Source organism: Corynebacterium sp. UMB4614, assembly GCF_030217065.1.
Lineage (GTDB): Bacteria > Actinomycetota > Actinomycetes > Mycobacteriales > Mycobacteriaceae > Corynebacterium.
Map to the genome: position 1 here is coordinate 113,946 of NZ_JASONC010000003.1, position 46,372 is coordinate 160,317.

The 46,372-nt window shown below is 66.9% G+C and carries 38 protein-coding genes and 1 riboswitch (1 of these 39 running past the window's edge); of the genes, 9 read left to right on the forward strand and 29 right to left on the reverse strand.

Translation table 11 applies throughout. From position 1 onward, the window contains the following. The 7 genes from QP413_RS02545 to QP413_RS02575 all read right to left on the reverse strand — a co-directional run. A protein-coding gene (locus tag QP413_RS02545) for a substrate-binding domain-containing protein (RefSeq protein WP_284780487.1) crosses the window boundary here: on the reverse strand, positions 1-731 show its 5' portion. Its footprint begins 244 nt before the window's first position; 731 of the gene's 975 nt are visible here — the first part of the coding sequence; it begins with the start codon at positions 729-731; the stop codon falls past the left edge of the window. A 208-nt stretch (positions 732-939) separates the two neighbouring features. Beyond that, the gene (locus QP413_RS02550; RefSeq protein WP_284780441.1) at positions 940-2,313 is read right to left on the reverse strand and encodes an adenosine deaminase; all 1,374 of its coding nucleotides are present in this window, start codon (positions 2,311-2,313) and stop codon (positions 940-942) included. A gap of 92 nt (positions 2,314-2,405) precedes the next feature. After that, entirely contained in the window at positions 2,406-3,482 is a 1,077-nt protein-coding gene (yhjD, locus tag QP413_RS02555) for an inner membrane protein YhjD (protein ID WP_284780442.1), read from the reverse strand. Positions 3,483-3,630: 148 nt separating this feature from the next. Continuing rightward, on the reverse strand, positions 3,631-4,683 hold the full coding sequence (trpS, locus tag QP413_RS02560) for a tryptophan--tRNA ligase (RefSeq protein ID WP_284780443.1): 1,053 nt from the start codon (positions 4,681-4,683) through the stop codon (positions 3,631-3,633). A gap of 11 nt (positions 4,684-4,694) precedes the next feature. Beyond that, positions 4,695-5,576, reverse strand: a complete 882-nt coding sequence (locus tag QP413_RS02565; RefSeq protein ID WP_284780445.1) for a trimeric intracellular cation channel family protein — start codon at positions 5,574-5,576, stop codon at positions 4,695-4,697. 17 nt (positions 5,577-5,593) lie between these two features. After that, positions 5,594-6,628 (reverse strand): exodeoxyribonuclease III, encoded by a 1,035-nt coding sequence (locus QP413_RS02570; protein WP_284780446.1) that lies wholly within the window; start codon positions 6,626-6,628, stop codon positions 5,594-5,596. 54 nt (positions 6,629-6,682) lie between these two features. After that, the gene (locus tag QP413_RS02575; protein ID WP_284780488.1) at positions 6,683-7,891 is read right to left on the reverse strand and encodes an MFS transporter; all 1,209 of its coding nucleotides are present in this window, start codon (positions 7,889-7,891) and stop codon (positions 6,683-6,685) included. A 233-nt stretch (positions 7,892-8,124) separates the two neighbouring features. Here QP413_RS02575 and QP413_RS02580 point away from each other — a divergent pair, with 233 nt between their 5' ends. Then, positions 8,125-10,362, forward strand: a complete 2,238-nt coding sequence (locus QP413_RS02580) for an NADP-dependent isocitrate dehydrogenase (RefSeq protein ID WP_284780447.1) — start codon at positions 8,125-8,127, stop codon at positions 10,360-10,362. A gap of 178 nt (positions 10,363-10,540) precedes the next feature. Here QP413_RS02580 and QP413_RS02585 read toward each other — a convergent pair whose 3' ends face one another. Beyond that, entirely contained in the window at positions 10,541-11,221 is a 681-nt protein-coding gene (locus tag QP413_RS02585; RefSeq protein WP_070761521.1) for an MOSC domain-containing protein, read from the reverse strand. A 506-nt stretch (positions 11,222-11,727) separates the two neighbouring features. Between QP413_RS02585 and QP413_RS02590 the strand changes: the two genes are divergently transcribed. Next, a complete protein-coding gene (locus QP413_RS02590; RefSeq protein ID WP_070761523.1) occupies positions 11,728-13,050 on the forward strand; it encodes an O-acetylhomoserine/O-acetylserine sulfhydrylase in 1,323 nt (440 codons plus the stop codon). A gap of 15 nt (positions 13,051-13,065) precedes the next feature. Next, the gene (locus QP413_RS02595; protein ID WP_284780448.1) at positions 13,066-14,232 is read left to right on the forward strand and encodes a homoserine O-acetyltransferase; all 1,167 of its coding nucleotides are present in this window, start codon (positions 13,066-13,068) and stop codon (positions 14,230-14,232) included. 108 nt (positions 14,233-14,340) lie between these two features. Here the strand turns inward: QP413_RS02595 and QP413_RS02600 are convergent, their stop codons facing one another. The 3 genes from QP413_RS02600 to QP413_RS02610 form a co-directional block, all read right to left on the reverse strand. Next, positions 14,341-14,712 (reverse strand): DUF3017 domain-containing protein, encoded by a 372-nt coding sequence (locus QP413_RS02600; protein ID WP_284780451.1) that lies wholly within the window; start codon positions 14,710-14,712, stop codon positions 14,341-14,343. A 28-nt stretch (positions 14,713-14,740) separates the two neighbouring features. After that, positions 14,741-15,604 carry a bifunctional methylenetetrahydrofolate dehydrogenase/methenyltetrahydrofolate cyclohydrolase gene (locus QP413_RS02605; RefSeq protein ID WP_141759423.1) on the reverse strand — a complete coding sequence of 288 codons (864 nt, stop codon included), beginning with the start codon at positions 15,602-15,604 and terminating at the stop codon, positions 14,741-14,743. An 86-nt stretch (positions 15,605-15,690) separates the two neighbouring features. Further along, on the reverse strand, positions 15,691-16,248 hold the full coding sequence (locus QP413_RS02610) for a tRNA (cytidine(34)-2'-O)-methyltransferase (protein WP_284780491.1): 558 nt from the start codon (positions 16,246-16,248) through the stop codon (positions 15,691-15,693). 171 nt (positions 16,249-16,419) lie between these two features. On the opposite strand from QP413_RS02610, the gene QP413_RS02615 reads away from it, so the two are divergent. Continuing rightward, a complete protein-coding gene (locus QP413_RS02615) occupies positions 16,420-17,760 on the forward strand; it encodes a trans-acting enoyl reductase family protein (protein ID WP_284780453.1) in 1,341 nt (446 codons plus the stop codon). A gap of 36 nt (positions 17,761-17,796) precedes the next feature. Here the strand turns inward: QP413_RS02615 and QP413_RS02620 are convergent, their stop codons facing one another. The 6 genes from QP413_RS02620 to QP413_RS02645 all read right to left on the reverse strand — a co-directional run bounded on the left by QP413_RS02620 (position 17,797) and on the right by QP413_RS02645 (position 26,779). Beyond that, positions 17,797-18,480 (reverse strand): hypothetical protein, encoded by a 684-nt coding sequence (locus QP413_RS02620; RefSeq protein ID WP_284780455.1) that lies wholly within the window; start codon positions 18,478-18,480, stop codon positions 17,797-17,799. Next, positions 18,473-19,258 (reverse strand): energy-coupling factor transporter transmembrane protein EcfT, encoded by a 786-nt coding sequence (locus tag QP413_RS02625; protein WP_070758374.1) that lies wholly within the window; start codon positions 19,256-19,258, stop codon positions 18,473-18,475. Before QP413_RS02625 ends, QP413_RS02620 begins: the two co-directional genes overlap by 8 nt. Beyond that, positions 19,255-20,955 carry an ABC transporter ATP-binding protein gene (locus QP413_RS02630; RefSeq protein WP_284780456.1) on the reverse strand — a complete coding sequence of 567 codons (1,701 nt, stop codon included), beginning with the start codon at positions 20,953-20,955 and terminating at the stop codon, positions 19,255-19,257. Before QP413_RS02630 ends, QP413_RS02625 begins: the two co-directional genes overlap by 4 nt. Before the next feature lie 21 nt (positions 20,956-20,976). Next, positions 20,977-21,540, reverse strand: coding sequence for an ECF transporter S component (locus QP413_RS02635; protein ID WP_284780492.1), 564 nt, complete (start codon positions 21,538-21,540; stop codon positions 20,977-20,979). An 87-nt stretch (positions 21,541-21,627) separates the two neighbouring features. After that, a riboswitch (TPP riboswitch) is annotated at positions 21,628-21,744 on the reverse strand. Positions 21,745-21,774: 30 nt separating this feature from the next. Continuing rightward, positions 21,775-23,109, reverse strand: a complete 1,335-nt coding sequence (locus QP413_RS02640) for a PHB depolymerase family esterase (RefSeq protein ID WP_284780458.1) — start codon at positions 23,107-23,109, stop codon at positions 21,775-21,777. Between the two features lie 172 nt (positions 23,110-23,281). Further along, positions 23,282-26,779 carry an error-prone DNA polymerase gene (locus QP413_RS02645; protein ID WP_284780459.1) on the reverse strand — a complete coding sequence of 1,166 codons (3,498 nt, stop codon included), beginning with the start codon at positions 26,777-26,779 and terminating at the stop codon, positions 23,282-23,284. A 256-nt stretch (positions 26,780-27,035) separates the two neighbouring features. Here QP413_RS02645 and QP413_RS02650 point away from each other — a divergent pair, with 256 nt between their 5' ends. The 3 genes from QP413_RS02650 (at position 27,036) to QP413_RS02660 (ending at position 29,837) form a co-directional block, all read left to right on the forward strand. Next, positions 27,036-27,905 (forward strand): MetQ/NlpA family ABC transporter substrate-binding protein, encoded by an 870-nt coding sequence (locus QP413_RS02650; RefSeq protein ID WP_012359664.1) that lies wholly within the window; start codon positions 27,036-27,038, stop codon positions 27,903-27,905. 85 nt (positions 27,906-27,990) lie between these two features. After that, positions 27,991-29,082 carry a methionine ABC transporter ATP-binding protein gene (locus tag QP413_RS02655; RefSeq protein ID WP_284780461.1) on the forward strand — a complete coding sequence of 364 codons (1,092 nt, stop codon included), beginning with the start codon at positions 27,991-27,993 and terminating at the stop codon, positions 29,080-29,082. A 98-nt stretch (positions 29,083-29,180) separates the two neighbouring features. Beyond that, positions 29,181-29,837, forward strand: coding sequence for a methionine ABC transporter permease (locus QP413_RS02660; RefSeq protein ID WP_041628562.1), 657 nt, complete (start codon positions 29,181-29,183; stop codon positions 29,835-29,837). Positions 29,838-30,070: 233 nt separating this feature from the next. Here the strand turns inward: QP413_RS02660 and QP413_RS02665 are convergent, their stop codons facing one another. The 6 genes from QP413_RS02665 to QP413_RS02690 all read right to left on the reverse strand — a co-directional run bounded on the left by QP413_RS02665 (position 30,071) and on the right by QP413_RS02690 (position 35,962). Beyond that, positions 30,071-30,472, reverse strand: a complete 402-nt coding sequence (locus tag QP413_RS02665) for a branched-chain amino acid transporter permease (RefSeq protein WP_284780462.1) — start codon at positions 30,470-30,472, stop codon at positions 30,071-30,073. Next, positions 30,469-31,152: an AzlC family ABC transporter permease gene (locus QP413_RS02670; protein WP_284758164.1), complete on the reverse strand. Its 684-nt coding sequence runs from the start codon at positions 31,150-31,152 to the stop codon at positions 30,469-30,471. The genes QP413_RS02665 and QP413_RS02670 overlap by 4 nt, the downstream gene beginning before the upstream one ends. Before the next feature lie 64 nt (positions 31,153-31,216). Continuing rightward, the gene (locus tag QP413_RS02675) at positions 31,217-32,371 is read right to left on the reverse strand and encodes a sucrase ferredoxin (RefSeq protein WP_284780463.1); all 1,155 of its coding nucleotides are present in this window, start codon (positions 32,369-32,371) and stop codon (positions 31,217-31,219) included. A 122-nt stretch (positions 32,372-32,493) separates the two neighbouring features. Beyond that, a complete protein-coding gene (locus QP413_RS02680; RefSeq protein WP_284780465.1) occupies positions 32,494-33,183 on the reverse strand; it encodes a hypothetical protein in 690 nt (229 codons plus the stop codon). Positions 33,184-33,446: 263 nt separating this feature from the next. After that, entirely contained in the window at positions 33,447-35,105 is a 1,659-nt protein-coding gene (locus QP413_RS02685) for a DNA polymerase Y family protein (RefSeq protein WP_284780467.1), read from the reverse strand. Further along, positions 35,102-35,962: a hypothetical protein gene (locus tag QP413_RS02690; protein WP_284780468.1), complete on the reverse strand. Its 861-nt coding sequence runs from the start codon at positions 35,960-35,962 to the stop codon at positions 35,102-35,104. The genes QP413_RS02685 and QP413_RS02690 overlap by 4 nt, the downstream gene beginning before the upstream one ends. A 260-nt stretch (positions 35,963-36,222) precedes the next feature. Between QP413_RS02690 and QP413_RS02695 the strand changes: the two genes are divergently transcribed. Beyond that, the gene (locus QP413_RS02695) at positions 36,223-36,798 is read left to right on the forward strand and encodes a hypothetical protein (protein WP_284780470.1); all 576 of its coding nucleotides are present in this window, start codon (positions 36,223-36,225) and stop codon (positions 36,796-36,798) included. Between the two features lie 194 nt (positions 36,799-36,992). Here the strand turns inward: QP413_RS02695 and guaA are convergent, their stop codons facing one another. The 6 genes from guaA to guaB all read right to left on the reverse strand — a co-directional run bounded on the left by guaA (position 36,993) and on the right by guaB (position 44,713). Next, a complete protein-coding gene (gene guaA / locus QP413_RS02700) occupies positions 36,993-38,564 on the reverse strand; it encodes a glutamine-hydrolyzing GMP synthase (RefSeq protein ID WP_284780472.1) in 1,572 nt (523 codons plus the stop codon). A 72-nt stretch (positions 38,565-38,636) separates the two neighbouring features. Continuing rightward, a complete protein-coding gene (locus tag QP413_RS02705; RefSeq protein WP_012359653.1) occupies positions 38,637-39,461 on the reverse strand; it encodes an ABC transporter ATP-binding protein in 825 nt (274 codons plus the stop codon). Continuing rightward, on the reverse strand, positions 39,458-40,564 hold the full coding sequence (locus tag QP413_RS02710; RefSeq protein ID WP_284780473.1) for an iron ABC transporter permease: 1,107 nt from the start codon (positions 40,562-40,564) through the stop codon (positions 39,458-39,460). The genes QP413_RS02705 and QP413_RS02710 overlap by 4 nt, the downstream gene beginning before the upstream one ends. A 2-nt stretch (positions 40,565-40,566) precedes the next feature. After that, positions 40,567-41,598, reverse strand: coding sequence for an ABC transporter substrate-binding protein (locus tag QP413_RS02715; protein ID WP_284780474.1), 1,032 nt, complete (start codon positions 41,596-41,598; stop codon positions 40,567-40,569). A gap of 228 nt (positions 41,599-41,826) precedes the next feature. Further along, positions 41,827-43,005: a GuaB3 family IMP dehydrogenase-related protein gene (locus QP413_RS02720; RefSeq protein ID WP_148813177.1), complete on the reverse strand. Its 1,179-nt coding sequence runs from the start codon at positions 43,003-43,005 to the stop codon at positions 41,827-41,829. Positions 43,006-43,153: 148 nt separating this feature from the next. Then, the gene (gene guaB / locus QP413_RS02725; RefSeq protein WP_284780476.1) at positions 43,154-44,713 is read right to left on the reverse strand and encodes an IMP dehydrogenase; all 1,560 of its coding nucleotides are present in this window, start codon (positions 44,711-44,713) and stop codon (positions 43,154-43,156) included. Between the two features lie 203 nt (positions 44,714-44,916). On the opposite strand from guaB, the gene QP413_RS02730 reads away from it, so the two are divergent. After that, on the forward strand, positions 44,917-45,342 hold the full coding sequence (locus QP413_RS02730; RefSeq protein WP_231910704.1) for a DUF5319 domain-containing protein: 426 nt from the start codon (positions 44,917-44,919) through the stop codon (positions 45,340-45,342). The last annotated feature ends 1,030 nt before the right edge of the window (positions 45,343-46,372 follow it).

Sequence of the window (46,372 nt, forward strand, 5' to 3'; positions counted from 1 at the left end):
TCAGACCCGGCGGCACGGGCAGAGTTGACGGAGGCCAGGGCCACCGGGGCGACGAGGTTGAGCACCCAGTCGATGTTGCGATCCTGGGCGAGCTTCGCCTGGACCGTGGAGGTCACGCTGGTCATATCCATGCCGTTGACGTAGAGGGTCTCTAGCGTGCCGCCGCCCTTGGCCTGGAGGGCCTTCTTGGCACCGCCGCAGCGGGCTTCCTGGGAGGGGTTGCCCTGCTCGTGGATCACGCAGAGCACCTTCTTGGCACCATCCTTGGCCAGTCGCTCGCCCGCGGCCTCACCGGCGACGTGCTCGTCCTGGCCGAAGAAGGCGGACACCCCGTAGCGCTGATAGTGGCTCATTCCGGAGTTCAGGCCGACGGTGGGGATACCCTGCTCGGTGGCGCGGCGGGCGATGGGGCCCAGCGCCTCGGCGGTGGGCATGGTGAGCGCGATGCCGTCGACCTGGGAGTCGATGGCGTTGCGCACGAGGTTGGCCTGGTCGGGCGCCTGCGGGGAGCTGGCGTAGCGCAGCTCGATGTTGTTCTTCTTCGCGGCGTCCTCGGCGCCACGGCGGACCAGGTCCCAGAAGGTATCGCCGGGTGCGCCGTGGCTGATCATCGCGACGGTGTAGCGGGGCGTGTCGACGCCACCGGCCGCGCCACCCTCGCCGTTCGCGTTCTCGCGCGGGCGACCGCCGGTGGCGGAGCATGCCGCAACCGCGCCCATCGTCAGCGCCATGAGCACCGCGAGGGCACGCTTGAACGCGGTGTTGATTCGGGGATTATTTTTCTGCACGTTTCCCGATTTTTCGCAGGTCAGAGGCCTAAGTCAAACCACAAGCCGGCCTTCTGAATCCTTCAAGACGCGCTGTACTGCAGCGATAGCGCGCCGATGCGACCCGCCCCGCGGCACCACGCGCGTGGGCGCAGGCGGCGGGGTGTCGTGGTTACTCCTTCTCCGCGGAGTCCTCGTCCACCGAGTCCTCGTCGCTGCCGGGCTCGTCGTCGAGGCTCAGGCCGAGCTGCTCCAGCTCCGCCTTGAGGTTCTCCATGGACAGCTCCAGGTTGGCGTCCTCCCCAAGCGCACCGGCCACTCCGTTCGGGTTATGCAGGCCCTGCAGGCCCGCGGAGATGCCCTGGCCTGGCCCGCCGATGTGCTCGTGGTCGTGGCCCGCGTGATCGTGCTCGTGACCATGAGCAGCACCCGCGCCAGCCACGGTGCTTAAGCCGAGCTCCTCCCCCAGCTTCGCGTAGGCCGGGTAGATCACGGTTTGCTCCAGCTCGGCGCGCAGCGGGGCATCGCAGAAGGCGTGGTCCAGCGCGTTGGTGGTCAGCTCCAGCATCTGCCAGTACTCCAGGTCGAAGACCTCCGCGAGGCGCTCGAACTCCTGGGTCATCGTCGTGCCGGAGACCAGGCGGTTATCGGTGTGTACGGTGCACACGAAGCCCAGCTCGTAGAGCAGGTTGAAGGGGTGATCGGCGATTTCTTCGGCAACACCGGTCTGGGTGTTGGAGGTCGGGCAGATCTCCAGCGGGATGCCCCGGTCGCGCACGTGGCGGGCTACCGGCCCCAGCTCGATGCCGGAGAGGGTGGCGTTCAAGTCCTCGTAGATGCGCACGCCGTGGCCGAGGCGGAGGGTGCCCTGAACCAGGGCGTCCTTGATGGACTCCACGCCCGCGGCCTCGCCGGCGTGGATGGTGAAGGGCACGAGGTTCTCGCGCAGCAGCTGGAAAGCCTCGGCGTGGTTGGCGGCGGGGAAGCCGTCCTCCGCGCCGGCGATGTCGAAGCCGACCACGTAGCCCTCGCCCGGGCTGGAGATCGGGTAGTTATCCACGGTCAGCTGCGCGATCTCGGTGGCACGGTCGGCGTGCCGCATGGCGCACAGGATCAGGCGGGCGTGGATGCGCTTGCCCTTCGCGGCGGCAGCGCGCTCACCCTCCTTCGCACCCTGCACGGTGGCCTCCACGACCTCCTGCAGGCTCAGCCCGTTGGCCTGGTGCTGCTCGGGGGCGTAGCGCAGCTCGGCGTAGACCACGTTGTCCGCGGCCAGGTCCTCGACGGCCTCGCGGGTGACGCGCACCAGTGCTTCCTTCGTCTGCATGACGGCGGTGGTGTGGTCGAAGGTGGTCAGGTACGTCGGCAGGTCGCCCGAGTTCGCGGCGTCGTAGAACCACTTCTCGAGCTCCACCGGGTCCGTCGTGGGCAGCTCGTAGCCGATCTCGGCGGCCAGCTCCACGATCGTGGCTGGCCGGAGGCCGCCGTCCAGGTGGTCGTGGAGTTCGACCTTGGGCAGGGATGCAATGACGTCCGAATCAATCATGGGGCACAGCTTACTCGGCAGCTGTGCCCCATGGTGGTGGGCGGGAGGTCTAACCACCCCGCCATGTGAAGCTCGGTGAGGAAACCGGCGGCTTATTTGAAGATCGAGCGGATGGCCCCACCCAGGACCACACCCGCGGCGGCCCCGAGGCCGACCAGCCCGGCGCGGCCGGCGTCCGTGGAGCCGGTGCGCACCTCCTGGCGAACGCGGATGACCGCGGCCGGCGGTACCGGCGGGGTCATCATGGCCAGGGACTCCGGCGTGGTGGCTGCCCACGCGGAGCAGTACAGGGTGATGCGCCAGATGAAGTAGAACAGCACCATCACACCGATGATCGGACCGAAGGCAGCGCCCGCCGGGTTGCTCAGTGCGTTGGAGAAGAACATCGTCGCGAACTGCTTGAAGATCTCGAACACGACCGCGCCGATGATGGCTGCCTTGAAGGCGGACTTGCGCGGCACCTTGGCGCGCGGCAGATAGACCATCAGCCAAAAGAAGACCAGCAGGTTAGCCAGCAGTGCAACGACCAAGGCCACGAGGAAGGTGATGAAGCGGATGCCCGGAACCTCGTCCAGGCCGAGCAGCTTCTCGGTCAGTCCCGAGTTACCGATGGTGGTCACCGCGAAGGCCACGACCAGTGCCAGGATCAGGCCCAGCAGACCCAGCAGGTCGGAGAGCTTGCCCTTGATGAAGTTCTCCGGGCTGTTATCGACCTTCCACATCTCGGAGGCGCCGATGCGCAGGTGGTTCATCCAGCTCAGGCCGGACCACAGGGCCAGCAGAAGACCGATGGAGAACACGGACTTACGCTGATCGATCGCGCCCTCGACGATGGTGCCCAGGGTGTCGCCCATCTCGCCGCTACCCATGGACGTCACCTGGTCCATGACCTTGTCCAGCAGATCCTGGTTATTAGCCAGGATGATCGCGACCGTGGCCAGCACGAGCATGGTCAGCGGGAAGATGGACAGCACTGAGAAGTAGGTAATGCCCGCGGCGAACTGGTTACCGCCCTGCTCGCCGTAGCGCTCGTTCATCCGCATGATGTGGTCGAACCACGGCCACTTGTCGCGGAGCTTGACCAGCGCCCCTTCGTCGTCTTTGCGGCTGCGTTCCACGCCGTAGGCGTCGAGCTTGTCATAGTCGGGCGTCGTTGATGTTTTCGCCATCAGCGCGTCCATCCTTCCTTGGGCAGGCTTTCGGGGCTTCGGGTTTTCGATCCGGGGTCGGATCATTCTGTGGCACGCGCCGGACGGCTGGTGGCCGACCTGGGCACGTACCTCATTATGTCGTTTTCGTCGGTCGCGGTGTGCCGGTTTAGGGCTTTGGCAGGAAGCCGACGCGGTCGTAGACCTGCTCCACCGTCTTCGCAGCGATCTCGCGGGCACGCTCCGCGCCCTTTGCCAGGACACGCTCCAGCTCCGCGCGGTCGTCCATGTACTCGTTGTACTTCTCGCGCAGCGGGGAGCAGAAGGCCTCGAGTACCTCGGCGGTGTCCTTCTTCAGGTCGCCGTAGCCGGAGCCGGCTTCCTGGTACTGGGCGACGAGCTCGTCGATGCTCTTGTCACCGAGGGCGGACTGGATGACCAGGAGGTTGGACACACCCGGCTTGTTCTCGACGTCGTAGCGGATCTCGTTGTCGTTATCCGTCACCGCACTCCGGATGCGCTTGGCGGAGACCTTCGGCTCATCCAGCAGGTTCACCAGGCCACGCGGGTTCTCGGCGGACTTGCTCATCTTCGCGGTCGGGTTCTGCAGGTCGTAAATCTTCGCCGCGCCCTGCGGGATCATGCCCTCCGGCACCACGAAGGTCTTCTTGTAGCGGGAGTTGAAGCGCTCCGCGAGGTTGCGGGTCAGCTCCAGGTGCTGGCGCTGGTCCTCCCCCACTGGCACGAGGTGCGGGCGGTAAAGCAGGATGTCCGCGGCCATGAGCATCGGGTAGGCGTAGAGGCCGGAGGTGGTGTTCTCATTGCCCTGCTTGCTGGACTTGTCCTTGAACTGGGTCATGCGGCGGGCTTCGCCGTCACCGGTGATGCACATCAGCACCCACGCGAGCTGGCTGTGTTCCGGGACGTGCGACTGCACGAAGAGGGTGGAGCGATCCGGGTCGATGCCTAGCGCGAGTAGCTGCGCGGCACCGGCGAGGGTGCGGTTGCGCAGGTCCTTCGGGCTATATCCCGGCACGGTGATGGCGTGCTGATCCGGGATGAAGTAGAAGGCGTCGTAGTCATCCTGCAGGGTAATGAACTGCTTGACCGCCCCGAGGTAATTACCCAGGTGGTAGGAGTCGCTGGTCGGCTGGAGTCCGGAGACGACGCGCTGCTTCTTCGCGCCGCTATCGCTGTGCTGTGGGTTTTCGCTGCTTGTCATGTTTTCTAATGCTACTCACCAGGTTTCGGCGACGTGTCGCCATCCCCCTGTCCGTGGCAATCGCAGCCACATTCCTTGTCGACGTCCCCCTCGGGCGCCGGTTGTCCGCCGGTCTGTGGATTTTTTCCTGTGGCGGTCTCGCCCGGGTCTTCGCCGTGGTGACGGTGCCGCAGCCCGGCGATCCCCTCCGTGATGCGCAGCTGGCGTGGTCCTGCGGGGCGCAGTTCCCGGGCCTTGTTCAGCAAACGGTTGGACAGGCTGTGCTCCCGGTCGCGGGTGAACTCACGCTCCTGGTACTCGAAGACAGGCAGGGACCAGTGGAAGAAGATGGCGCACAGCCGCAGGCCGAAGGTGAATGCGAGCACGATGATCGCGTTAACGTTGTCGTTCACCCCGGCGGCGTTGAGCGCCAGGTACAGGATGGACCCGGAGACCGCGACCGAGGCGTAGAGGTCCCCCTGGAAAACCAGAGGGACGCGGTTACTCATGATGTCGCGGAGCACTCCGCCGAAAACCCCGGTGAGCACCGCCGCGACGATTGCGATGAGCGCCCCATGCCCAGCGCCCAGGGCGATCTGCGTGCCGAGCACCGTGAACACAGATAGCCCCACGGCGTCGAGGATGAGGAAGACCCAGTGGAAGTAAGTCATCATCACGGGGATCGCCACGGTGATGAACGCAGCGACGAGCACAAAGACCAGGTACATCGGGTTTTCCACCCACACCAGCGGGTAGTTCCCCAGCAGCACGTCGCGGACGGAGCCGCCACCGATGGCGGTCACGCAGGCGATGATGGCCACGCCGAAGAGGTCCATGCGCTCGCGACCGGCGGCCAGGGCTCCGGTCGCGCCTTCGGCGGTGATGCCGATGACGAAGAGGACGATCAGGAACATGCCGTCTCCCGGTGGGCTTAGCGGAACTCGAGGATCACGGGGCTGTGGTCGGACCAGCGCTGGTCGTAGGTGGGTGCCTTGTCCACCCGGGCGACGGTAGTGTGCTCCAGCAGCCCGCCGGTGACGGCGTGCAGGTCGATGCGCCAGCCCGCGTTCGTGTCGAAGGCCTTGCCGCGGTAGCTCCACCAGGAGTACGGGCCGTCCTCGTCGGGGTGGAGGTGGCGCACGGCGTCGTGCCAGCCTGGCTGGGTGGCGGCGCCTGCCGCGATGCGGGCCTGGGCGAGCTCGCCGGGCTGGTAGTCCACCGCACCGAAGAAGTCCTCGGCCGCCCCGGCAGGATTACCGGCCCGGCCGGAGTCCTCCGCGTCCCCCACCTGTGTTGCACCATCCGGGTAGGTGCCGAGCACATGGTCGAGGAAGGCACGCTCGGCTGGCAGGAAGCCGGACTTATTGCGGTTGGGCTTCCAGTTCTTTAGGTCCGCGCGGCGGTGGCAGATATTCCAGTCGCCACCGATGAGCATCTGCTGGCCACCAGCCTCGGCAGCCGCTGCGCGCTGGTGCATGAAGGGCGCGAAGGCATCCAGGAAGCGGAATTTCTCGTCCTGCTTCTCGGTGCCGCTGGCACCACTGGGCAGGTAGAGGGAGGCCACGGTGATCGGCTGGGTTGTGCTCCCGACCACGGCGTCCACGGTGGCCTCGATGTAGCGGCCGGAATCATCGAATTCGCGGGCGGCCTCCACCGCGCCCGGGTGCTCCGGGTTGGCCTCGTGGCCGAAGCCGATCTGCACGTCCCGCAGTGGAAGGCGCGACAGGATCGCCACCCCGGCCCGCCCCTTGGCCGCGGCTGGCGCCTGGGCGAGATGCCAGCCGTCCTCCAGGGCGGGGGCGATGGCCTTGGCGGTCTGCGCCTCGTCGGCGCGGACCTCCTGCATCAGCACCACATCAGCCGGGTGGGTGGCCAACCACGGGAGGATGCCCTGGTTGTTCTCGTGGCGCACCTTCGCGGCCGCCCTGATTCCGTTGACGTTAACCGTAGCGACAGTAAAACCCATGCCCACCAATATAGGCCGTGGCCCGGACATACCAGCAGCCGCGTAAGCCGCGGGCTAGGCGGTGGCGAGCTGGCGACGTCGTAGCAGGAAGGCCAGCAGCCAGACCACCGCACCGGTGGCGGCCAGGGCCGCACCCGCGAGAGCTGGGGCGGCATAGCCGAAGCCAGCGCCAATGACCGCGCCACCGATCGCAGCACCAGCGGCGTTGGCCATGTTCAGCGCGGAGTGGTTGAGGGCCGCGGCGAGGTTCTGGGCGTCCCGGGCGACGTCCATCAGGCGGGTCTGCAGGCTCGGGACCAGGCAAGAGCCCAGGAACCCAATGAGGCCGAAGTTGGCAATGCCCGCGAAGGCATTGGTGGAAGTGAAATAGAACGCGCTGAGCACCACGATCAGGGCAATGAGGCTGCCGGCGATGGTGTACTCCAGGTTCCGGTCGGCCAGCACGCCGCCGAACCAGGTTCCGAAAACCATGCCGATGCCGTAGACCATCAACGGGATCCACATGAGGGCCTCATTGAACCCGGCGCGCTCGGTCAGCGTCCAGGAAATATAGGTATAGACCGCAAACATGCCACCGAAGCCGACCGTGCCGATCGCCAGGGTGAGCAGAACCTGCGGGTTGATCAGGGCGCCGAGCTCGGTGATTGGGTTGCTCTTCGGCATGAGCGTCATGTGTGGCAGTGAAATGTACAGCGCGACGAAGGTCACCAGGCCGATCACGGCGACGAGCAGGAAGGCGAAGTTCCATCCGAAGTGGGTGCCCAGCCACTGCGCGGCGGGCACACCCGCGACCGTAGCCACGGAAAGCCCCAGCCCGGAGAAGGCCACCGCCTTGCCGCGCTGCCCCGGCGGGGCCATGGAGGCGGCGATGAGCGCGGTCACGGAGAAGTAGGCACCGTGTGGCAGTCCGGCGATGAAGCGGCTGATCAGCAGCATGTTATAGCTGCTGGCCAACACGGTCAGCCCGTTACCGATCGTGAAGGCGATCATGAGCACCAGCGCTAGTCGGCGGCGGGGCACGGTGCTGGTCAGCGTGGTGATCAGCGGGGCGCCCACCACGACGCCGAGGGCGTAGGCGGAAATGACGTGCCCGGCGGTGGACTCCGAGATCTGGAAGTCCTCGGCGATGAGATTCAGCAGCCCCATCGCCACGAACTCGGTGGTGCCGATGCCGAAGCCACCGAGCGCGATGGCCAGCATGGTGATAATTCTCCGCCGACTACCCATGGTGGTTTGTGTTGGCACGGGGCGGCGGTTCGGCATGGTCGGCACGGGGCACGCTTTCTTAGAATCGTTCGGCTGGGCTGGATGAATACGAAGTAACGAAAAAGAATCAATATTTTTAATAACTTTTTTCGCCTTTCGCAAGCGAAGTTGCGACAGTACCCGTATGATTCACGATTTTTCTACTTCACGTAAGCTGGGTGGCACGATAAAAATCGAGTGACTTTTAACTGTTCACCGAAAACGATGTGAAAGCAGGGAGATACCGCCTTATGGCCAAGATCATTTACACCCGTACCGACGAGGCCCCACTTCTGGCCACGTATTCGCTGAAGCCGATCGTGGAAGCTTTTGCATCGACTTGCGGCGTGGACGTGGAAACGCGTGACATCTCGCTGGCAGGTCGTATCCTGGCCGCTTTCAACGATAAGCTCCCGAAGGAGCAGCAGGTCAACGACGCCCTCAAGGAGCTCGGCGAGCTGACCCAGTCCCCTGAGGCCAATATCCTCAAGCTGCCGAACATCTCCGCATCCGTACCGCAGATGCGCGCAGCCATCGGCGAGCTGCAGAAGGCTGGCTACGACCTGCCGGACTTCCCTCTCGAGGTCAACACCGAGGAGGAGAAGGACGCCTACGCCCGCTACAGCTCCGTCATGGGCTCCGCCGTGAACCCGGTGCTGCGCGAGGGCAACTCCGACCGCCGTGCGCCGAAGGCCGTGAAGAACTACGTGCGCACCCACCCGCACACCATGGGTGAGTGGACCGCCGAGTCCAAGACCAACGTGGCAACCATGGAGGCCAACGACTTCCGCCACAACGAGCAGTCCGTCATCATGCCGGCTGAGGATGACCTGCGCATCCAGCTGGTGAAGACCAACGGCGAGACCACTGTGCTGCGCGAGTCCCTGCCGGTGCAGAAGAACGAGATCGTGGACTCCACCGTCCTGCGCGCCGCCGCGCTCGACGAGTTCCTGCGCGCCCAGGTCGCCCGCGCGAAGGCTGAGGGCGTGCTGTTCTCCGTGCACCTGAAGGCCACGATGATGAAGGTCTCCGACCCGGTCATCTTCGGCCACGCCGTGCGCGCTTACTTCTCCGACGTCTACGAGCAGTACGGCGAGGAGCTGCTGGCCGCCGGCCTCGACGGTGAGGACGGCCTGGCTGCCATCCTCGACGGCCTGTCCGAGCTGGACAACGGTGAGGAGATCCGCGCCGCATTCGACAAGGGCCTCGAGGACGGCCCGGATCTCGCGATGGTCAACTCCCACCGCGGAATCACCAACCTGCACGTCCCGTCCGACGTCATCGTCGACGCTTCCATGCCAGCCATGATCCGTGACTCCGGCAAGATGTGGAACAAGGACGACGCCCGTCAGGACACCCTGGCCGTACTGCCGGACTCCTCCTACGCAGGCGTCTACCAGGTCGTCATCGACGACTGCCGCAAGAACGGCGCATTCGACCCGACCACGATGGGCACCGTCCCGAATGTCGGCCTGATGGCGCAGAAGGCTGAGGAGTACGGCTCCCACGACAAGACCTTCAAGATCGAGGCGGACGGCAAGGTCCAGGTCCTCAACAAGGCCGGCGACGTGCTCATGGAGCACGAGGTCTCCGAGGGCGACCTGTGGCGCGCCTGCCAGGCCAAGGACATCCCGGTTCAGGACTGGGTGAAGCTGGCCGTCGAGCGTGCCCGCAAGACCGGCGACCCGGCTATCTTCTGGCTGGACCCGGAGCGCGCCCACGACCGCAACATGGCAACCCAGGTCGAGAAGTACCTGAAGGACCACGACACCGAGGGCCTGGATATCCGCATCCTCTCCCCGGTCGAGGCCTGCCAGCTCTCCGTGGACCGCATCCGCGAGGGCAAGAACACCATCTCCGTCACCGGTAACGTGCTGCGTGACTACCTGACCGACCTGTTCCCGATCCTGGAGCTGGGCACCTCCGCGAAGATGCTCTCCATCGTTCCGCTGATCGCGGGCGGTGGCCTCTTCGAGACCGGTGCTGGCGGTTCCGCGCCGAAGCACGTCGAGCAGCTGACCGAGGAGAACCACCTGCGTTGGGACTCCCTGGGCGAGTTCCTGGCGCTGGCCGAGTCCCTGCGCAAGCTGGCCGACACGGATAACAACCCGCGCACCCCGGTGCTGGGCGACGCGCTGGACGTTGCTACCGAGCGGATCCTGGAGGAGGGCAAGTCCCCGCAGCGCGAGGTCAACACCCTCGACAACCGCGGTTCCCACTTCTACCTGGCAATGTTCTGGGCTCGCGCCCTGGCCGACCAGAAGGACGACGCCGACTTGGCTGAGCTCTTCGCCCCGGTCGCCGACGCGCTGGAGACTGCCGAGGACGAGGTCATCAAGGAGCTCAACGACATCCAGGGCAAGGCCGTGGAGCTGGGTGGCCACTACCACCTGGACGAGGAGAAGGCGAACGCTGTGATGCGTCCGGTCGCTGCATTCAACAAGATCATCGACGATCTTGCTGCAGCAGATAACTCCCTGGAGGGCTAGTACCGCTCCCCCGTTGGGCCTGCTGCAGGCCCGCCCCGGGGTCAGCGGAGGGATATAGCCGACTGGGCCTAGCGCGCTAGAGATAGCGCCGCTAGGCCCAGTTTTTCTTTTCTACCGGCCAGAAGCCCCTGCCCCGGCCTTGCGGCCTCCGTCCAGCGGAGACCAAGCTGCTCATATCTCAGTTCAGCAGGCGACCCAGCTGCTCATGATGGTGCCCGGGGAGCACCCCGGCGTCGAAAACCTTGCGAGCGGCTTCCTTATCACCCAGCTTGGCGGCGAAGGCCTCCCCCATCGTCACGCCGTGCTCCGGCACCGGCCCGAAGCGAATCTCGTCCAGCGGGCGGATGCGCCCGGCGGTAATCACGCGGAAGTAGGCGCCGCAGTCGCCGTGCTGTGCGAAGCGCTTGACCCAGCCCTTCTCATCGAGCCAGGCGGCGAAGGTCGCGCACGGGGTGCGCGGCACGCTTACCTCGAGCTCAGCGCTCCCCATGGACACGCGCTGGCCGATGTAGACCTCCGACCACTTCACCCCGGCAGTGGTGATGTTCTCCCCGAAGCTGCCGTAGACGAGCTCACGGCCGAGCTCCTCCTCCCAGAAGTCCAGCTCCTCGCGGGCGAAGGCGTAGACGGCCTTATCTGCTCCGCCGTGGTGCTTATCGTCTCCGATCGTATCCCCAACGACGCCGCTGCCGTCGCCGTAGTTCGGGCCCGGCGCGAGCACGTCGATGTGCGACTGCGGCAGCTTTTCGATGCCGGTGTGCTCGTAGGTTCCGGCGGGGTTGGACTGGGGGCGACCAACTGCCACCTGGAGCACGCTCGGCTCTGCGTCAATCAGGAATGCAGCGTCTGTATTCGCCATGGTGCAGGTCCTTTCTGGCGCCTTGTGGGCCCGATTTTTTGCTCGTTGCGCTGGGATTCTTTCTTTATCCCGTGCACCACCCCACCCTAGTGACTCAACTGCGTTTGCAGGTGCGACCCGCAATTTTTCCGCCAAAAGTGTTGAAGCCCAGACCTCCTACCTCCCATCCGATGCGGTGCAAAACAGCGCTTCGTGCGCTGCTGCCACCCACCGCATGAACCCATACCGAGCGGTACTTAAAAACCGCCAATACGACCCCAGGGCCACCGAGCAACAGCCCCCAAAAGACCCAAAAGTAGACTAAGTGGTATAAATTTTTAAACGCTCTTGACCTGCACCGTTAACGCATAAAGACCCCGAAAATAGACAGAGCGGTTTACTTTTTTGAGCGGGGGCTATAAAGTGAGTCACCACACAGCGATCGAGCGGCACAATCCACCCGGATCCCACCCGGATCGCCACGATTCACAACACAGCCTCAAACACACGAAAGAGACAGGAAAACCATGCCAAAGTACGACAACTCCAACGCAGCAGAGTGGGGCTTTGCCACCCAGCAGATCCACGCCGGCCAGACCCTGGACCCGACCGGTTCCCGTAACCTGCCGATCCACATGACCACCAGCTACGTCTTCGACAACGCCGAGCACGCCAAGCAGCGCTTCGCGCTCGAGGATCCGGGCCCGATCTACTCCCGCCTGACCAACCCAACGGTCGAGGTCCTCGAGAACCGCCTCGCCACCCTCGAGGGTGGTGTCCACGCCGTCGCCTTCGCTTCCGGCATGGCTGCCATCACCGCCGCGCTGATCAACGTCGCGAACTCCGGTGACCACATCGTCGCCTCCCCGCGCCTCTACGGCGGCACCGAGACCCTCCTGCTCGTCACCCTGCCGCGCCTGGGCATCACCACCACCTTCGTCGAGAACCCGGATGACCCGCAGTCCTGGCAGGACGCCGTTCAGGACAACACCGTCGCCTTCTTCGGCGAGACCTTCGCCAACCCGCAGGCAGACGTCCTGGACATCCCGGAGATCAGCAAGGTTGCCCACGAGAACAAGGTCCCGCTGATCATCGACAACACGCTGGCTACCGCAGCACTGGTCAAGCCGCTGGAGCTCGGCGCCGACGTCTCCGTCTCCTCCCTGACGAAGTTCTACACCGGCAACGGCTCCGCCATCGGCGGCATCCTCGTCGACGGCGGCAAGTTCGACTGGACCCAGGAGCGCAACGGCAAGCCGGTCTTCCCGAGCTTCGTCACCCCGGACCCGGCCTACCACGGCCTGAAGTACGCCGACCTCGGCGAGCCAGCCTTCGGCCTGAAGGCTCGTGCGGGTCTGCTGCGCGACACCGGCGCCACCCTCTCTGCGTTCAACGCCTGGCTGGCCGTCCAGGGTCTCGACACCCTGAACCTGCGCGTCAAGCAGCACAACGAGAACGCCAAGCAGGTCGCCGAGTTCCTGGACAAGCACCCGAAGGTCGCCAGCGTCGCCTACGCCGGCCTGGAGTCCAGCCCGTGGAACAAGGTCAAGGAGAAGCTGGGCCTGGAGTACACTGGCTCCGTTCTGGCCTTCGACCTGGCCACCGGCGACGCCGACCCGCGCGAGGCCGCCTGGAAGTTCATCGACTCCCTGAAGCTGCACTCCGACCTCGCTAACGTCGGTGACGTACGCTCCCTGGTCGTCCACCCGGCCACCACCACGCACTCGCAGTCCACCGAGGAGAACCTGCGCAACGCGGGCATCTCCCAGGCAACGGTTCGCCTGTCCGTCGGTATCGAGGACGTCCGCGACATCATCGCCGACCTCGAGCAGGGCTTCGAGCAGATTTAACTCACGAGGTTTTCTATGCGCTCCGACTTGCTGCCCGCCTCCGGTTCCTACGCCGATATTCCCATCGGCGAGGTGCTCACCGAGGCGGGCGCAAGCATTCCCGAAACCTCACTGCGGCTGTACGCCTTCTACGACGCAGCCGAGCAGGCGGCGGTATCCACGCCGCCGGAGGAGCGCCCCATCGTGCTGATCGAGCACGCCCTCACCGGCGACGGCAACGCCACCGACTGGTGGGCCGACATGGTCGGCGTGGGCAAACCGATCGACACCTCCACGTACCTAGTGCTCTGCGCCAACGCGCTGGGTGGGTGCGCGGGCTCCACCGGCCCCGGTTCCCTGCACCCGGAGGGTGGCTTCTGGGGCTCCCGCTTCCCGGGCCTATCCATCCGCGACCTCGTGCAGGCCGAAAAGCAGCTGCTCGACGTGCTGGAGATCCCCCGGGTCCACGTGGTGGTCGGCGCCTCCATGGGCGGGGCACGCACCCTCGAGTGGTCGCTGCTCTACCCGGAGATGATGGACGCCGTCCTCCTCATCGCCGTCTCCGCCCGCGCCTCCGCCTGGCAGATCGGCATCCAGTCCGCCCAGATCCGCGTGATCGAGGCCGACCCGCTGTGGCACGGCGGGGACTACTACGAGGCCGGCATGGGGCCAGTCTGGGGCCTGGGCGAGGCCCGCCGCATCGCGCACCTGACCTACCGCGGCGAGCTGGAGGTCGACGAGCGCTTCGGCGCCGAGCCGCAGCGAGGAGAGAACCCGCTGGGTAAGTTCCGTTCCCCCAATCAGCGCTTCTCGGTCGAGGGCTACCTGGACCGGCAGGCGATGAAGCTGCGCAACCGCTTCGACGCCGGCTCCTACGTCACCCTGACGGATGCCCTGAACCGCCACGACGTCGGCCGGGATCGCGGCGGCATGAACGCCGCCCTGGGTAACTCCACGGTCCCCACGATGGTCTGCGGCATCGACACGGACATCCTCTACCCCTATCACCAGCAGGAGCACCTCTCCCGCAACCTGGGAGCCTTCCTGGGGCTGTCCCAGATCACCTCCCCCACCGGCCACGATGGTTTCCTCATCGAGGCCCGCCAGATGGGCAATGTGCTTGAGAAGTTCCTCACGGCCGCCGAGGAGCTGGCCGAGAATCCGGAGCAGCGCGCGGAGATCCTGCAGCACCACAACCGCTAGGAACCGCTGAGGGCGGCCACCGAACAACCGCCACCCAACCCCCACGCCCAGCGTCGCGGGATACCCAGCTCCGCGCGACCCCCGCGCAGGGACTTGGTCCGGATGCCCCTAGCTGCCCAGCGTGTCCACGCTGATCGCCAGGTACATCATCAACAACCCCACGCCCCCGGCGAAAAAGCAATCAAATTTGCGGCTGCGGACCGCGAAAATCCCCAGCACGTCGGAGTCCACGACCCACCGGATCGTGGCCAAGAACACCAGGCTTGCCCCCATCGCCGTGGTGCCGCGGCGCCAACGATCCGCCGCGATGAAGAACACCCCCACCGCCAGAAGCAGCAAAAACACCCCGATGAGCGCCCGCTGCGCGATCACCGGCAGCGGGGAGGCGGGCACGTCCCGGTCGTGCGGGTTGGCCAGCAGCTGTCGGCGATAAGCGCCAATCTGCGCGGCCTCCGCCCGCTCGTTCGGGATGTCCGGCATCGTGCCCAGCTCCTCCAGCTCTAATCCCCTAGTTCTCGCCCTGCTCCGCGAGGAGCTCGGCGCGCTCCACGACGTTGTGGACCAGGAAGGCGCGGGTCAGCGGGCCCACGCCACCCGGGTTCGGCGAGATCGCGCCCGCGACCTCCCAGACGTCCGGGTGCACGTCGCCGGCGAGCTTGCCGTCCAGGCGGGAGACACCGACGTCGAGGATCGCCGCCCCCGGCTTGACCATGTCCTTGGTCAGCATGTGCGGCTTGCCTGCAGCAGCGACGATGATGTCCGCGTTGATGGTCTCCGCCTTCAGGTCCTTCGTGCCGGTGTGGCACAGGGTAACGGTGGCGTTCTCGCTGCGGCGGGTCAGCATCAGGCCGATCGGGCGGCCAACAGTCACGCCACGGCCGATGACGACGACCTTCGCGCCGTTCAGCTCGACGTCATAGCGACGCAGCAGGCTGATCGCACCGTTCGGGGTGCACGGCAGCGGGGCGGGCTCGTTGAGCACCAGCTTGCCGAGGTTCACCGGGTGCAGGCCGTCAGCGTCCTTGGCCGGGTCGATGCGCTCCAGCACCGCGTTTTCGTCGAGGTGCTTCGGCAGCGGCAGCTGCACGATGTAGCCGGTGCACTCCGGGTCCGCGTTGAGCTCGTCGATGACGGCGTTGAGCTCCTCCTGGGTCACGTCCGCCGGCAGGTCCTTGCGGATGGACTTCACGCCGATCTGCTCGCAGTCCTTGTGCTTCATCCGCACGTAGGAGTGGCTCGCCGGGTCGTCACCGACCAGGACCGTTGCCAGGCCCGGGGTGATCCCCTTGTCCCGCAGAGCGTCGACTCGTTGCTTCAGGTCCGCGAAGATCTCGTCGCGGTATTTCTTTCCATCCAGGGTAATCGCAGCCATGCCCGCCATTATTCCACAGGCCTAGCGCTACCCCACCGGCGTGCGCCCCCATTCCCCCACTTCAGGGCGAAGACCCCGAACGCGGGTCACTGCCCGCCCGGGAAACCGAGCTGCCGCCAGGCCTCGTACGCCGCCACCGCCGCCGCGTTCGAGAGGTTCATGCTGCGACGGGCCGGCAGCATCGGGATCCGCAGCTGCGCGGTGATCCGGGGATCCGCCAGAGTCGCCTCGTCCAGGCCGGTGGGTTCGGGGCCGAAGAGGAGGACGTCACCGCGGCGGAAGTCCACGTCCGTAAACCAGGTCTCCGCGTGCGTCGTGAAAGCGAAGACCCTCGCCCGGGGCGGGGCACCGTCTGCTGCCTGTTTCCGACCCAGCTCTGCCTGCTTCCGACTCAGCCCCGTCAAGTGCGTAGCCGCGGCTTCGAAATCCTCGTGGAGCTGCACCTCCGCCAGGTCGTGATAATCCAGCCCGGCGCGGCGGACGTGCTTCTCCTCGAAGTTGAAACCCAGTGGGCCCGCCAGGTGCAGCGCTGCCCCGGTGCCCGCGCACATGCGGATCGCGTTGCCCGTGTTCGGCGGGATCTGTGGCTGATCGAACAGGATATGGAAGGGCGGATCGGCGGCCGGCCGGGGTGACGTCGTCAAAGAAGAAGAGCGACCTGCGGCGGAAGCGGGAGTGGAAGGCTGCGAAGACACGCCACTCACCTTAACCGCGCCCGCGGGCGCTGACGGCACCGGAACACGGTAAGAATGGAGGGGAAGAACCCCGACGATCGGGCACGAAGCCCATCAGACGATGAAAGAGGTCGATCAGACATGGCTGATGCACCGAAGGACGCCACACCGCAAGGCAAGAAGACCCCGACCGGCGGAAAGCAGCGCCCGGTGGACATCACCCTGTTCGGCGCGACCGGATTCGTCGGCAAGATCCTCGCGGGTTGGCTGGCGGAGCACGCGCCGAAGGACGTCACCATCGCGCTGGCTGGCCGCAACCGCGAGAAGCTGGTCTTCCTCAAGCAGCAGCTGCTGACCATCCACCAGGGCGTGATGGACTGGCAGATCGTGGAGGCCGATGCCTTCGACGAGGACGCCATGACCGAGCTGGCGAAGAACACCCGCGTGGTGATCTCCACGGTGGGCCCGTTCGTGCGTTACGGCGAGGACCTCGTGCGCGCCTGCGCGGAGGCCGGCACACACTACGTGGACTCCACCGGCGAGGTGCTGTTCATGCGGAAGATGATCGACAAGTACGACGACGTGGCGAAGGCCAACGGAGCGCGCATCATCCACGCCTGTGGCTTCGATTCCGTGCCCTCCGATATCGGCATGCTGCTGATCAACGAGGCCGCGGCCAAGGATGGCAAGAAGCTGGCCGAGGTGACGAACCTGGTCAGCATGCGCGGGGCCATGTCCGGCGGCACCGTAGAGTCCGCACGCGAGCAGTTCCAGGCCGCACAGCGCGACCCGGAGCAGAGGCGCGTGCTGGCTGACCCGTACTCCCTGAGCCCGGATCGCGAGGCGGAGCCGGAGCTGGGCGAGCAGCCGGATTATGGCGTGCTGCAGACCGAGACCGTCGGCGCCCCGGAGGGCTGGGCCGGGCCTTTCCTCATGGCCTCGGTGAACACCCGCGTGGTGCGCCGCTCCAATGCGCTGAGCGGCTTCAAGTACGGAAAGTCCCTGCGCTACCGCGAGTTCCAGTCCACCGGGCCGGGCCTGAAGGGCCGCGCGCAGGCCTACGCAATGGGCGGGGTTAACTGGACGATGCTGACCGCGATGAAGGCGCCGAAGCTGCGGGACTTCATCTCCCAGTGGGCACCCGAGCCGGGCGAGGGTCCGACGAGCAAGGCGCAGGAGAATGGCTACTTCCGGTGCGTGTTCCACGGCTTCGTGAAGCCGAATCCGGCGCCGAACGTGGAGCCGGATTACATCGCCACCCTGTACTCCCAGGGGGATCCGGGCTACCGCTCGACCTCCCGGATGCTGGGCACCGCAGCGCTCACGCTGCTCAAGGATGAGGCGGAGCTGCCGGGCACTGAAGGTGGCGTGCTGACCCCGGCGACGGGCCTGGGCATGGTGTACGTGCGTCGCCTCCGCGAGTCCGGGATGCGCCTGGACGTGGCGCGAGGCGGGCTCTACCGCACCTCCACGCCGCAGTAACCGGCGAGTACGGCGCTGTGTCGGGCGGGCGGTGTTTTAGACCTCCGGCCGGGCTGGGCCGTTGGCGACGATGAAGTCCGGGGCGGGGCGCCGATTGATGTGGGCGCGCTCTTGGGCGGCCCACATGTTCCACCAAGGGGCGTAGTAGGGGTCGCGGTGCAGCGCGCGGTGCTTGCGCAGCTGGGTGGGGGCATCCAGCACCAGGGTCCGGTGGGGGATGCCGCGGCGGCGCAGCACGGCCAGAGCCTCGGGGCTGAGGGCACCGATGCCCTCGACGACCAGCGGGCTCCCGGGGTCCAGGGGCTGCCACTGCGCGGGGGTGTTCTTCTCCCAGTCCCAGCGGCGAAAGCCCGGGCAATTGGGCTGCAGCACCTCGGCGGCGAGCATGCGGGCTGCGGCGAAGAGCCCACCCCAGCCGGGGTAGAAATCCTCCAGGTGCACCAGCTGGGGCGTGGTGTTGGGATCCGGGGGTGTGCTCGGGGATACGCCGGGCTGGTGGCTGGACGCACCGAGTGTGGTCATGAGGTGTTCTGCGAAGTGGGTCTTGCCGGAGCCGCTGCGACCGTCGATGAGGATCACCCACCGCGGGTCGCGCCCCACACGGCGGTGGGGTGTTTTAGCGGGCTCGATCTGTGTATTTCCGCAGCCTCGCTGGCCGGCGACCCAGGCGGTGAGCTCGCGGGTGGCTTCTGCGGGCGATAGCCACGGCGCGCTAGCCATTCTGCACGCCCAGCAGCACGAAGTGGCCGGTCCACACGGCGATCCCCAGGGACAGCAGGCTCAGTGCCAAGGAGCCCACAACCACGGCCCAGTCCCAGCCGCCGAAATGAGCCTGCCGAGCCCAGGTGCGCTCGATGGGCTGGCCCTCGGCGTTATGGGTGGCGCCAAACCCACGGGCCTCCATCGCGGTGGCCAGCTTGGCGCCACGACGCAGCGCCAGCACCAGCAGGCTGAAGGACTGCTGCAGCGCACGCTTCAGCTTGCCCTCGTCCCCCAGGCCACGGGCGCGGCGGGCACGCTCCACGGCCGTCCAGTCCTCTCGGAATAGCGTGACCAGGCGCACGCCCGCCACCGCACCGATGACGAAGCGGGTGGGCAGTTTCCACAGCTGTGCAAGGCCGTCGCCGAGGCGGGTGGGGTCCATGTCCGCGGTGAGCACCACGGCGGGCACGCCCACCGCCAGCACGCGAATCATCACCGCGATGGCCAGCTGCACCGAGTTCTCGGTGATGTGGATGAAGCCCCATTCGAAGTAGCTCTGCCCGCTGGCCCGCCCGTAGAAGAGCATGCTCACACCCGTCAGCGGGGCTAAGAGCAGCAGCGGCCAAGCCCGGCGGAACAGCCGGGCAGGCCCGACCCCGCACAGGGGTGCGACGACCAGCAGGGTCAACGCAAAGGACACGCTGGCGCTGACAATATCGATGCTGATCAGCAACGGGGTGGTCAACAGCGCGAGCGCGAGCAGCCGGGTGGATGGGTCGATGCGTTCCAGGATCATGCCCGCACCTCCAGGCCGGGGCCCTGGGGAAGGTGCCAGTGGTGCTGGCCCAGCGCGGCGAAGTAATCCGCGTCGTGGGTGATGGACAGCAGCCCCATGCCGCTATCCGCCAGCTGTTGCAGCAACCCGACCAGGGCGGTGAACGTGTTGAGGTCCTGGCCGAAGGTCGGTTCGTCCAGGATCAGCAGGCGCGGCTCGGTGGCCAGCACCGCGGCCACGGAGAGCCGGCGTTTCTCCCCACCCGAGAGGGTGAAGGGGTTGGCGACCGCGAGGTGACTCAGCCCGAGGGTGCCCAGCAGCTCGTCTGCGCGGCGCTCGGCTGCGGCGGCATCCATCCCGGCAGCCTTGGGGCCGAGCAGCAACTCGTCGCGGACGGTGCGGGCGGCCAGCTGGTGCTCGGGGCTTTGAAAGACGTATCCGATGCGGCGGACCAGGTCCTTCGAGCGCCAGCTGCGGGGGTCCGGGGTTTCCCGGCGCCTGGGCTTAGCGGGCTGGAGCCCACTGGCGTCCAGCTCCCCGCCCGCCGCGGGAACCAGGCCCGCGAGGGTGAGCGCCAAGGTGGATTTTCCGGTGCCGTTGCCGCCGGTCAGGCAGGTGGACCCCGGCTCCAGGACAGCGGTGATGCCGGTGCGGATGGTGTGCTGGCCCCAGCCGATGGCCAGGTCGCGGGTGCGCAGCAGTGGCTTCCCACTTGCCTGGGCGTCCCCGGCTGCGTGCAGGGACGCAGCGTCGATGGTTGTTTCAGCGTCGATCGGGTGGGCAACGGTGCCTCGGTTGCCAGCATGGTTCTGATAATCAGCATTGCCCTGGTTGCCAGTTGAACCGGGCGCGGCCTTCAACGCGCCCAGCTCGGGCGGCGGGGTGCCCATGCGGCGCAGCGCGGGAGCGACCCCCGGCACCCAGATACCAGCCTCAGCGAGCTGCTCGGCATGGGTCTCCAGGGTCTGCCCGGCCGGGCCGTCTGCAAGCACTCCTCCGGCCTGCCGCCCGGCGGTGGCCCGCTCCCCCACGCCGCTGGGGTTAGTCTCCCCGAGCACGAGGATGCGGTCGACGTGCCCGGCCCAGGTGGCTGCGCGGTGCTCGACGACGATCAGTGTGGCGCCGGTGTCCTCGCAGGCCCGGATAACGGCGTCGCGCACCTCGGCCACGCCCTCCGGGTCGAGGTTGGCGGTGGGCTCGTCCAGCACAATCACCCTGGGGCGCATGGCCAGCACCCCGGCCAGCGCGAGCCGTTGCTTCTGCCCGCCGGAGAGCCGGTGGGTGGACCGGTCGAGGTCCAGTTCCCCCAGCCCGACGGTGCGCAGGGCCTCCGTGGCGCGCTGCCGCATCTGTTCCCGCGGGATGCCGAGGTTCTCGCAGCCGAAAACAACATCGTCGCCCACCCGGGCGGCGATGACCTGCGAGTCCGGGTCCTGCAGCACCATGCCGACCAGTCCGCGCGCCTGGGCGGGGTCCTTGCCGTCCACGCGGATGGCACCGCGCTGCTCCCCGTCCTCGGCATCCCCCAGCACCCCGGCGATGCCCGCGAGCAGGGTGGATTTGCCCGCGCCAGAGGCCCCGAGCAACAGGACGCGCTCCCCGGGTTCCAGACGTGCGGTGATGTTCGCGATGGCCGGGTTCTTCCGGCCGGCGTGGCGCCAGCCGAAGTCGGTGATCTCCACGACCGCCCCGCCCGGCGGCCGCCCGTGGCTCGTCATGGCTTTCTCCCCTTGAGCGACCTAAACCAGTTGTTGGCGTTGCCTGCCTGCCGGGAAGCGGTCGAGCGCCCCGGTGGCAGCCAAACCGCGGACGAACAGCCAGCCCACCAGGCCCGCCAGCAGGATGCCGGAGAGAATCATGGTGGACAGGTAGGTGGCGTTGAAGGCCAGGGACTTCGCGTAGTTTCCGCTGGTCGCCAGCTCCAGGATGAATTCGAAGATGGCGGCCACAGCACCGGCGGCCATGGCCACGCCCAGTCCGGCGCGGCGGTAGGCGAAGATCGCGAAGACCAGCTCCGCGCCCAGCCCCTGGGCCAGGCCGGAATAGACGGTCTCGATGCCCCAGTGGTTACCCAGCAGCGCGGAAACGACGGCGGCGAGCACCTCGACGAAGAGTGCCGCGCCCGGCTTGCGGATGATCAGCCCGCCCAGCACGCCGCCGAGCAGCCAGATGCCGACCGCGAGCCCGCCAAGGCCCGGGGTGGCGGCGTCGAACACGCCGTAGGCCGCGCCCCCGATGCCGTTCCAGACCCAGAAGATCAGGCCGCAGGCCACGCCGAGCACGGCGGCGACGATGATGTCCACGACGCGCCAGGACTTGCTGTGCTGGGGAGCCTGCTGCTCACCTGAGAAGCCGTGGGTTTCGCTGGTCTGTGATGGTTTTTCGGGCGTGATGCTCACGCTTATCCTCCCTATCGCCGGCATGATCCGGATCAGGTTCATCGGTCGGCACCACGGTGCTGGCGCCCTCTCAGCCCGGACGTTCTCCCGGACTCCCGCGTTGGTCGGGTCTAACCCTAGCAGCCGCCCCGGAGGACCCTATTTCCGGTGGCGGGTGAAGAAACTCAAGATCTCCGCCCCGGCATTGACCGCACGGGTGGGGTTCGCTTCCTGCTGGCCCCCGTCGTTACGCACCCCGGCAATCCCGGACTCACCGGGCCGGGCGGCTTCGCCCTCGCCGGGCCAGGTGTGCCCCATCCCCTTCACCGCGATGTGCATGACGTCCTTATCCGCCGCGCAGTCGCGCCACTGGTAGCGGCGGACAATGGGGGTGACGTTGCGGACCGCGGGAGCCCCGAAGCAGGAGGCACGGTGTGCATAGGCGGAGGTGAAGCTCATCGCCCCGAGGTACGGGGCGCCGTAGCGGGAGCCGCCCTCGTAGTGGATGCGGCTGTCGTCCTCCCCGTGAATTTCGAGGAAGGACGTCGCCCTGCTGCCGTGGAACTGTGGGTGTTCTTTGCCACGCTGTGCCCGTGTTGCACAGCCCTGCCAGGTGCCCTTGTAATAGGCCCCTGCGACCGAGGCGAAGGCGGCGAATTCCTGGGGCATCTCGCAGGCAAGCTTCGCGACGAAGCCGCCGCCGTTGCTCATGCCCGCGGCATAAATGCGCAGGTCGTCGACCTGGTAGGTGGCGGCGATGCGGTTGATCAGGTCCCGGACCAGGGCCAGGTCTTGCTTCCCGGTGGCCGTGGCATAAGGCGCGCCCGCCCAGGCCTTGTCGATTCCGTCGGGGTAGGCGACGATGGCGCCGTCCCGGGCGAGGTCGCCGAAACGGGCCATGGATGCACCGGACTGCCCGTAGCCGTGGAAGGCGAGGATCAGTGGCTTGGGCCGGGCGGTCTGGGACTGGCGGGGCAGGGCGTCAGCAGGCACATGCAACACTGCCTGGCGGTTCAGTCCGCCCGATGTCAGCTGGACTTGGCCATTGTGCCCGGGGCGTGGGGCACCCCGCAGCGGGGCGGAGTGTTGGGTATTGCGCAGCACGGGCGCGGGGCTGGTGCTCGTGGCTGGGTCCGTGGCTGCACCCTGGCTGGCTTCTCCCCCGCGGTGATCGCGAGCGCTGGGTTCGCCCGCGCCGGACTGATTTTCTTTGGTGTTACCAGCCCCCGGGGTGCGGTCGTTGCTGGTCCCCGCCGTCCGGCTCGAGCGCTCCGGGATGGCCACGGCGGATTCGTGTTCGGTGCGTTCGCTGACCAGGCTGTGTCGGCTTTTTCGGGTGAGGTAGTCGACGCTCCAGCCGGTGTTTTTCTGCAGCCACACCCCGGCCCCGGCCGCGAGCCCAATGGCCACGGCTGCCAGCGCGAGGGCGATGATTCGCCGCAGCATATAGCGCCGCTGGCTGGTGGGGCACCCGGAAGGGCTAGGGGTGGTCATTCCCCCGATCTTGAAGGGTGGGCGCGCTGATTGTCAATCGGTGAATCGCATAAGTGTTATTCCCCACGTTGTGATCGCCCCCGCCTCCCCCGGCCACAGGCACGTCCTCACCGTCGCAGCCACCCACCTGGGTCGTGACCACGGCCGACCCGGTAGCCGGCTCCGGGGCACTTCAGCGGAAATCCCGCGACGGGCTACCCAGCGCCGCGGCACCACCCAGCTCCGGCTCCACGGCCTCCAGCAGGTCGGCGGTAACACTGGCCGCACCCTCCGCGTTATGCACGATCCCCCGGACCACCACGATGCGCGCTGTCATCGCCACCTGCCGCTGCTTCTTCCATAAGCCCTGGGTGAGCATCACGTTCGCGATGCCGGTCTCGTCCTCCACCCCAAGGAAGACGACCCCGCCCGCAGTGGCCGGGCGCTGCCGGTGCGTGATCACCCCGGCCACCCGGATCCGCGAACCATCCGGCACGTGCAGCAGGTCCACGGCGGGCACCACCGCCGCCCCGCCCCTGCGTTGTCCGCGGCGCACCCCGGCGCGCACCGGCAGGTCGTGCCACTGGGAAAGCTGGCCCCGGAGCAGCTCCACGGGGTGGCCGTCCGGGGTCACCGACGTGGCCGCGAGATCCGCGGCGGCCAGCTCGAAGGCGCTCATGCCGGGCAGCGCGGGCACCGACGGGGCGGACGTCCCCGGCAGCATGCCCTCCCTCTCCGTGGCCGCCAGCCCCGCAGCCCACACCGCCTGCCGCCGATCGAGCCCGAGGCTCTCCAGGGCGCCAGCCCGCGCTAGGGCCGCCACCTGCGCCACGCTGAGCCCGGCCTCCCGGGAGAGGTCGCTGACCTGCCGGTACTCCCCCTGCTCTTCCCGCGTGGCGACGATCCGCTCGGCTGCCTCCTCGCTGATCCCCGCGATGGATGCCAGCCCCAGCCGGATCGCACCGATGGGCTCTGCGGTGCCCCGCCCCAGCCCGTGCACCCCGCGGGCGCGGTTGACGTCCTTAAAAGAAGAGGAAGAAGAAACGGACGGGGACGCAGCAGAACCGGCCGAGAGATCCGTATCCGCCTGCACCCCGGAGGCGTTGACGCACACCGGCAGGATCCGCACCCCGTGGCGGCGGGCGTCCGCGATCAGCGACTGCGGCGAGTAGAAGCCCATCGGCTGGGCGCGCAACAAGGCCACGCAGAATTCCGCCGGATAGTGGTACTTAAACCAGGCGGAGTAGTAGACCAGCGCGGCGAAGGACTGGGAGTGGGACTCCGGGAAGCCATAGGCTGCGAACGCCGTGATCTTCTCCCACAGCCGGTCCGCGACCTCCCCAGTGATGCCGTTGGTGCGCTCCAGGCCCTCGTAGAAGCGCTCCTTGAGCCGCGCCATCCGCTCCGGGGAACGCTTGGACCCCATCGCGCGGCGCAACGTATCGGCCTCCGCGGCGGTGAACCCGGCGGCGTCCACCACGACCTGCATCAACTGCTCCTGGAACAGTGGGATGCCGAGGGTCTTGCTGAGCGCGGGTTCCAGGCACGGGTGGTCGAAGGTCACCGGCTCCAGGCCGTTGCGCCGCCGGATGAACGGGTGGACCGACCCACCCTGGATGGGGCCGGGGCGGATCAGCGCGACCTGCACCACCAGGTCGTAGAAGCGCCGGGGTCGCAGGCGGGGCAGGGTGTTCATCTGGGCGCGGGACTCCACCTGGAACACGCCCACCGCGTCGGCGCGGCTGAGCATCTCGTAGACCGCTTCCTCGGTCGGGGCCAGCCGCCACAGCTCGATACGGCGGCCACGGTGGGTGGCCACCTGGTCGATGGCGTGGTGCAGGGCCTCGAGCATGCCCAGGCCCAGCAGATCGAATTTCACCAGCCCGACGGCCGCGCAGTCGTCCTTATCCCACTGCACCACGGAGCGGTTCTCCATGCGCGCCCACTCGGTGGGCACGACGTCCGCGATGGGGCGGTCGCAGATGACCATGCCGCCGGAGTGGATGCCGAGGTGGCGGGGCTGGCCGATCAGTTGTTCGGCGAGCTGGAGGACCCGCTCGGGGGCCTCCGCGGCCCCCCGGGTCCAGGCATCCACCTGGCCTGCCGGGTAGCCGAGCGCGCGGGCGGCATCGCGCAGCGCCCCCTTGCGCCGGTAGGTGATGACGTTCGCGACCTGGGTGGCGTTATCCCGCCCGTAGCGGCGGTAGACGTACTGGATGACCTCCTCGCGACGTCCGGATTCGATGTCGAGGTCGATGTCGGGTGGCCCCTCGCGTTCCGGGGAGAGGAAGCGTTCGAAGAGCAGGCCGGCGGCGACGGCGTCGACCGAGGTGATGCCGAGCGCGAAGCAGACGGCGGAGTTCGCCGCTGAGCCGCGCCCCTGGCAGAGGATGTTGTTGCTGTGGCAGTGGTCGACGATGTCGTGGACGATGAGGAAGTAGCCGGGGAAGCCCAGTTTTTCGATGACGCCGAGTTCCCGGTCGATGACCTCCCAGGCCTTCTGCGCCGCTGCGGTGGAGCCGCGCCGCCCGTAGCGGTGGGTGCCGTTTCTTTCCACGAGCTCGCGGAGCCAGGACATCTCGCTGTGGCCTTCCGGCACGGGGAAGTGCGGTAGTTCCGGGGCGACGAGGTTCAGGGTGAAGGCGCATTCTTCGGCGACGTCCACGCTGGTTGCGGTGGCTTCCGCGAGCCAGGCGCAGTCCCCGGCGAGCTGTCGCAGTTCCGCCCCGGAGCGCAGCCAGGATCCGCCCATGGGGTGGGTAACGGGTTCGGCGCGGGCGACGTCCCAGCGCCGCCGTAGGGCGGCTTTGGCCCCAGCCAGGCGGGCCTGGCTGGGGGTCGCGCAGGTGGGCTGCGAGGAGAGGATCTCGCGCAGCCCGTGGGTGGTGGCGAAGGCGTGGAGGGCCTGGTTGTGGTCCACGTCGGCCGGGTCCATGCTCAGCTGCAGCTGCACGAGGCAGTGTTGTGTGCCGAAGGCTTCTAGTAATTTGGCGGCCCGGCCGGGGATGGAAAGCTGAGCGGCGTCGATGAGGACGAGCCAGTGCCCACCAGCTGCTTCGGCGAGCTCGTCGAGGCTGGGGTATTCGACCGCGTCCTTATCCCGGTGGGTCATCCGGGCGGTGGTGATGCTGCGGCTAAGCCGCCGGTAGCCCTCCTGGCCGCGACAGAGCACCGCCAGGCCGGGGGCCTGAGCCCCGTCGAGGCTGAGCTCCGCCCCGAAGACGGTCTTGAGCTCGCCCTCTGCCTCTGCGGCGGCGGTGGCGAAGCGCGCAGCACCGTACATGCCGTCCCGGTCGAGGCAGGCCAGCGCGGTGATGCCGAGTGCGATGGCCTGCTCCACCAGTTCCTCGGGTTCGCTGGCGCCGTGGAGGAAGTGATAGCTGCTGGCGGCGCGCAGCTCCGCGAACTCCACGTGCGCTGCGGCTGCGCGCGCCCTACCCCCAGGTTCCCCCGCCGCGGTTCGCGCCCCGCGGATCCCATCAGGCTGCTTCCCGCGCCTGAGGTCAAGCCGCTCCGCGGACTGGGCCTCGCCAGGGTAATCGCCACGTCGGCCACCGCCCTGCTCGCCACGCCCCACCTCGTTCCGAGATCGGGCTTCAACGCTCTCACCTGTGGTTTTCCCCGAAAGAATACGCTCGATCCGCGACCAACTGAGGGCCTTGGGGTTGTTGAATCCGCGCGTATACGTCACGGAAAGAACCCTACCCTAAATCGAACACCCATTCGATATAGCGCAGCGTTCACCCCTGCCTACCGCCCCAGTACCGCCATTCCCTCAAGGCAGAAATCGACGACACCACGTGCATAAATGACAAGAAAATAGACCAAGTTGTCCATGCTGCCCCACGGTGCTAAATTTGCCTTCAACAAACAGTGACCCGCCAAACAAAAAACACCCGTGCCAACGACGGCACACGGCGGACACCCCCAGATCTAGGAGGATCACCATGACTCTTCGACGCAAGGCCCTGGCCGCGACGATCGCCCTGACCACCAGCTTCAGCCTCGTGGCCTGCTCCGGCGGCAACGACGACGACACCATCGTCATCGGCACCACCGACTCCGAGCAGAAGCAGTGGCAGGTCTTCAAGCAGGAGCTGGATAACGCCGGCCTGAAGACCGAGATCAAGTCCTTCAACGACTACTCCATCCCGAACCGTGCGCTGACCGACGGCGAGATCGACGTCAACAACTTCCAGCACATGATGTTCCTGGCCGAGTACAACAACGGCAACAACACCGACCTCGCACCGGTCGGCGCCACCGAGATCCTGCCGCTGGGCCTGTACTACAAGGACCACTCCGACCTGAAGGACGTCGAGAAGGCTGGCGAGGTCGCCATCCCGAACGACTCCACCAACCAGGGCCGCGCCATCAACGTCCTCGTCCAGGCTGGCCTGGTCACCCTGAAGAAGGAAGGTCTGCTGACCCCGACCCCGGCTGACATCGACACCGACAAGTCCAAGATCAAGGTCACCCCGGTCGACGCAGCCCAGACCGCTACCTCCTGGCTCGACGGCACCCCGGCCATCGTCAACAACTCCTTCCTGGACCGCGCGGACATCGACCCGAAGACCGCCATCTTCCAGGACGACCCGGAGAAGGAGGAGGCACAGCCGTACATCAACGGCTTCGTGACCACCAAGGACCGCAAGGACGAAGAGGACCTGAAGAAGCTCGTCGAGATCTGGCACTCCAAGCCGGTCCAGGACGCCATCGACGAGCAGACCAAGGGCACCTCCGTCGCCGTAACCATGTCCGGCGATGAGCTGCAGAAGGTGCTGGACACCACCCAGCAGAAGCTCAAGGAGCAGTAAAACCCAACCCCAAAAGGCGTGTCTCGCATGGCCGGCCCACCAGCCCGCCAGCCGAGGCACGCCTTTTAAACCGGAAGGCACTCCAATGGCCCAAGGCACATCCGCCGCCCCCGACACGGCCGGCCCCGCAACCCCGCGGGGCGACCGCACGGGAACGGGAATCGAATTTCGCAACGTCCACAAGGTCTTCAAGCAGGGACGCAAGTCCGTCACCGCTCTGGAGGACGTGAACATCACCATCCAGCCGGGCTCCATCGTGGGCATCATCGGCTACTCCGGCGCGGGCAAGTCCACGCTGGTGCGCCAGATCAACGGGCTGGACAAGCCGACCAGCGGTGAGATCCTGCTCGACGGGCAGGACATCGTCCCGCTGAAGGAACCGGAGATGCGCAAGCTGCGCTCCGATATCGGCATGATCTTCCAGCAGTTCAACCTGTTCTCCTCCCGCACCGTGGCGGGCAACATCGCCTACCCGCTGAAACTGCAGGGCATGCCGAAGGCCGAGCGCGAGACACGCGTCGCCGAGCTGCTGGAGTTCGTGGGGCTGGCTGATAAGGGCCGCAGCTACCCGGAGCAGCTCTCCGGCGGCCAGAAGCAACGCGTGGGCATCGCCCGCGCCCTGGCGACGAACCCGAGCCTGCTGCTCGCCGACGAGGCAACCAGCGCGCTGGACCCCTCCACCACCCGCGACGTGCTCGCGCTGCTGCGCCGCGTCAACGAGGAGCTGGGCATCACCATCGTGGTGATCACCCACGAGATGGAGGTCGTGCGTTCCATCGCCGACCAGGTGGTCGTCATGTCCAACGCCCGCGTGGTGGAGCAGGGCTCGGTCTACGAGGTCTTCTCCAACCCGCAGACGGAGGTCGCGAAGAACTTCGTGGCTACCTCCCTGCGCAACACCCCGGACAACGTGGAGGCGGACGCCCTGCAGGCCGGCGACGGCCGCCTGTTCACCATCACGATGAACCAGGGTGTGGGCTTCTTCGACGCCGTCTCCGAGCTCTCGGCCGCGGATGTGAGCGTGAACATCGTCCACGGCGGGGTCACCACCCTGCAGAACCACTCCTTCGGCCGCCTGACCGTGCGCGTGACCGCTCAGGACGCCGCCGGTGAGGCAGCGATCGAGAAGTTCTACGCCGACCTGTCCCAGCGAACCGATATTGAGGAGATCCGATGAGCGCGCTGACTATTTTCCCGACCGCCGCGGGCTCCACCGCCACCACAGCCGCTACTGCCCCTGCCACCGCGTCCCCGGACACCCTCGTGCTCGCCGCGATGGACTGGGACCGGCTGGGCGGCACCTTCACCCAGGCGATCTACGACACCCTGACGATGGTGCTGGCCACCCTCGTCATCGGTGGCCTGCTGGGCCTGGTGTTCGGCATGCTGCTGTACACCACCCGCCCGGGCGGGGTGCTGTCGAATAAGCCCATCTACTGGGTGATCAACTTCCTGGTGAACTTCGTTCGCCCGATTCCGTTCATCATCTTGCTCACCGCCATCGGCCCGTTGAGCGACGCCCTGGTGGGCAGCCGTATCGGTCTGAAGGCCGCGGTGTTGGGCATGGTGATCGCCGCGACCTTCGGCGCGGCCCGCATCGTGGAGCAGAACCTGGTCACCATCGACCCGGGTGTGATCGAGGCAGCGAAGTCCATGGGTGCCTCGCCGCTGCGGATCATCTTCACGGTGATCATCCCGGAGGCCCTGGGGCCGTTGATCCTGGGCTTTACGTTCATGTTCATCGCGATCGTGGATATGTCCGCGATGGCTGGCTACATCGGCGCTGGCGGTTTGGGTGACTTCGCGATTGTCTACGGTTACCGCGCCTTCAATGACGAGGTCACGTGGATCACCGTGCTGGTCATCATCGTTATCGTCCAGGCTGCTCAGCTGTTCGGTAACTGGCTGGCCAAGAAGGTTATGCGCCGCTAGGAGCTCACCTGTCACCGGGGTTTTGTGCCCCTCTTTTAGGACGTCGCCCCCTTGCACTTCGGTGCGGGGCGGCGTTCTTTTTTCTGTCTAAAGCGAGGCTGGGGTTGGACCGGGTGGGCCTGGAGCGAGTGGGCTTTGGCCGAACGGGGGTGAGCGCGAGGACCGGTGTGCGCTGCCGCGGGGGCGGGCGACGGTGACGAACGAGGCATCGGTGACGGGCGCGGCGTCGTCGTCTAGAAGACGAGGTTGACGAGCAGCACGTAGAACACCGTGCCCAGCAGGATGGACTGGGTGGCGGAGCGGCGCCACAGGTGCCAGACGGTGGTGAAGGCCACCGCAATGAGCAGGGAGGCCAGGCCGCCGGGGGCGGCCATCCGGTCGGCGGCGGTGTAGATCACGAGGATGCTCATCACGCCCACGGGCATGCCCATGCCGAGCCAGGCAACGAGCTTGGATTCCCGGAAGGAGCGCAGGGCCGCGAAGGGCAGGCCGCGCAGGGCGACGGTGACGATACACAGCGGGAGCAGCACGCCGATGGTGGTGCCGAGGCTCACGCCGGCGGGCAGGCCGTAGCTGCCGGTGGCCTCGGCGGCGTGGACAGCGTCGGCGGCCAGAACAGTGGGCTGGGGGCTCATACTTCCTGCCTTTCGTCCCCGGTGCGCCAGCGCAGCTGAAGGGCGCGGTCCAGGCCCGGGAGGTAGAAACGGGCGAGCAGCACGGCGAAGTAGAGCAGCATCGCGATCATCAGCATGTTGCCGGGAGAGACCAGCAGCGCCACCGCGGCGGTCACCACGGCCGTGAGGACCAGGGAGACGTCCCTGGTGGCCAAGAAGGACTCGATCAGCAGCACGACGAATAGGGCGGTGAGCGCGAATTCCATGCCCTCGAGTTTCCAGGGTATGGCGTCGCCGAAGAGGGCGCCGAGGACTCCCCCACCGACCCACGCGCACTGCAGGACGATCTGGATCGCGATGACCTGGCGGCCGGTGAAACGCTGATTGGGGTTGGCGCTGACGATCGCATAGGTCTCGTCCGTCAGCGCGTAGATGCCGTAGGCGCGGGCCAGCCTGCTGCGGATGACGTGCAGCGGATAGTTCAGGGCGTAGAAGACGTGCCTGAAGTTCACCAGCAGCCCGTAGAGCGCGGCCGAGAGTGGCCCCACTCCCCCGGTGACGAGACTGAGCGCCAGGAACTCCATGGAGCCGGCGTAGATCACCACGGAGAAGATCGGCGCCCAGAACCACGCGAAGCCCATCTGGGTCAGCAGGATGCCGAAGGCCAGGCCGAGCGGAACCATGCCGAGGCCCACCGGCATGGCCAGCCCGATGGCGTGGCGGATGCCGCCCTGGTCGAGGTTCCTCTCTTCGGTACGCCGCGGGTTAGCCAAGGATCTCCTCGCAGTCGACGGCGATCCACGACTTCGAGCGCTTGGGGTTATCTCCGCAGGAGGACACGACCATGACGCTGTCCCGGCGCTCCATGCGGACCCGGAAGCGCAGGCCCGAGGCGGTGTCTTCCACGATGCGGACGGCGACGTCGGGGGCTGCCTGCGTGGTGTCCTCGTCGCTGCCTTCTGGGGTTTCCTCCCAGGACGTCAGCGCGGCGAGGCCGACGGGCAGACCGCGGTCGTCGAGCTCGTGGGCCACGCGGAGTTCGGCGACCTGGCTGGCGGGGTCGAGGCAGCCGCGACCGCGGTTGCCCTGCAGCCAGAGCTCCCCGCGCTGGGCGTGCTCCACCATGCTGCGCGCCCCACCCTCGGCCATGCGGCCGAAGGAATAGTTGGCGGGCAACAGGAGCATGGAGGGCGCGAAGCGGTGTCCCTTGGTGTGGGAGGATTCCCAGATGATCGGGTCGATGGGGTCTACCGAGAGGTGATCGTCGAATTCGGCGTGCTTCGGGTCCACTGGTCCGGCTCCCACTCCGGCGGCGTCGGCGTGGTTCTGGGCGAGAGCGCTGCGCCCCCGGACCTCGGACGTGCGGTTTTCCCCTGTCACGGTGTCGGCGAAGTGGTTGTTCAGCGCGGCGGCGAGCGGGCGGCCACGGACGGCGCAGCAGCGGTCGCGGCGCCCGTGGGTGCAGACCAGCAGGATGGGATGGTCGACGCGGCGGGCGCCCGGGGTGTTGCCCGGGGTGCTCAGATCGAGGTCCAGGAGGGCCTCGACGTCTGGCAGGTCCATCCTCTCGAGGACGGGTTCGGTGCCGGTGGCCCAGGCGATATAGAGCACCCGGGTGTTGTTCTGGCGGCGGTCCTGGCCTTCCCGGCCGGGGCGGCGGATGAACTGGAGTTCGGCCCCGTTGTCCTTGAGGAAGGTTTTGATCTTCGCGTTCAGTTCGGCGCCGAAGGCGGTGCCGTCGAGGATGTCGTGCCCCCAGCCGGTGTAGAACTCCAGGCAGAGGATGATTTTTCCGGGTTTTGCGGTGCCAGCGAGTTGCTCTCCGGTGAAGGTGGAGCAAATGGTGGGGGCGTCGTCGAGCTGTTCGGTGGTGAACTCGTGTGGCGAGACTCCCGCGAGTGGATTTCTGCTGGTAGCCATAACTGACAAGGTACCAAATGGAAGGCCTTAGGCAGACCTAAGCGGCCGGATCGGTTGATCGCGGCCGCTTCGGGGTTTACGGGCTCACGCCCGTGAGGTGGGCGGAAGGCCCACGGGTGCTCTTAGGAGCTGAGGGAGATGCTGCCGGATGGCTTGGAAGCGCCCTTCTTCACGGTGATCTTCGGGCCATTGTCGAAGACCTTGTAGTTGTTGATGGCTGCGCCGACCTTTGCGCCACCGCCGGTGGCGAAGGTGCCTTCCTTCGAGCCAGCCTTCCAGGTGAAGTCGACGACGAGGGACTTGTGGGTGCTGACGGTACTGTCCCCCTTGAAAAGCAGGCCTTCCTTCAGACCGACATTGACCTGCTTGACGCCGTCGTTGGTGGTCACGCCGTACTGGCTCTGGTCGAGCTGCTTGACGCTGCTGCCGAGGAGGCCGTTCTCGAAGGTCTCGACCTTAACCAGCTGGAAGCTCTCCGGCATGCGCTCGATGAGGTCGCTGACCTTGGTCTTCTCGCCCTTCACACCCTGGATCTTGATGCGGGTCTTGACGGTCGCGCCTGGACGCACGGTCTCAGCACCGGTGACGAGCTGCTTGTAGACGTCCACGTTCCAGGCCGGACCGCCGACGTTACCGAGCTTGTACTCCTTGCCCTGAGCTTGCTCCAGGTCCTTCGGGGCGGAGGAGCCGAGGCTGCTCAGGCTGCCCAGCGGGCTTGCGCCTGCGGCGGTGACGCCGCCCATGGCGACGGCCGTCGCTGCGGTGAGGGCAATGGTGGCCTTGCCGATTGCGTTGATCTTCTTGGTCGCCATTTCTTTGGACCCTTTCATTCTGACCCGCGCCGGCGCGCTGGCCTTTGTGTCTTTGAGGACTGGGAACTGGGTGCGCTAGGCGGTCCCGCCTGTCGCTTGCCGGGGTATCTCGTTCTCTGGAATGACCCCGGTTCGCCCCAGTGTCTGGCAGCTTACTATTTTCTTAGCTCCAGTACATTCCTTTGAAAAACTATTTCCGTTTTATTTTTCCGCCACCACCCCCCTCGCCCCACTTTCCAGCGTTAACGCAACTCAGTCGACTCTCAGTAAGTCGCCTCGATTCGCCACTTTTGGCCCTTGCATACCAGCAGGTAGGCGCCCTCATCAGTGGCGATCTGTAGGCGCGCGTAGCGCTTTCCTTCGGCCCACCACTGCTCGTCCACGGGCCAGGGGCCAGCCCACCCCCGGATGGATAGTGTTCGGTTACCCCACCGCAGCCGTTGGGGCGAGTCGCTCATCAAACCCCGGCCGGTCACGTGCACGGGCTGTGCGCGCTCGCCGAGCACTGCGATCGCCGCGGCCGGGTGCCCCGCGCTGGGGTTAGCGGCCTCCCCCACGGTCGCGGGCAGCGGCGCGGGCAGCTCACCCCGCCATTGGGTCGTGGGCTGCGCGGAAACCTCCTCGGGCACTTCCTCTCCATAGGGCAGCGTGAGAACGCGCCCACCGATGGCGCGCCCACCCCGGTGGACGACCTGCTGCACGGCGGCCATGCCGATGAGGGCCTGTGCGCGCCCAGCGGCGGCGCGAGCTGCGCGCAGCCCCTCGTCCGCCCCGCCCCAGAGAGGTTCGGCGATAGTACCGGCGGGCACCGTTTCGACCGGGAGCAGCTCGATGGCGACCACTCCGGCGGCGGAATCCTCAAAGCCATCCTGCTCCGGCTCGCCAACCTTGGCGCGCAGCCGGGTGATCCAGCCGTCGAGTTGCCAGCGGACGCGCTGGGCGGTGTCCTCTTCCGTCAGGGGCTCGCGGCAGCGCCAGGCGCGCTCCACCACGGTGGGGCCGGTGTACTCCGCAGGCGGGTTGAAGTGGACCCTTACGGTCAGCCGGAGGCAGGCCTCCCCGCGCCGGAAGAGCTCCCCGTGCAACCGGGCGGCTGCCTGGCGGGCAACGAAGGCCGCGGTTTCGGTACTCCGAATGGGTTCCTCCACCTGATGCAGCACCTCGACGGGCTGGGTGGGGCGCTGCGGGGAGACCTCCCGACCAGGTTCACCGCACGCCACGCGGTGCCAGTACACAGCTTCGGCACCGAAGCGCCCCGCTACGTGCTTCCGGCCCAACGCCGCGAAGTCCCGCAGGCTGCGCACCCCCAGCTCCTGCAGGGTGCTGACCAGCTCAGCGGGGGCGCTCAGCACAGCCTCCACCGCCAAAAACCCGATGGGCAGGGTGGGCACGAAGCTGGAGTTTCCACCGAGCGGGACATGCACCCCGCGACGAGCCGCCCACACGGCGGGCATCAGATCGTCGGCTGTGCCGGCCAGGCACTCCACCCCCAGCCGGACTGCGGAGTCCAGCAGGAGCTCAACAGCCACAGCCTCCCCGCCGTAGTAATTCGCCAGCGGTCGGGTGGGCAGCGCGACGAGGCCTGGGCGCAGTGTTTCCACTCCAGCAGCCATGTCCATGAGGGCGGCCACGATGTCCTCGTGGATCGTGGCCTCCTGCACCGGGTCGGCGGGCGCGTGCCGGAGCTCCGGGCAGGTCGCGAGCGCGTGACGCTGTTTCATCCCCTGGCGCACCCCCTGCGCCCGGGCAGCGGCATTGCAGGCCTGGACGCGATGGTCCGCGATCGTGGCAGCAGGCCGCAGCATATCCCAGCCGCGGGCAAGCCCCACGGCGTAGACCGGGAAATCCGGGAACCACAGGACAGTCACGCGCTCGGCCGCGGCAGCGCCCGCCTCGGCACTGTTCTTCCCCTGGCCAGTCACAGCGCCACCTCGATCCGACCCCGATCGACCTGGCCACCAGCACCATCGCGGCGGCCCGTCAGTTCCGCCGTGATGCGCTGCGGCGGCTGCCCCTTGCCCCAGACGCGCCCGGCCACGCTGATAGAGCGGATACGCCCGCTCCCCCGCCCCAGTCCGTGGACGCCAGCCACCTGCACGTCGAGGTTCAGCCGCGCACCCGGCCAGGGCGCACCACAGCTGAGCAGCGCGCAGCTGCTCTTGCGCAGCCGCGCCTCTACGGGGCGAGCGAAGGTGGGCGTGACCCGCTGGACGGGTACGTAGACCACCAGATCCACCCCCTCCGCCAGGGTCGAGAGCACCGCCCCGACGTGCGGCGCGGGATCCGGCACGATGATCAGCCGGGAGAGTTCCCCGCCCGCCGCAGCGACGGCCGCCAGGGCGAGGTTCGGATACCCCACCACCGCAGCACACCCGCCGTTCGCGGTGACATGCGCAAGAATATCGACGACCGCGGCGGGGCAATCCGCCATCGCGGTCACCGCCCCACGCGCCAGCCCACCGCCAGCAAGCTGGCCCGCGAGCCACTCGGGCATGCCGAGCACCCGCGCCCGCCCCACCGTCGCAGGCTCGGGCGCAACCGCGCGCAGCGGCGCGGCCGCTCGGGCAGATTCCGCCTCCTGGCCCACAACCTGAGGCTGCGCCACACTCTGCAGCCCAGCCACACCCCGTGGCTCCGCTGCGCCCTGAGGTTCCGCCATGCCCCGAGGTTCCGCCGCACGCGAACCCGTGGCCACAGTCTGCGCTGCAGCCCGCGCCGCCGCGCGCTCGCTTTTGAGCTTCTCGATCGCATGAACAACATTGCTCTCATCGATCAGCATGGGCACGGTGCTCCCTCCTCTACATCGACACCATCAGCTCGGAAAACATGCAGGCCAGCCAGCTCCCGCCGGGGTTTAAGGTTGAGTTCACAGCTCCGGCCAGGCCGACCGGATTGACGTCCTAAAAAATAGAAAACAGACCAGACAAGTCGAACAGGTGTTCTAATTCAGGGATTCTAGACTCACCTGGCGCGGTTCACCAACGCCCTGCTCACCGTCGAAAAAGACCGCGCGCCCGCGAGGAACTAGACTCGGCACATATGAGCAAAAAGAACCAGCCCCGCAAGAACGCCCAGCGCCCCGCCCCGCAGCGCTCCCCGCGCGCTGAGCAGAATCGCGCAGCGCGGCAAAACAGCGCAGCGCGGGACAGCGCATCCCAGAACAGCGCACCGCGGAACAAGCAGGGCAGCGCCCCCAGCGAGGCGACCATCCTCGTCCGCGCCCCCGAGGGCGTGCGCGCCGCCGCGTCCCTCCTGCTCGGGCTCGGCGTGGCAGCGATGGTCATGCCGCTGGCGACGACCTGGCAGGTCCTAGTGCTGGTCATCGCCATCGGGGCGGGCTTCCTCGTGACCTTCAGCCACCCTTACCGCAAGAAGGTGCGCGCGGCCGTGGAGTCGACGGGGCGGAAGTACAAGACCTCCGTCGCGCAGATCATGCCGCTATTCCCCCTCTGGCTCGCGCTGATGATCCTGCCCGCCTTCCAGATCCACTCCTGGATCGCGGCACTGATCGTGCTCGCGCTGGCCGGGGCCTATGCGTGGATCTCCTTCCCCAGCATCGACGGCACCCGCTATCTCGCCGAGCCCGGGACCGGGCAGGTTCGGGACGACGCTTAAGCCCCCGCGTTCTGAGCCAGGTGCACGATCCAGCTCAACGCCAGTGCCCCTGCCCTACAGTGCGGACTGCCCGCCGATCCTGGCTAGCCCACGCCCCAGCCTCCCCACGAACGCGAAAGCGCGCCGCACCTCATCGTGCGACGCGCCTTTCTGCTTGAGGAGCACTGCTAGGGAGGTGCCTCAAGCTGCTGGGATTACTCCCACTCGATGGTTCCCGGCGGCTTGCTGGTGATGTCCAGCACCACGCGGTTAACCTCCGCCACCTCGTTGGTGATGCGGGTGGAGACCTTCTCCAGCACGTCATAAGGGATGCGGGACCAGTCGGCGGTCATGGCGTCCTCACTGGAGACCGGACGCAGCACGATCGGGTGACCGTAGGTACGGCCGTCGCCCTGCACACCCACGGAGCGCACGTCCGCGAGCAGGACGACCGGGCACTGCCAGATCTCGCCGTCCAGACCAGCGGCGCTGAGCTCCTCGCGGGCGATCTTATCCGCCGCGCGCAGCGTCTCCAGGCGTTCCTCGTTGACCGCACCGATGATGCGGATGCCCAGGCCTGGGCCCGGGAACGGCTGACGGGCGACGATAACCTCCGGCAGGCCGAGCTCGCGACCCACCGCGCGAACCTCGTCCTTGAACAGCTGGCGCAGCGGCTCGACCAGCTTGAACTCGACGTCATCCGGCAGGCCACCAACGTTGTGGTGGCTCTTGATGTTCGCGGTGCCGGAGCCGCCGCCGGACTCGACGACGTCCGGGTACAGGGTGCCCTGGACCAGGAAGTCCACGGTGGAGCCCTCCGGGGCGTCGGCCAGCACGCCAGCGACGGCGCGCTCGAAGGAGCGGATGAACTCCGCGCCGATGGCCTTGCGCTTGGCCTCCGGGTCGGTCACGCCGTCCAGGCGCTTGAGGAAGGCCTCGCGCTCGTCCACGGTGATCAGCTTCGCGCCGGTCGCGGCGACGAAGTCGTTCTCCACCTGCTCACGCTCCCCTGCGCGCAGCAGACCGTGGTCCACGAACACACAGGTCAGGCGGTCGCCGATGGCGCGCTGCACGATCGCGGCGGCCACGGCGGAGTCCACGCCACCGGAGAGGCCACAGATAGCACGGCCGTCCTCGCCGATCTGCTCACGAACCTGCTCGATGAGCTCCTCGGCAATGTTGGAGGCGGTCCAGTTCTGCTCCAGGCCCGCAACCTCCGTGAGGAAGCGCTCCAGCACCTCCTGGCCGTGCGGGCTGTGCATAACCTCCGGGTGGTACTGCACGCCGGCCATGCGGCGATCCAGGCACTCGAAGGCGGCGACCGGCGCGCCGGCGGACTTCGCGGTGACGGTGAAGCCCTCCGGAGCCTGCGAGACCGCGTCGCCGTGGCTCATCCAGGCCTTGTGCGAGCCCAGGCCCGCGTGCATCACGCCGCCGTCATCGAGGAGCTCGACCTCGGTGCGGCCGTACTCGCGCTGCCCCGTCTCAGAGACGGTGCCGCCGAGCGCGTGCGTCATGGCCTGGAAGCCGTAGCAAATGCCAAACACCGGCACGCCCAGCTCCAGCAGCTCCGGCTGCAGGGCCGGTGCACCATCGGCGTAGACCGAACTCGGACCACCCGACAGCACGATGGCCGCAGGGTTCTTGGCCTTGATTTCTTCAATGGTGGCGGTGTGCGGAACAACCTCGGAATAGACCCGAGCCTCACGCACACGGCGCGCGATCAACTGTGCGTACTGCGCGCCGAAATCCACCACGAGGACTGGCTGATGATTTTGGTGATTCACGCTGCTCATCCTATCGCATATATGGCTAGTCCCCCACGGGGTGGGTAACACCCGTGGGCACTTCGCACCGCCTTAGTGCGCGAGGTCTTCCTTCGGCTCGTGATGGTGCTTCCAGTTCGGCACCGCACTGTTGACCGCGAGGTCCAGGTGCCCGCCCACCGTGGTGATCTCGGCGTCGATCCCGAACACGCTCATCAGCCGCTCCGGGGTGAAGACCTCGTGCGGGGTGCCGGACTTCACGAGCGCGCCGTCCTCCAACAGCACAATCTGGTCGCAGTAGCGGGAGGCCAGCCCCAGGTCATGCATCGCGACGATCACGCACACATTGTGATCGGCCGCGAGGTGGCGCAACTGCTCCATGAGGCGGAACTGGTGGTGGATATCCAGGTGGTTCGTCGGCTCGTCCAGCACCAGCACCTTCGCGCTCTGCGAGATAGCGCGGGCCAGCTGGACGCGCTGCTGCTCACCGCCAGACAGGGTGTTCCACGTGCGATCCATCAGATGGGCGACGTCCGCGTGCTCCACCGCATGCGAGATGGCGTCGTGGTCCTCGTCCGTCTGCCGGGCGAACGGCCCCTTGGAGGCCATCCGGGACAGTTCGACGACCTGCCGGACCAGCAGCTCGGAGTTCGCGTTACCGTGTTGGGCGACGAACGCGACCTGCTTGACCTTCTCGCGTCGGCTGTAGCTGCGCAGCGGGGCGCCGTCGATCATGACCTCGCCGTCGAAGTCCACGACGTCGGCGACGGACTTCAGCAAGGTGGACTTACCGGCACCGTTCGGCCCCACCAGCGCGGTGACCGTCCCCGCCTCGAAGGAGGCGTCCACGTTGGCCACCGTCGGGGTGGACTTGCGGTGGTAGGTGATGGAGACGTTCTGGATTTCGACGATGCTCATACTCGCTGCCCCCGATTCAGGATGAAGAAGAACAGTGGCACGCCCAGCAGTGCGGTGAACACACCGACCGGGACCTCCTGCGGCTGGAACACGCTGCGGGCCAGGGCGTCGGTGAACACCAGCAGGATCGCACCGACCAAGGCAGACAGCGGGATGAGGCGCGCGTGGGAGGAGCCCACAATCATGCGCACCGCGTGGGGCACGAGCAGACCGATGAAGCCGATCGCGCCGACGGCGGAGACCGTCGCTGCCGTCATGAGGGCGACCAGGATCAGCACAGCGGCGCGCACACCGACGACGGGCACGCCCATCGACTTCGCGGTCTCGTCGCCGAAGCTCATGGCGTCCAGGTAACGGGACATCATCCAGATCAGCAGGCTGGTGATGACCACGGTGATCAGCACGATCCACATCGTGTTGGCGCGGGAGGCGCCCATCGCACCCAGCAGCCAGAAGGTGATGCCGCGGACGGATTCCGCGTCGCCGCGGGCGACCAGGATGAGGCTGGTGATGGCCGAGAAGAACTGGCCAACCAGCACACCGGTGAGCACCACGCGGGTGGAGACGAAGCCCGTGCCACGCAGCAGGAGCATCAGCAGACCGAAGCTCAGGAGGGCACCGATGGCCGCGCCGCCGGTCAGGCCCAGCGCGAAGCTGACGGGCATGAGCAGCAGAGCCACGACCGCGCCGGTGGAGGCGCCGTAGGAAACACCCAGCAGGTACGGCTCCGCGAGATCGTTGCGGGTGATCGCCTGCAGCGAGGCACCCGCGACCGCGAGGCCCGCGCCGACGAAGATCCCCATGACGATGCGCGGAATACGCAGGTCAAAGAGGATGGATTGACGGATCAGGCTGGGAGCGGGGCGGCTATCGCTGGCGAAGATGCCGAGCTTGTGGGTGATCGAGCCCCAGACCTCGTCGCGAGTCAGGGTGGCCGCGCCCATGAACAGGGCCATGTAGCACACCAGGGCCAGCAGGATCAGCCCGACGACCCACGCCACCCAGGTGGGCACGCGGCGCGCGGGTGCGAGCTTCGTGCCCTCCAGGGGGGATGCCTTCGCGCCCTTTCCGGGCTCGCGGCGAGTGTCAGTGCTCGATGCCATACCTAGTTCTTCCAGTTCTTCACGTACTCAGCGACGTCCTCGAGCGGCTCGTAGGACTGGACGGAGCCGGACAGGCCGATGCCCTTCACGATGACGTAACGCTTCTCCTTCACGGCCTTGAGGTTACGGGTTGCTGGGTCCTTCTCCAGCATCTCGATCTTCTCCTCGGCCTTGTCTCCCGGTGCGCCGCGGCCCGGCAGGTCAGCCAGGACGATGAAGTCCGGGTCCTTGTCGGCCAGAGCCTCCCAGCTGAGCTCCGGCCATGCCTCGTTGGCGTCCTCGAAGACGTTCTTCACGCCGGTGAGGTCGAAGATGTCTTGTGCGATGGAGAGCTTGCCGCCGATGTAGGGCGCGCCGTCGAAGATGGAGTACAGCAGGGCGCCGGAGAGATCCTTCGGTGCGTCCTTGACGCTCTCCGTGGCTGCGTCGACGTGCTCCTTGTGCTTCTTCTCGAGCTCGGCGGCCTTGTCCTCGGCGCCGAAGAGCTGGCCGAGCTGCTGGTAGTCCTTCAGCAGGAGGTCGAAGCCGTTCTTGCCTTCGTTGCCGTCCTTGTCACGGCACTCGACGTTGGAGTACCACGTCGCAACGCCCAGCTTTTTCCACTCTTCGCGGGTGCCGGACTGGTCGTCGGTGTAGACGGACTCGAACGGGGAGACGATGGCGTCCGGGTCCACCGTGCGGATCTGTTCGGCGGTGGCGATCTCCGGGGAGACCTCCGTGGACTTCTTCATCTCATCCTCGTAGCCCTCCAGCGGGGCGTCCTTCTGGTGGGAGTAGCCGGCGAGCTTGTCGCCGAGGCCGAAGGCGAGGACGTTGTCCGTGGTGCCCTGCTCGACGGACATGATGCGCTCGGCTGGCTTATCCAGCTGCATCGTGAAGCCGCAGTTGCTGAACTCGAAGCCCTCCCCCGAGGCGTTGTTCTGGGAGTCCTGTGCCCCGTTTTCGCCGGCATCCGAGCACGCCCCGAGGACGAGAGCTCCGGAAGCCAGAATGCTCATGAGACCAGCGGTGCGGAGCTTGTGTGCGCGCTTCATATATTCCTCCAAAAGAAGTTGAATCAATCGCCCGTTGCAATAAGGCAGACAGCTCTCAACTTACCGAGCGAATATTTGATTGTCATGTTGGAAATGAAGAAAGCGGTCGAACTCACAAACAGGAGTTCGACCGCTTCATTCTTCTGAGCTTTACGGCACCGCGCAGCGCTATTAGTCAGGCATGGATTCGCGCTGAGCTAAGCATTGCTGCGCGCTCTTTTCGTGGCTCTAGCGGACCACGATATCCACCTTCTGGAAGGCCTTGACCTCGGTGTAACCGCACTTCGCCATGGAGCGGCGCAGGCCACCCACCAGGTTCTCGTGACCCAGCGGGTCCGGGGTCGGGCCGAAGAGCAGCTGGTTCAGCGGCACGGAGGTCGGCGGCAGCAGCGCATCCACGGTGCCACGCGGCAGCTTCGGGTGTGCTGCGCTGGAAGGCCAGAACCAGTTCGGGGCGCCGGCCTCCTCCGCGGCAGCCAGGGGCGCGCCGAGGGCAACGGCATCCGCACCGCAGGCGATGGCCTTGGCGATATCGCCGGAGCAGGAGAGCTCGGAGTCCGCGATGACGTGCACGTAGCGGCCACCGGTCTCATCCAGGTAGTCGCGGCGAGCAGCGGCAGCGTCGGCGATGGCGGTGGCCATCGGGACGTCGATGCCCAGAGACTGGTTGTTGGTCACCGGGCCTGCGCCCACAATCACGCCGGCCGCGCCGGTGCGCATCAGGTGCATGGCGGTGGTGTAGTCCACCACTCCCCCGGCGATAACCGGGACGTCCAGGGAGCCGATGAACTCCTTGAGGTTCAGCGGCTCACCATCGGTGTCCACGTGCTCCGCGGAGATCAGGGTGCCCTGGATGACCAGCAGGTCGATACCGCCGGCGATCAGCGTCGGGGCGAGCTCACGGGCGCGCTGCGGGGAGACACGCACCGCGAAGCGCACGCCCGAGTCGCGCACCTGCTGCAGGCGCTCCTGGAGCAGGTCCAGGTCCAGCGGCTGCTGGTGCAGGCGCTGCAGCACCTGGTTCGCGGCGAACTCCGGAGTCTCCAGCGCCTCGGCCGCGACGTCCTCGTCCGCGCCCTCGTTGAAGGAGCCGAAGTAACCGCGCTCGGCCGCGGAAACGATCTCGCCGAAGGCGGCGTCGAGATCCTTCGCACGGCCCCACAGGCCCTCCGCATTGATGACGGGCAGCCCGCCGGCCTTGCCGAACTCGATGGCGAACTCCGGGCTGACCACGGCGTCGGTCGGGTGCGTCATGATCGGGAAGTCGAACTCATAGGCATCGATGCGCCAGGAGGTGTCCACGTCCCGGGAGGAACGGGTGCGCCGCGAAGGCACGATGTCGATCTGGTTGAGTCCGAAGACCTGGCGTGCGGAGCGACCGCGGCCGATGTCCTTGTATTCCTGCATGTTGGTCCTTATTTCGTGGGCCAGCGGGGTGCGCTGCGGTGGTGTGGGCGGCGCACCCCGCTGGTCAGGGGTGGGAGGCTTATCTCTAGAACGAGGCTAACCGGTAGCGGCCGGCTCCGGCGGTGTGCGCGAAGCCGACCGATGGGGTTTAGCGGTTCGGGTCGTAGTTCGGTGCGGTGGCGATGCCCTGCACGTCGTGCGGGTGGGACTCGCGCAGGCCAGCGGAGGTGATGCGCACGAAGCGAGCGTTATTCAGCTCCTCGATCGTGGCGGCACCCGTGTAACCCATGGCGGCGCGCAGGCCACCGACCTGCTGGTGCAGGATCTGGTCCAGGTGCCCGCGGAACGGCACGCGACCCTCGATGCCCTCCGGCACCAGCTTCTCCTCAGACTTCACATCGGCCTGGAAGTAGCGGTCCTTGGAGTAGGAACGCTTCTCGCCGGTCAGGCCACGGCCCTGCATCGCGCCCAGGGAACCCATGCCGCGGTAGCGCTTGTACTGCTTGCCACCAACGGTGACGACCTCGCCCGGGGTCTCGGCGCAACCCGCCAGCATGGAGCCCAGCATCACGGTGGATGCGCCAGCTGCCAGGGCCTTGGCGATGTCACCGGAGTACTGCATGCCACCGTCCGCGATGATCGGGACGCCAGCGGCGCGGGCTGGGACGGCTGCCTCCATGATCGCGGTGATCTGTGGGGCACCGACACCAGCGACGACGCGGGTGGTGCAGATGGAGCCCGGGCCGATACCGACCTTGATGCCGTCGGCACCGGCGTCGATCATCGCCTGCGCGGCCTCGCGGGTCGCGAGGTTGCCGCCGATGACGTCCACGCGGTCGCCGAACTCCTTCTTCACGCGGGAGACCATGTCCAGCACGCCGCGGTTGTGGGCGTGCGCGGTGTCGACAACGAGGGCGTCCACCCCAGCGTCGACGAGGGCGGTGGCGCGCTTCCAGGCGTCCTCACCGGTACCGATACCAGCGGCGACGAGGAGACGGCCGGAGGAATCCTTCGCAGCGTTCGGGTACTGCTCGCGCTTCGCGAAGTCCTTGACGGTGATCAGGCCGGTCAGCTTGCCCGCACCATCGACGATCGGGAGCTTCTCGACCTTGTTCTCCGACAGCAGGCGCAGCGCGGCGTCGGCGGAGACACCCTGCTCGGCAACGACGAGCGGCATCGGCGTCATGACCTCGCGGACGGGGCGGTTGACGTCGCGCTCGAAGCGCATATCGCGGTTGGTGATGATGCCCAGGAGGGTCTGATCCTCGTCGACGACCGGCAGGCCGGAGATGCGGAAACGACCGCAGATCTCGTCGACCTCCTCGATCGTCATATCCGGGCTCGCGGTGACCGGGTTGGTGACCATGCCGGCCTCGGAGCGCTTGACGATCTCGACCTGCTCGGCCTGCGCCTCGACGGAGAGGTTGCGGTGCAGCACACCGATGCCGCCCTGGCGAGCCATGGCGATGGCCATGCGGCCCTCGGTGACGGTATCCATCGCTGCGGATGCGATTGGGATGTTCAGCTTGATGTTGCGCGAGAACTGAGTCGCGGTGTCCACGGCGGAAGGAATGACCTCGGACGCATCCGGGATCAAGAGGACGTCGTCGAAAGTGAGCCCGGTGAGAGCGACCTTGTTCGGATCGTCGCCCCCGGTCTCCACGCGCTGGGCTGCCTGAGAGTTGTTAGTGGACTGTGGGTTTGCCATAAGGCCTGATCCTTCCATCGCATTGTCAGCGCACGATCCGCACTGGCGAAGGTCTTCCGCTTTCCCCGCGAGACACGCACCTGCCTGCGGGTTGTGCCGGAATCGCTAGCGCAGCTTCGGTTACGAGCTTTTATTAGCCCTTACTTTAGCGCTAAACGTCTGCAATGTGTTTTCCGGGTTGGCTTGCGGGTACGGTGGGTTTCGTGAGCTTTAGTAACTATCAGATGCCGCCGGATCCCTTCGCGGATGATCCGAACGATCCGGCGTCCCTTTTGGGGCCCATCGAGGGCGATGATGTCATGGAGCCGATCGACGCGGCTGAGGAAGCCGCGCTGCGTGAAGACCTCGCGAATGTGCGGGTCTTCCGGGAGCTGCTGGAGCCGCACGGCGTGCGGGGCGTGGCGATGCTCTGCGAGGACTGCGATGAGCAGCACTACTACGACTGGGGGATCATCGAGTCGAATATCGTCTCCATGCTGAACCACCAGCACCTGCCGGTGCATGAGCCTTCGGCTGCACCCTCCCCGCAGGATTATGTGACCTGGGATTATTGCCTGGGTTATGCGGATGCGATGGATTTCGCCAACGAGCAGCTGCGCGCCCGCTTCCCCTGGACCGGGCGGCTGTAGCTTTTAAAGCCCCAGGCATGGCCAGCCCCCGTTATGGGCTGTTCCGTGCCACAATTCGCACGTTTCCTGACACACCACGGCCCAAAACCGGATGTGCCCCTCGGAGCCCGACACACCACGGCCCAAAACCGCACAAGTGTCCGCCCCGACCCACTGGCCCCAGCACCCCACCCCTTCGGCTCTTTTATGTTTTGCAGAGTTTAATGCCGGTTTTTCACGATTTTCCGACATCAAACTCTGCAAAACGTCCCGCAAGGCCTGGAAAACCGGAGAGCCGACCCCCACAACCCAGTTTTGGGCTGTGCCGTGCCACAATTCGCGCGTTTCCTGACACACCACGGCCCAAAACCGGATGTACCCCTCGGAGCCCGACACACCACGGCCCAAAACCGGATGCGCCCCTTGGGCTGCTGCCCCAAGCCCGCGCGGCTGTAGGATCCGCTGACCCCAGCCCGGGCGCTCTTTATGTTTTGCAGAGTTTAATGCCGGTTTTTCACGATTTTCCGGCATCAAACTCTGCAAAACATGCGTTCCGCTTCTCCCAGCACCTCAGCCCCTCTGGCAGTCCCGAGGCCCAGCCCGGTGCCCGACACAGCCCAGTACCCGGCCCGGACCCCACGGACCCCACGGATCCCCGTTTTGGGCTGTGCCGTGCCACAATTCGCACGTTTCCTGACACACCACGGCCCAAAACCGGATGTGCCCTCGGATCCCGACACACCACGGCCCAAAACCGGATGTACCCCTCGGAGCCCGACACACCACGGCCCGAAACCGCACAAGTGTCCGCCCCGACCCACTGGCCCCAGCACCCCATCCCTCCCACTCTCTATGTTTTGCAGAGTTTAATGCCGGTTTTTCACGATTTTCCGACATCAAACTCTGCAAAACGTCCCGCAAGGCCTGGAAAACCGGAGAGCCGACCCCCACAACCCAGTTTTGGGCTATGCTGTGCCACAATTCGCGCGTTTCCTGACACACCACGGCCCAAAACCGGATGTACCCCTCGGAGCCCGACACACCACGGCCC

What these genes read in the sequence shown, in the direction of transcription:
- QP413_RS02690 (WP_284780468.1), bottom strand. Translation starts at nt 35,962, where the DNA reads ATGCTGATCGATGAGAGCAATGTTGTTCATGCGATCGAGAAGCTCAAA.
- QP413_RS02575 (WP_284780488.1), bottom strand. Translation starts at nt 7,891, where the DNA reads ATGCCGAACCGCCGCCCCGTGCCAACACAAACCACCATGGGTAGTCGG.
- QP413_RS02620 (WP_284780455.1), bottom strand. Translation starts at nt 18,480, where the DNA reads ATGGCTAGCGCGCCGTGGCTATCGCCCGCAGAAGCCACCCGCGAGCTC.
- QP413_RS02720 (WP_148813177.1), bottom strand. Translation starts at nt 43,005, where the DNA reads ATGCAGGAATACAAGGACATCGGCCGCGGTCGCTCCGCACGCCAGGTC.
- QP413_RS02665 (WP_284780462.1), bottom strand. Translation starts at nt 30,472, where the DNA reads ATGAGCCCCCAGCCCACTGTTCTGGCCGCCGACGCTGTCCACGCCGCC.
- QP413_RS02650 (WP_012359664.1), top strand. Translation starts at nt 27,036, where the DNA reads ATGACTCTTCGACGCAAGGCCCTGGCCGCGACGATCGCCCTGACCACC.
- QP413_RS02630 (WP_284780456.1), bottom strand. Translation starts at nt 20,955, where the DNA reads ATGACGAGCCACGGGCGGCCGCCGGGCGGGGCGGTCGTGGAGATCACC.
- QP413_RS02710 (WP_284780473.1), bottom strand. Translation starts at nt 40,564, where the DNA reads ATGGCATCGAGCACTGACACTCGCCGCGAGCCCGGAAAGGGCGCGAAG.
- QP413_RS02590 (WP_070761523.1), top strand. Translation starts at nt 11,728, where the DNA reads ATGCCAAAGTACGACAACTCCAACGCAGCAGAGTGGGGCTTTGCCACC.
- QP413_RS02675 (WP_284780463.1), bottom strand. Translation starts at nt 32,371, where the DNA reads ATGGCTACCAGCAGAAATCCACTCGCGGGAGTCTCGCCACACGAGTTC.
- QP413_RS02565 (WP_284780445.1), bottom strand. Translation starts at nt 5,576, where the DNA reads ATGTTCCTGATCGTCCTCTTCGTCATCGGCATCACCGCCGAAGGCGCG.
- trpS (WP_284780443.1), bottom strand. Translation starts at nt 4,683, where the DNA reads ATGACAAGCAGCGAAAACCCACAGCACAGCGATAGCGGCGCGAAGAAG.
- QP413_RS02660 (WP_041628562.1), top strand. Translation starts at nt 29,181, where the DNA reads ATGGACTGGGACCGGCTGGGCGGCACCTTCACCCAGGCGATCTACGAC.
- QP413_RS02715 (WP_284780474.1), bottom strand. Translation starts at nt 41,598, where the DNA reads ATGAAGCGCGCACACAAGCTCCGCACCGCTGGTCTCATGAGCATTCTG.
- QP413_RS02695 (WP_284780470.1), top strand. Translation starts at nt 36,223, where the DNA reads ATGAGCAAAAAGAACCAGCCCCGCAAGAACGCCCAGCGCCCCGCCCCG.
- QP413_RS02670 (WP_284758164.1), bottom strand. Translation starts at nt 31,152, where the DNA reads ATGCCGGTGGGCCTCGGCATGGTTCCGCTCGGCCTGGCCTTCGGCATC.
- QP413_RS02595 (WP_284780448.1), top strand. Translation starts at nt 13,066, where the DNA reads ATGCGCTCCGACTTGCTGCCCGCCTCCGGTTCCTACGCCGATATTCCC.
- QP413_RS02680 (WP_284780465.1), bottom strand. Translation starts at nt 33,183, where the DNA reads ATGGCGACCAAGAAGATCAACGCAATCGGCAAGGCCACCATTGCCCTC.
- QP413_RS02605 (WP_141759423.1), bottom strand. Translation starts at nt 15,604, where the DNA reads ATGGCTGCGATTACCCTGGATGGAAAGAAATACCGCGACGAGATCTTC.
- QP413_RS02640 (WP_284780458.1), bottom strand. Translation starts at nt 23,109, where the DNA reads ATGACCACCCCTAGCCCTTCCGGGTGCCCCACCAGCCAGCGGCGCTAT.
- QP413_RS02570 (WP_284780446.1), bottom strand. Translation starts at nt 6,628, where the DNA reads ATGGGTTTTACTGTCGCTACGGTTAACGTCAACGGAATCAGGGCGGCC.
- QP413_RS02580 (WP_284780447.1), top strand. Translation starts at nt 8,125, where the DNA reads ATGGCCAAGATCATTTACACCCGTACCGACGAGGCCCCACTTCTGGCC.
- QP413_RS02655 (WP_284780461.1), top strand. Translation starts at nt 27,991, where the DNA reads ATGGCCCAAGGCACATCCGCCGCCCCCGACACGGCCGGCCCCGCAACC.
- yhjD (WP_284780442.1), bottom strand. Translation starts at nt 3,482, where the DNA reads ATGGCGAAAACATCAACGACGCCCGACTATGACAAGCTCGACGCCTAC.
- QP413_RS02705 (WP_012359653.1), bottom strand. Translation starts at nt 39,461, where the DNA reads ATGAGCATCGTCGAAATCCAGAACGTCTCCATCACCTACCACCGCAAG.
- QP413_RS02585 (WP_070761521.1), bottom strand. Translation starts at nt 11,221, where the DNA reads ATGGCGAATACAGACGCTGCATTCCTGATTGACGCAGAGCCGAGCGTG.
- QP413_RS02615 (WP_284780453.1), top strand. Translation starts at nt 16,420, where the DNA reads ATGGCTGATGCACCGAAGGACGCCACACCGCAAGGCAAGAAGACCCCG.
- QP413_RS02550 (WP_284780441.1), bottom strand. Translation starts at nt 2,313, where the DNA reads ATGATTGATTCGGACGTCATTGCATCCCTGCCCAAGGTCGAACTCCAC.
- guaB (WP_284780476.1), bottom strand. Translation starts at nt 44,713, where the DNA reads ATGGCAAACCCACAGTCCACTAACAACTCTCAGGCAGCCCAGCGCGTG.
- QP413_RS02625 (WP_070758374.1), bottom strand. Translation starts at nt 19,258, where the DNA reads ATGATCCTGGAACGCATCGACCCATCCACCCGGCTGCTCGCGCTCGCG.
- QP413_RS02600 (WP_284780451.1), bottom strand. Translation starts at nt 14,712, where the DNA reads ATGCCGGACATCCCGAACGAGCGGGCGGAGGCCGCGCAGATTGGCGCT.